The 56918-nt window shown below is 69.0% G+C and carries 53 protein-coding genes and 1 tRNA gene (1 of these 54 running past the window's edge); 14 read left to right on the plus strand and 40 right to left on the minus strand.

What is annotated here, in order from left to right; all coding sequences use genetic code 11:
• The 5 genes in view from rplB to rpsJ are tightly spaced (at most 40 nt apart) and all read right to left on the minus strand, a layout consistent with a single transcriptional unit that may run on beyond the window.
• Positions 1-180 carry the 5' end (the start) of a 50S ribosomal protein L2 gene (rplB, locus tag ACZ42A_RS09390; protein ID WP_043503324.1) on the minus strand. Its footprint begins 657 nt before the window's first position, so 180 of the gene's 837 nt are visible here — the first part of the coding sequence; it begins with the start codon at positions 178-180; the stop codon falls past the left edge of the window.
• A gap of 40 nt (positions 181-220) precedes the next feature.
• Entirely contained in the window at positions 221-640 is a 420-nt protein-coding gene (gene rplW, locus ACZ42A_RS09395) for a 50S ribosomal protein L23 (RefSeq protein ID WP_468526560.1), read from the minus strand.
• On the minus strand, positions 640-1296 hold the full coding sequence (rplD, locus tag ACZ42A_RS09400; protein WP_166001520.1) for a 50S ribosomal protein L4: 657 nt from the start codon (positions 1294-1296) through the stop codon (positions 640-642). The genes rplW and rplD overlap by 1 nt, the downstream gene beginning before the upstream one ends.
• A gap of 8 nt (positions 1297-1304) precedes the next feature.
• On the minus strand, positions 1305-1949 hold the full coding sequence (gene rplC / locus ACZ42A_RS09405) for a 50S ribosomal protein L3 (protein ID WP_289933185.1): 645 nt from the start codon (positions 1947-1949) through the stop codon (positions 1305-1307).
• A gap of 16 nt (positions 1950-1965) precedes the next feature.
• Positions 1966-2274, minus strand: coding sequence for a 30S ribosomal protein S10 (rpsJ, locus tag ACZ42A_RS09410; protein WP_003948644.1), 309 nt, complete (start codon positions 2272-2274; stop codon positions 1966-1968).
• Positions 2275-2701: 427 nt separating this feature from the next.
• Between rpsJ and ACZ42A_RS09415 the strand changes: the two genes are divergently transcribed.
• Positions 2702-3328 carry a hypothetical protein gene (locus ACZ42A_RS09415; RefSeq protein WP_468526561.1) on the plus strand — a complete coding sequence of 209 codons (627 nt, stop codon included), beginning with the start codon at positions 2702-2704 and terminating at the stop codon, positions 3326-3328.
• Here ACZ42A_RS09415 and ACZ42A_RS09420 read toward each other — a convergent pair.
• The 5 genes from ACZ42A_RS09420 to ACZ42A_RS09440 form a co-directional block, all read right to left on the minus strand.
• Positions 3315-4418 (minus strand): endo-1,4-beta-xylanase, encoded by a 1104-nt coding sequence (locus ACZ42A_RS09420; protein WP_468526562.1) that lies wholly within the window; start codon positions 4416-4418, stop codon positions 3315-3317. The two genes, ACZ42A_RS09415 and ACZ42A_RS09420, sit on opposite strands and share 14 nt — an antisense overlap.
• Before the next feature lie 443 nt (positions 4419-4861).
• Entirely contained in the window at positions 4862-5401 is a 540-nt protein-coding gene (locus ACZ42A_RS09425) for a hypothetical protein (RefSeq protein ID WP_468526563.1), read from the minus strand.
• Between the two features lie 5 nt (positions 5402-5406).
• On the minus strand, positions 5407-7443 hold the full coding sequence (locus ACZ42A_RS09430) for a hypothetical protein (RefSeq protein ID WP_468526564.1): 2037 nt from the start codon (positions 7441-7443) through the stop codon (positions 5407-5409).
• Between the two features lie 23 nt (positions 7444-7466).
• The gene (locus ACZ42A_RS09435; protein WP_468526777.1) at positions 7467-7871 is read right to left on the minus strand and encodes a hypothetical protein; all 405 of its coding nucleotides are present in this window, start codon (positions 7869-7871) and stop codon (positions 7467-7469) included.
• A gap of 135 nt (positions 7872-8006) precedes the next feature.
• Positions 8007-9119: a hypothetical protein gene (locus tag ACZ42A_RS09440; protein ID WP_468526565.1), complete on the minus strand. Its 1113-nt coding sequence runs from the start codon at positions 9117-9119 to the stop codon at positions 8007-8009.
• Between the two features lie 171 nt (positions 9120-9290).
• Between ACZ42A_RS09440 and ACZ42A_RS09445 the strand changes: the two genes are divergently transcribed.
• The 4 genes from ACZ42A_RS09445 to ACZ42A_RS09460 all read left to right on the plus strand — a co-directional run bounded on the left by ACZ42A_RS09445 (position 9291) and on the right by ACZ42A_RS09460 (position 12918).
• Positions 9291-9836 carry a hypothetical protein gene (locus ACZ42A_RS09445; RefSeq protein WP_468526566.1) on the plus strand — a complete coding sequence of 182 codons (546 nt, stop codon included), beginning with the start codon at positions 9291-9293 and terminating at the stop codon, positions 9834-9836.
• A 48-nt stretch (positions 9837-9884) separates the two neighbouring features.
• Positions 9885-10211 (plus strand): YrhB domain-containing protein, encoded by a 327-nt coding sequence (locus tag ACZ42A_RS09450; RefSeq protein WP_468526567.1) that lies wholly within the window; start codon positions 9885-9887, stop codon positions 10209-10211.
• Positions 10212-10359: 148 nt separating this feature from the next.
• A complete protein-coding gene (locus tag ACZ42A_RS09455) occupies positions 10360-10764 on the plus strand; it encodes a hypothetical protein (protein WP_468526568.1) in 405 nt (134 codons plus the stop codon).
• A 489-nt stretch (positions 10765-11253) separates the two neighbouring features.
• A complete protein-coding gene (locus ACZ42A_RS09460; protein ID WP_468526569.1) occupies positions 11254-12918 on the plus strand; it encodes a glycosyltransferase family 2 protein in 1665 nt (554 codons plus the stop codon).
• A gap of 10 nt (positions 12919-12928) precedes the next feature.
• Here the strand turns inward: ACZ42A_RS09460 and ACZ42A_RS09465 are convergent, their stop codons facing one another.
• The 13 genes from ACZ42A_RS09465 to ACZ42A_RS09525 all read right to left on the minus strand — a co-directional run bounded on the left by ACZ42A_RS09465 (position 12929) and on the right by ACZ42A_RS09525 (position 28301).
• Positions 12929-14008, minus strand: a complete 1080-nt coding sequence (locus tag ACZ42A_RS09465) for a PQQ-dependent sugar dehydrogenase (protein WP_468526570.1) — start codon at positions 14006-14008, stop codon at positions 12929-12931.
• 37 nt (positions 14009-14045) lie between these two features.
• Positions 14046-15107, minus strand: a complete 1062-nt coding sequence (locus tag ACZ42A_RS09470) for a glycoside hydrolase family 5 protein (protein ID WP_468526571.1) — start codon at positions 15105-15107, stop codon at positions 14046-14048.
• Positions 15104-15559, minus strand: a complete 456-nt coding sequence (locus ACZ42A_RS09475; RefSeq protein ID WP_468526572.1) for an FAD synthase family protein — start codon at positions 15557-15559, stop codon at positions 15104-15106. The genes ACZ42A_RS09470 and ACZ42A_RS09475 overlap by 4 nt, the downstream gene beginning before the upstream one ends.
• Entirely contained in the window at positions 15559-17103 is a 1545-nt protein-coding gene (locus tag ACZ42A_RS09480; RefSeq protein ID WP_468526573.1) for a fibronectin type III domain-containing protein, read from the minus strand. Before ACZ42A_RS09480 ends, ACZ42A_RS09475 begins: the two co-directional genes overlap by 1 nt.
• Before the next feature lie 77 nt (positions 17104-17180).
• Positions 17181-18728: an oligosaccharide flippase family protein gene (locus tag ACZ42A_RS09485; RefSeq protein ID WP_468526574.1), complete on the minus strand. Its 1548-nt coding sequence runs from the start codon at positions 18726-18728 to the stop codon at positions 17181-17183.
• Positions 18725-20299 carry a hypothetical protein gene (locus tag ACZ42A_RS09490; RefSeq protein ID WP_468526575.1) on the minus strand — a complete coding sequence of 525 codons (1575 nt, stop codon included), beginning with the start codon at positions 20297-20299 and terminating at the stop codon, positions 18725-18727. The genes ACZ42A_RS09485 and ACZ42A_RS09490 overlap by 4 nt, the downstream gene beginning before the upstream one ends.
• Positions 20296-21756, minus strand: a complete 1461-nt coding sequence (locus ACZ42A_RS09495) for a hypothetical protein (protein ID WP_468526576.1) — start codon at positions 21754-21756, stop codon at positions 20296-20298. The genes ACZ42A_RS09490 and ACZ42A_RS09495 overlap by 4 nt, the downstream gene beginning before the upstream one ends.
• A gap of 129 nt (positions 21757-21885) precedes the next feature.
• Positions 21886-23091, minus strand: coding sequence for a glycosyltransferase family 4 protein (locus ACZ42A_RS09500; protein ID WP_468526577.1), 1206 nt, complete (start codon positions 23089-23091; stop codon positions 21886-21888).
• A gap of 25 nt (positions 23092-23116) precedes the next feature.
• Positions 23117-24097, minus strand: coding sequence for an NAD-dependent epimerase/dehydratase family protein (locus ACZ42A_RS09505; RefSeq protein WP_468526578.1), 981 nt, complete (start codon positions 24095-24097; stop codon positions 23117-23119).
• Positions 24098-24157: 60 nt separating this feature from the next.
• Positions 24158-24922, minus strand: coding sequence for a CDP-alcohol phosphatidyltransferase family protein (locus tag ACZ42A_RS09510; protein ID WP_468526579.1), 765 nt, complete (start codon positions 24920-24922; stop codon positions 24158-24160).
• A gap of 8 nt (positions 24923-24930) precedes the next feature.
• Positions 24931-26097, minus strand: a complete 1167-nt coding sequence (locus ACZ42A_RS09515) for a glycosyltransferase (protein WP_468526580.1) — start codon at positions 26095-26097, stop codon at positions 24931-24933.
• A complete protein-coding gene (locus ACZ42A_RS09520; RefSeq protein ID WP_468526778.1) occupies positions 26094-26615 on the minus strand; it encodes an LbetaH domain-containing protein in 522 nt (173 codons plus the stop codon). The genes ACZ42A_RS09515 and ACZ42A_RS09520 overlap by 4 nt, the downstream gene beginning before the upstream one ends.
• A 213-nt stretch (positions 26616-26828) precedes the next feature.
• On the minus strand, positions 26829-28301 hold the full coding sequence (locus tag ACZ42A_RS09525; protein WP_468526581.1) for a sugar transferase: 1473 nt from the start codon (positions 28299-28301) through the stop codon (positions 26829-26831).
• A 379-nt stretch (positions 28302-28680) separates the two neighbouring features.
• Between ACZ42A_RS09525 and ACZ42A_RS09530 the strand changes: the two genes are divergently transcribed.
• From ACZ42A_RS09530 to pqqE, 7 genes are all read left to right on the plus strand, one after another.
• Entirely contained in the window at positions 28681-29196 is a 516-nt protein-coding gene (locus ACZ42A_RS09530; protein ID WP_468526582.1) for a hypothetical protein, read from the plus strand.
• Positions 29197-29297: 101 nt separating this feature from the next.
• Positions 29298-30428 (plus strand): PQQ-dependent sugar dehydrogenase, encoded by a 1131-nt coding sequence (locus tag ACZ42A_RS09535; protein WP_468526583.1) that lies wholly within the window; start codon positions 29298-29300, stop codon positions 30426-30428.
• A gap of 30 nt (positions 30429-30458) precedes the next feature.
• Positions 30459-30596: a pyrroloquinoline quinone precursor peptide PqqA gene (pqqA, locus tag ACZ42A_RS09540; protein WP_468526584.1), complete on the plus strand. Its 138-nt coding sequence runs from the start codon at positions 30459-30461 to the stop codon at positions 30594-30596.
• Positions 30597-30612: 16 nt separating this feature from the next.
• Positions 30613-31515 (plus strand): pyrroloquinoline quinone biosynthesis protein PqqB, encoded by a 903-nt coding sequence (pqqB, locus tag ACZ42A_RS09545; RefSeq protein ID WP_468526585.1) that lies wholly within the window; start codon positions 30613-30615, stop codon positions 31513-31515.
• Positions 31512-32237, plus strand: coding sequence for a pyrroloquinoline-quinone synthase PqqC (gene pqqC, locus ACZ42A_RS09550; protein ID WP_468526586.1), 726 nt, complete (start codon positions 31512-31514; stop codon positions 32235-32237). Before pqqB ends, pqqC begins: the two co-directional genes overlap by 4 nt.
• Positions 32234-32506 (plus strand): pyrroloquinoline quinone biosynthesis peptide chaperone PqqD, encoded by a 273-nt coding sequence (gene pqqD / locus ACZ42A_RS09555; protein WP_468526587.1) that lies wholly within the window; start codon positions 32234-32236, stop codon positions 32504-32506. Before pqqC ends, pqqD begins: the two co-directional genes overlap by 4 nt.
• On the plus strand, positions 32503-33699 hold the full coding sequence (gene pqqE, locus ACZ42A_RS09560) for a pyrroloquinoline quinone biosynthesis protein PqqE (protein WP_468526588.1): 1197 nt from the start codon (positions 32503-32505) through the stop codon (positions 33697-33699). The genes pqqD and pqqE overlap by 4 nt, the downstream gene beginning before the upstream one ends.
• On the opposite strand, the gene ACZ42A_RS09565 is transcribed toward pqqE, so the two are convergent.
• The 17 genes from ACZ42A_RS09565 to ACZ42A_RS09645 all read right to left on the minus strand — a co-directional run bounded on the left by ACZ42A_RS09565 (position 33665) and on the right by ACZ42A_RS09645 (position 54213).
• Positions 33665-34828, minus strand: coding sequence for an acyltransferase family protein (locus tag ACZ42A_RS09565; RefSeq protein ID WP_468526589.1), 1164 nt, complete (start codon positions 34826-34828; stop codon positions 33665-33667). The genes pqqE and ACZ42A_RS09565 overlap by 35 nt on opposite strands.
• A 221-nt stretch (positions 34829-35049) precedes the next feature.
• Positions 35050-36243, minus strand: a complete 1194-nt coding sequence (tuf, locus tag ACZ42A_RS09570; RefSeq protein WP_468208286.1) for an elongation factor Tu — start codon at positions 36241-36243, stop codon at positions 35050-35052.
• Between the two features lie 156 nt (positions 36244-36399).
• Positions 36400-38526, minus strand: a complete 2127-nt coding sequence (gene fusA / locus ACZ42A_RS09575; protein ID WP_468526590.1) for an elongation factor G — start codon at positions 38524-38526, stop codon at positions 36400-36402.
• A gap of 39 nt (positions 38527-38565) precedes the next feature.
• Positions 38566-39036, minus strand: coding sequence for a 30S ribosomal protein S7 (gene rpsG, locus ACZ42A_RS09580; RefSeq protein ID WP_029386961.1), 471 nt, complete (start codon positions 39034-39036; stop codon positions 38566-38568).
• Between the two features lie 2 nt (positions 39037-39038).
• Positions 39039-39410: a 30S ribosomal protein S12 gene (gene rpsL, locus ACZ42A_RS09585; RefSeq protein WP_003948652.1), complete on the minus strand. Its 372-nt coding sequence runs from the start codon at positions 39408-39410 to the stop codon at positions 39039-39041.
• A 341-nt stretch (positions 39411-39751) separates the two neighbouring features.
• Positions 39752-40276 (minus strand): DUF1707 and DUF4190 domain-containing protein, encoded by a 525-nt coding sequence (locus ACZ42A_RS09590; protein WP_468526591.1) that lies wholly within the window; start codon positions 40274-40276, stop codon positions 39752-39754.
• A gap of 156 nt (positions 40277-40432) precedes the next feature.
• Positions 40433-44332: a DNA-directed RNA polymerase subunit beta' gene (locus ACZ42A_RS09595; RefSeq protein WP_468526592.1), complete on the minus strand. Its 3900-nt coding sequence runs from the start codon at positions 44330-44332 to the stop codon at positions 40433-40435.
• A gap of 99 nt (positions 44333-44431) precedes the next feature.
• Positions 44432-47917 (minus strand): DNA-directed RNA polymerase subunit beta, encoded by a 3486-nt coding sequence (gene rpoB / locus ACZ42A_RS09600; protein WP_468526593.1) that lies wholly within the window; start codon positions 47915-47917, stop codon positions 44432-44434.
• Positions 47918-48474: 557 nt separating this feature from the next.
• Positions 48475-48864: a 50S ribosomal protein L7/L12 gene (gene rplL, locus ACZ42A_RS09605; protein ID WP_260826813.1), complete on the minus strand. Its 390-nt coding sequence runs from the start codon at positions 48862-48864 to the stop codon at positions 48475-48477.
• 119 nt (positions 48865-48983) lie between these two features.
• Positions 48984-49514 (minus strand): 50S ribosomal protein L10, encoded by a 531-nt coding sequence (gene rplJ / locus ACZ42A_RS09610; RefSeq protein ID WP_468526594.1) that lies wholly within the window; start codon positions 49512-49514, stop codon positions 48984-48986.
• Between the two features lie 288 nt (positions 49515-49802).
• The gene (locus ACZ42A_RS09615) at positions 49803-50717 is read right to left on the minus strand and encodes an SCO4651 family lipoprotein (RefSeq protein WP_468526779.1); all 915 of its coding nucleotides are present in this window, start codon (positions 50715-50717) and stop codon (positions 49803-49805) included.
• Positions 50718-50933: 216 nt separating this feature from the next.
• Entirely contained in the window at positions 50934-51659 is a 726-nt protein-coding gene (gene rplA / locus ACZ42A_RS09620; protein WP_468526595.1) for a 50S ribosomal protein L1, read from the minus strand.
• An 83-nt stretch (positions 51660-51742) separates the two neighbouring features.
• Positions 51743-52177: a 50S ribosomal protein L11 gene (gene rplK, locus ACZ42A_RS09625; RefSeq protein ID WP_019525223.1), complete on the minus strand. Its 435-nt coding sequence runs from the start codon at positions 52175-52177 to the stop codon at positions 51743-51745.
• A gap of 115 nt (positions 52178-52292) precedes the next feature.
• A complete protein-coding gene (locus ACZ42A_RS09630; protein WP_468526596.1) occupies positions 52293-52832 on the minus strand; it encodes a hypothetical protein in 540 nt (179 codons plus the stop codon).
• A gap of 8 nt (positions 52833-52840) precedes the next feature.
• Positions 52841-53671, minus strand: coding sequence for a transcription termination/antitermination protein NusG (gene nusG, locus ACZ42A_RS09635; RefSeq protein WP_468526597.1), 831 nt, complete (start codon positions 53669-53671; stop codon positions 52841-52843).
• A 77-nt stretch (positions 53672-53748) separates the two neighbouring features.
• On the minus strand, positions 53749-54036 hold the full coding sequence (secE, locus tag ACZ42A_RS09640) for a preprotein translocase subunit SecE (RefSeq protein WP_468526598.1): 288 nt from the start codon (positions 54034-54036) through the stop codon (positions 53749-53751).
• Between the two features lie 104 nt (positions 54037-54140).
• Positions 54141-54213: transfer RNA gene (locus ACZ42A_RS09645), tRNA-Trp, on the minus strand.
• A 304-nt stretch (positions 54214-54517) separates the two neighbouring features.
• On the opposite strand from ACZ42A_RS09645, the gene ACZ42A_RS09650 reads away from it, so the two are divergent.
• Complete coding sequence (locus ACZ42A_RS09650) at positions 54518-55744, plus strand: pyridoxal phosphate-dependent aminotransferase (RefSeq protein WP_468526599.1); 1227 nt, start codon at positions 54518-54520, stop codon at positions 55742-55744.
• 122 nt (positions 55745-55866) lie between these two features.
• Complete coding sequence (locus tag ACZ42A_RS09655) at positions 55867-56904, plus strand: adenosine deaminase (protein ID WP_468526600.1); 1038 nt, start codon at positions 55867-55869, stop codon at positions 56902-56904.
• The last annotated feature ends 14 nt before the right edge of the window (positions 56905-56918 follow it).

Here is a 56918-nt window from a genome sequence, read left to right on the forward strand (position 1 = left end):
GCGCTTGTGGCCACCGCCCTGGTGGCGGACGGTCACACGACCAGCGTTGTTACGGCCGCCCTTGCTGTGCAGCGGGCGGACCAGCGACTTCTCCGGCGTGGACCGCGTGACCTCGACGAAGTCGGCGACGCTGGCGCCACGACGGCCAGGAGTCGTCGGCTTGTACTTGCGGATACCCATTTCTCAGTCCTCGTCCGATATCGGACGATCCGGACCTCCCTTAGGAGGTCGGACCGCCGAAGATGTCGATACGGTCGCCCTCGGCGAGGGTCACGATCGCGCGCTTGGTGGCGGCACGCTGGCCGAAGCCGGTGCGGGTCCGCTTGCGCTTGCCCTGGCGGTTGATCGTGTTGACCCCGGTGACCTTGACCGAGAAGACCGCCTGCACGGCCTCCTTGATCTGGGTCTTGTTGGCACGCGGGTCGACGACGAACGTGTACTTGTTCTCGTCGAGGAGCGCGTAGCTCTTCTCGGACACGACCGGCTTGATCAGGACGTCACGGGGGTCCGTGTACGCCTTGCTCGCCGGGGTGACGACGGTGTTCTTGCCCTCGGCGGCGTGGCGACGCGCCTTGGCGACGCGCGCGGCCTTGGCGGCCTTGGCGGCCTTGGAGGCAATGGCGGGGTGACGGATAGCCATCAGGCCTCGCTCCCTTCGGTGTCATTGGCCTTCGGGCCGGACACGAAGGACTCGAAGGCGGCCTTGGTGAAGACCACGTCGTCCGAGACGAGAACGTCGTACGTGTTCAGCTGGCCCGGCTCCAGGATGTGGACCTGGGGCAGGTTGCGGGCGGACAGCCACGCGGCCTCGTCGGAGCGGTCGACGACCAGGAGCAGGTTCTTGCGCTCGCTGATCTTGCCGAACAGGCTCTTGGCGGCCTTCGTGGAGGGGGTCTCGCCCTCGACCACGCCGGTGACGACGTGGATGCGGTTGTGACGCGCCCGGTCGGTGAGGGCGTGACGCAGAGCGGCAGCCTTCATCTTCTTCGGGGTGCGCTGCGAGTAGTCGCGCGGCACGGGACCGTGCACGACGCCACCACCGGCGAACTGCGGCGCGCGGGTCGAACCCTGACGGGCGCGACCGGTGCCCTTCTGGCGGTACGGCTTCTTGCCACCGCCGCGGACCTCGCCACGGGTCTTGGTCTTGTGCGTGCCCTGACGGGCGGCAGCCAGCTGCGCGACGACGACCTGGTGGATCAGCGGGATGCTGACCTTCTCAACGCCGAAGATCTCCGCGGGGAGCTCGACGGAACCGGCCTTGTCGCCCGCCGGCGAAAGGATGTCAACAGTGCTCATCGGTTACCTCAGGCCCCCTTGGCCGCGGTGCGGACCAGGACGAGGCCGCCGTTCGGACCGGGAACCGCGCCCTTGATGAGCAGCAGACCCTTCTCCGCGTCAACGGCGTGGACGGTCAGGTTCTGGGTGGTGACCCGCTCGTTGCCCATGCGACCCGCCATGCGGAGGCCCTTGAACACACGGCCCGGGGTGGCGCAGCCACCGATGGAACCGGGGGAGCGGTGCTTGCGCTGGGTGCCGTGACCGGCGCCGAGGCCACCGAAGTTGTGGCGCTTCATGACACCGGCGAAGCCCTTGCCCTTGCTCTTGCCGGTGACGTCGACCTTCACGCCGGCCTCGAACACCTCGGCGGTGATCTCCTGGCCGAGGGTGTACTCGGAAGCGTCCGACGTGCGGATCTCCACGAGGTGACGACGCGGGGTGACGTCCGCCTTGGCGAAGTGGCCCTTGAGGGGCTTGTTCACCTTGCGCGGGTCGATGTCGCCGAAGGCGATCTGGACGGACTCGTAGCCGTCGACGTCGTTCGTACGGACCTGGGTGACGACATTGGGCCCGGCCTTGACGACGGTGACCGGAACAACACGGTTGTTCTCGTCCCACACCTGCGTCATACCGAGCTTCTCGCCCAGGATGCCCTTGATCTGCTTAGCCATTCTCAGCCCACCAGCCTCAGAGCTTGATCTCGATGTCGACACCGGCCGGCAGGTCGAGTCGCATCAGAGAGTCAACGGTCTTGGGGGTCGGGTCGAGGATGTCGATCAGGCGCTTGTGCGTGCGCATCTCGAAGTGCTCGCGCGAGTCCTTGTACTTGTGCGGCGACTTGATGACGCAGTACACGTTCTTCTCAGTGGGCAGCGGCACCGGGCCCGCGACCGACGCACCAGTGCGGGTCACCGTCTCGACGATCTTCTTCGCCGAGGAGTCGATGACCTCGTGGTCGTAGGCCTTGAGCCGGATGCGGATCTTCTGTCCCGCCATGGCTACTTCGTAGTCCTGTCTCTCTACAGCTCTGGAACCCGGTATTCCTGGCACTTCCTCCGACCCACGCGGTCGGGCGTGTCGCGTTCCCACTGACACAGATGTCCCTTGTTCGAACATCCCTGCGGGGAATGCACACGGCCCTTCCGGAACCGCAAGCCGAGGACGAAAGGTCCACCGGGTGCCTGGCCGGTGCCGCACCGACGCTTCCCGGAAGATTCCCGTACGTCCGCCCCTGATCAGGGGCGACGAGTACTGTGGGACTCGCTTCCGGTCCTCCCGGCGGGAGGCGCGCAGCATCAACACTCGACCGAGCAACTCGGACAGTCTGCCATATGGGGCAGGGGCGACGCCAATCGAGCCGGAGAGAATACCCCGAGGGTGACGTAGGTCAAACACCTGGTAGGCGCCTGGCACGTTGGCGGTCATGAACATGCTTACCCGACTGTGGTGCGGCACGGCCGCCCTGGGCATCGGGGCTAGCCCGTCGCCGCGCGGTCGAGGGAGTGCGGGAGATCGACCTGAGCGAGCGCCCGGCGGGCTACTTCCAGGTCTGCCGCGTGCCCGTTCCGGACAGTTCAAGGCGTACGCCGAGTACGAGGACGTCTCCGGCGAAGACCTGTCTCTGCCGGCGAGCATCGCCCACGGGGCGGCGACGCGGGCCGCCGCGGAGATCGGCTGCGAGGCCCGCCTGCCGAAGCTCCCGGACCGGCTCGACCGCCGAGCCGGGACCTGGGCCCGGCGGATCCGCAGGCGGCTCCTGCGCCCGGTACGCCCGCCACCTCGACCGCGCCGGACAGGGCAGGCTCCCCGACCACGCGCTGGGCGTCCCCACCTCACCGCGCGCCGCCGAGGAGATCTGCCTGCCGGCCATGAGCCAATCCGGACGGCCTCGCACTTCGGCCCGGACGCGCGCTCGGTCGGCTACAGGGACTACGACGACACCCCCAACACCTACGACGGCGTCATCGCGGACCGCCGCAAGACCCTCTTCGAGGCCTACGTCGCTGACATCACCGAGCGCCGGGGCTGCACGGACGTCAAGCTGCCTTGAGCGTGTCCCGCAGGGCGTGGAAGGCGGGCTTTCGGGCGAAGTCGTCGGTCATGACGGTGGCAGATCCTTCACCCTCGAAGAACACCGGGACCCAGGAGTACTTGTCGGTGAAGCCCCAGATGGTGAAGGAGTTGCAGTCCTCGACGGCCAGGCAGGCCGACAGCGCACGCCGGTAGTAGTCGGCCTGCTGCTGCTCCTGCGCCTTGGTGGGCACACCGCTCTCCGGCAGATCCATCCGCACGTCCAGCTCGGTGATGGCCGTCTCCAGACCGAGCGCGTCGAACCGCCGCAGGTTCGCCTCCAGGTCGCCCGGGAAGCCGTAGCGCGTGCTCAGGTGCGCCTGCGCGGAGAAGCCGTGGACGGGAACACCCTGCTTGCGCAGGTCCTGGACGAGGGCGTGGTAGGCGTCGCTCTTGGCGTTGACGCCCTCGACGCCGTAGTCGTTCAAGAACAGCTTCGCCTTCGGGTCGGCCGCGTGTGCCCAGCGGAAGGCGTCTGCGACGATGCCGGGCCCGAGTTCGCGGATCCAGATGTTCTCCTGGGCCCGGAGCTTGCCCTCCCCGTCGAAGATCTCGTTGGCCACGTCCCACTGCTGGATGCGGCCGGCGTAGCGGCCGACGACGGTGGTGATGTGCTCGCGCAGGATGGCGCGCAGTTCCTCCTTGGAGAAGTTCCCCTGCTCCAGCCACTGCGGGTTCTGGCTGTGCCACAGGAGCGTGTGCCCCCGCACGACCTGGCCGTGCTTCTCGGCGAACTCGACGATCGCGTCGGCGGCCGCGAAGTCGTAACGGTCGCGCTCGGGGTGGATGAACTCCCACTTCATCTGGTTCTCGGGCGATACAGAGCTGAACTGGCGGCCGAGGATCTTCCGGTACTCCCTGTCGTAGGTGAACGGGTCCGGATAGTCCTGCTCCAGGTGGTGCCCACCGCCCGCCACGGCGGTACCCACGAAGAAGCCCTCGGGCGCGGCCGCGCGCAGCCGGTCGAACCTGGCGTGGGAGGCGTCCGACTGCGACGCGGCCGGGGTCGCTAGCGGCAGGGACAGGGCGGCGGTGGCGAGGGCCGCGATGGCGAAGCGAATGGGTCTCATGCGGGGAGTCTCATTCCGTCGTCTCGAAAGTTTCGAAGCGATATCCGAAACATTTGATGACGGAAGCTAGCGGCCCGCCGAGCGCCGGGTCAATGCCCGTGCAGCGATCCAGACACGGCTGCGCCCCGCCCCCGGCGGGAACCGGGTGCGGGGCGCAGACGTCCTCGGCGTACTGCGCGACCAGGCCGAAGGATGGGAGCCGGAGGGCATCCGCCGGCTCCCCCACGACCCTCGGGAAAGCCCACCTGGAGAAGCTGTACGACCGGATCGCTCCCGCCCTCGACCCCCGGCAGGCAGCCCTCGCCGTCTTCGCCGCCACACCGCTGCTGGACCGCCGGGTCGTTACCAACGGCGAGGGCGCGCCGTGCGGCTCACGGATCGTGCACCACCTGGTCGACGGTCTCCTGGCAGACGACGCCGTCACTGCCGAGGGCCTTACCAGTTCAGTCACATGACAACGTCTTGACCGTGGCGGGGAAGTACGCACGCATGAACTTCTCGATGTCCTTGCGGCGGCTTTCGTCCATAATGTTCACCTCGGGCAGGTGAAGTTCGATAATCAAGTCCGTGTTACGGCCGACAACGCACGGCCCCGATACAATCGCACCATTGTTGCCGACAATCGCTTCTTCCGCGATGTTCACCGACTGCCACTGCGAAACGTCCTCGAAGATGGGATCGTACTTGGATCGCCCAGAGAATCCAGGGGCAGCAGTCGACCAATAGAAGTGAAGCTCCAAAATCGGTTTTCCGTCGGAATAGAGGGTACAGGGGGCCGAGATTGCCTCAGACCGATCCAGCCGGTTGACCTCGGCCAGGTCGTCCGTGGACGTGAGCACCGAGCGGAGCAGCGCCCGGTCGACCCGGGTACCGCACAGCGCCTCCGGGATCTGTTCGCCATCCGACTGGCCACATGCGGTCGCGACGAAGGCCATCGCCAGCGCGAAAAAGACCGTCAACCCATGCTGCCTGAGAGACCTCACGTCGCCTACTTTCCGGATACCCCTTGCGCGTGCTTTATTCCGTCCTCGGCGGACTCGTTGATCTGTTTCTGGACATCGTAAGGGTCCCGAGGAGGCGACTCATGGGTGTTGCGCCATTCCTCGGCGAGCGCCATCAACTGCCCGTTCCGACTTGAATAGTGCGCAACATTCTGGGCGGTCTGCTGATCATCGAGCCTCCGCTGTTCGTCCTCCAGCCACTTCCCGGTGACATAGTCGAATCCCGCCTGAACATCGCTGGAAACAACGGGGATATGGCTGATGGCGCTGTCGACCAGCGCCTTGCCCTCGATCTCTGGCTTCTCCGGCTCGCCCTGTGCCTGGATCCGGGCCTCCTCGAGGAAGCCGATCGTCCGCCCGGCCCTGTTCAGCGACTCAGTAGACCCCTCGGGTCCGTCGTCATGGATGGCGGCCACCATCGCCTGGTTCAGTCCGCCGTTCAGCGTGCTGTAAGCGTCCGAGTCCTTGGATACCTGCTTGGTGACCTGGAAGAGGTTGGTCTGGTCAAGCGGTGAGTCGGCCATGCTGATGTTGCTCATCGCCTTGTGCACGGTATCGCCGTGATTGATCAGAATGTTGGCCATCGGCTCCCGCATGGACGGCGGGAAGTCGTCCCCGCTGTCCGCGAAGAGCGTGATCGCCGACTTGAAGACCGCCTCGTTCTGCTTCGTGTGCTCGACGTAGTGGGCGTTCCTGTCCGAGGGGTCGATGCCGGTCGCGGCGGCCTGGAGGGCCGCTCCGAAGCCGGCGCGGGTGTCGCCGTCCTCTCCCGGGGAGTACGTGCCGACCTTCGGTCCCTCGTGTTCATGAAGGGTGACGTCCCAGTTCCGCTCCTTCACGAGGTACTTCATGTTCTCCTCGGAGCTGAGATAGCGCGCCGCCGTTTCCGGATCGCGGCTCATGATGCCGAGCATCCCGTCCACCGGGTCGTTGGCGAACCAACCGTCGCCCTTACCTGCGTACTCGTGCTTCATCTGCCAGATGCCGGGGTCCTTCTTCTCCGCCGCGATCATGTCGTCGGTGAGGTCCCCGAGCATCTCCGGCGCGTATCCGTGGCCCTTCTGCATGAGGGTGACGAGCGACTGGTAGCCGACCGCCTTGTCGAGGCGCGCGCCCTGGACATCGGTGGCATGCCGCTCGACCCCGGCCTTCCGCATCTCCTCGCGCCAGTCCTCGTACCACTGCGACTTCGTGTCCTTGGTCGCCGAGGCAAGGGCGTTGGCCAGGCCCGTCTCGATCGCGGAGTAGTCGCCGACGCGGTCTCCACCCCGCACCTGGATCAGGTCGTTCAGCTCGTTCGTCAGCTTGATCGTGCCGGTGGCGCCCAAGCCGTCGAGGAGAGTCCGTGAGAACGCCGGGTCGTCGCTGTTGTCACGGAACGTCCGCCTCAGTTCGGCGAACTCCTTGTCCGAGAGGCGGTCACCCCTGGCGAGCTTCTCCAGCGCCTCTTCCGCTGCCTGGCCCTCGTACGTCTCGACGTCGTTCTTCGCCTCACCGTTGAAGCCCCGGCCCCCGGCGATGACACTCTCGTCGACCACCACGGCCTGCAGCGCGATCCGTACACCGGCGTCCGCGTCCGTCACGTCCTGGACCGCCTTGTTGATGCGGTCCTGCCAGGACTGGACGGCTTCCCGGTACCCGGGGTCGTGGTGCACGGCCCTGCGCTCGGCCTCGGACATCCGCTCGATGTCCAGGCTGACGAAGCCCTGGTCCGAAACCTTCATCCCCGCGTCGATGGCCTCCTGCCGCGCGGCCTTCAGCCGGCCGCGCAGCTCGACGAACTGCGTGTGGGCGTCACGCAGCAGACCGGCGACGGCCTTGGCCTCGGTCTGCGCGTACTGGAACTGCTTGAGGGTGATGTCGAAGCGGGCGTTGGCCGCCTCCGCGCTGAGACCCGCCCACGTCTGGCCCATGGAGATGCCGTGCACGTCCCGCCCGTAGGCCTTCTCCTGCTTGGCGAACTCCCCCGCCATGCCGTCCCAGCTCTTCGCGGCGGTCGTGAGCGCGGAAAGGTCGGTGGTCATGATCTCGTGGTAGGTGGGCACGACTAGTTCCGCCCCCGGGAGTAGGCGTCGAAAACGGAGATCTGCCGTGCAGCGCCTCGCACCGTGAGGTCGGCGCCGGTCAGCGTGTGGTTGGCCTGCCGCAGAAGGTCGATCTCCGAGCCGAGTCGGTCCATCAGGTTCTTCACCTGGTCAGCCCAGGTCTCGTGGGCCTTCTTCAGTGCCGTCGACGTGTCCCATCCGTCCCCGTCCTTCGCCCCGAACGCCTTGACCGCGTTCGCGGTGTCCGCGTCCGCATGACGCCCCGCTTTCGCGGTGTCCGGTTCGATGTGGTCCTCAATCGCCTTGGCCGCGGCCTTCTTCTCGGCGGGCGAGGAAGCCAGGTCCTTGGGTCCGCCGCCCGAGGGACCGATCCCTCCCCGATCGGCTGGAAGCTGATTCATCCTCATCTCGGTCACTGCTCCGCCGCCTCCCCGTCGCCTCACGCGCCGCACGTGCGCTGAGGCAATTTCTGATCAGCGTCCGGCACCGTAGCGCGTCTGCCGCGGAGCGTCATAAACCGGTCAACCCGACTCTTTCGCCGACTAGCTGCGGGTCACCGTGCCGCACTCCTCCCCGTCGAACACCTCACCCAGGGGCGTATCGCGGTCGTACGGGTCGCGGGCCTCGCCCGTGGGTGGGGTGTCGGTCGGGGCGACAGTCGGGAAGGACGGGTGCAGGAAGCCGCCCTCGTTTTCGCAGGAGACGTTGAAGTACGCGGCGTCGTAGCGCTCCACCTGGAGCTTTCCGGGGGTGGCCGTCCAACGGGCCGGGTCGGACAGGAGCACGGTCAGTTCGCGGCGGACGATGGTGCGGGAGATGCGGTCGGCGCCGCGCTCCGCCTTCACCATCGGGTAGACGAAGGTGTAGTCGGCGCGTACGCGCACCTGCCCGGGCTTGCCGGCCTCGTACGTCATCGTGCCGCGCACCTTGACGACGTCCCCCACCGGGCGTACCTCGTCCGGGTCGAAGCGGGAGAAGAGGTTCACCGGATCGTGTTCGCGGTCCGGTGAGCGCAGGGCGCGGCGTGCGTCCGAGAGCATGTCCGGCTGCTTGGGGTCGAGCAGGGCCAGCGCCTTCTCCGGCCGACCGCCGCGTCGTACGTCCGGGTCGAGGTTGGCCGTGACCAGGAACTCCTTGGTGCGGCGCAGGGCCAGCTCCACGTCCTCCTTGCTCATGTCGCCGACCGCCTTGGCGGCCGGGATCTCGATCGCGTCCGCGCCTTCGGCCCAGGAGCGGGCGGGTGAGCCGCGGAAGGGGGCGTCGAGGGTGGCGCCGTCGCCGGGGACGGGGGACGCGGAGGCCGTGGCGGCCTGGGAGCCGTCGTCGCCTCCGGGCAGGCGGTCCGTCACCAGTGAAGGCCGGATCGCGACCACGGCGAGCCCCACGGCCAGCAGTACGCCGATCGCCGCGCCCAGCCTGCGCCTGCGGCGGGCGCGGCCGTGCGTCTCCTCCCACGACGGCCCCGTACGCCAGCCCGGCGGGGCCGTCTCGCCCTGCTCGCGCAGCCGCTGAGTCACCATGCGCGCCCGCGCCGACGGCTCTTTCGGCGCGTCGGCGCCGCCGCCTTCCGCGGCCTCTCGGAGGAAGGCCTCCAGCTCCTCGTCGGATATCGAGGGCTGCTCACCGGGCTGGTCGGAGGGCGGGACGGTACTCACGGGCTCACTCTCAGGATCAGGAGACGAGGGTCGGCGCGGGCCTGCGCGATCATTCCTAAGCCGTTTGTTGACAACTGCACAAGCGGTTCCGGCCAACTGAGCTCTCCTACTCAGCCCGCCCGGGTACCTCCGCCCTCCCCGCACGCCCGCCCGGCGGATTTGATCGAGGGCATGTCCACACCGACGTCCCGCCTCCACCCGGCCGTGCCCCGTGCCGTCCTCCTCGCCCTGCTCGGCATCGTCGTGGTCGTGATCGCCTTCGGTGCGTCCGCCTGCCAGTCCCTGGCGGGCGGTCCGGTGCTCTCCGCCACGGACTACCGGGAGCGGGTGGCCGAGACGGAGGCGGCCGGTGAGCGCGCGCTGGGGGATCTCGACCCGATCCCCACCACCACCGGCGACGGGGTTCTGGAGGAGGTCAGCGGCTCCTGCGTGGACGACTTCGGTTTCGACGACACCGGTGTCACGCGGGACGAGCCGACATACGAGTGGGCCCTCGAGTTCCCGGACCGGGACGCCTACCTCACGGCCGTCGAGAACCTCCACAGGACGTGGACCGAGCGCGGCCTAGACGTGCGGCGCGTCAAGGCCGACCAGGACTCGGGCCTGCCGGGCGTCACCGCCACCGACGACGGTGTCCGGCTCACCCTCGCCCCGGACTGGTACTCCGACCGGCCCGTCCTGCGCGCCAACGGCGGGTGCATCCGGCACGAGTACTGAGCCGCCGCGCCTATGGCACCCGGAGACCGCCCGCCTAGGGTGACCCGCATGGTGACCAAGGACAACGCGGTGGCGGCCGCCCTGCTCTTCCTGACGACCGGGCCCTACGCGGACCAGGCCGACTCCGTGGTCATGCTCACGGACACAGCCGTCGAGTTCGCCTACGGCTGGACCGTGTGCTTCGACCTGAAGGAGCACATCGAGACGGGCGACGTCACGAAGAGGCCGTTCAGCCCGGTCGTCGTCGTGCCGCACGACGGCACGCCCGCCCACATGGCTCCGAACTTCCCTCCGACGGAGCACTACATGGAGATGCGCGCGTCCGGCGACTGGCCGCCGCCCCAGGACTACGACTGGCGGCGGATCAACGCCTGAGGACACCTCCGCCCGAGGGGCTGGGCCGCACGATCCGCATCGGGCAGCCCACCCGCACCTCGGCCTACGACCGCGCGGTACGCGCCCCGCGCCGGAGTCGGCAGACAGCCCGCCGGGTGGCTCGTCGCCCCGCCTGAACGCGCACGCGATGGAGCGCCTGCGTTACGACCCGGCGTGGATCGGGCCGTACGTAGTCCTCGCGGCCCTCGACGGAGAAGCGGAGCGGCAGCGCACGCCCGAGCACCACCACCTCGCCCGCAGCGCGGACGGCCGGCGCACGGTGATCGTCTGTCTGCCCCGCACCGACACGGACCCCGAACGCCGGGCCGTCGAGGCGAACTCCGCCAGGTCTCTGTCCCTGCCCGGCCTCGCGGCCGTCGCGGAGGTCGGCGGCGAGAGCGGCCCTGTCAGCGTGTCGGCGGGAGTGTCCCGACGGCTGGCCCTGGGCGTTGCCGCGGCCGGGGCCAGCGCCTGGGCGTGGCTCGGGCTCGGCGGCGGTACGGCCGTACAGCCCGAGCCCACCGGCTCCGCGTCGCCCAAGTGGGCCTGGTGAGAACCCGGCCGGTCCAGCGGGCTGACCGCCCAGGGCATGCTGGTCGTCACCACGGCGGGCGGTGACGTGTTCGCCGTCGACAGCGGCGACGGACGCACCGCCTGAAACCTCTTCACCTCCCAACCGGGCGGCCCGCTGGTCGTCCAAGGTCACGGGCTCTGGACCACCGCCTTCAACAAGACGGGAGGCGGCATCAGCGTCCTCCCCGCCGACGACACCACGGGTGGCAGCACCCTCGCCAACACCACCTGGGTCTTCCGCGTCCTCAGCGATCCCACCCGCCACTGGCTGACCGCCGCCGGCAACCGCGTCTTCGCCTTGGACGGTACGACCCTCACGGCGCTGCCCGTCTTCTGAGCCGGTGGCTGTTCCGTTCCTCGGCCAGTCCTCCCTTCGAGCGCCCCGTGCAGCAATCGGCCCAGCCGAACGCGCAGGTCATACGTCGTCTGACTGGGGTGGGAGGCAACCACCCCAGCCAAGGAGCAGAAAATGAGCCTCGATGCCCCGGACGCCACGGCGGCAACGACCCGGCCAAGACCCGCTCGGCGGACAGCTCTCCGGCCCGCGCAGCCGGCCACCTGCGTACTCCCCGATCCCCCGGACGACGAGGAGAAGTACTCCTACGTCAGGCGTCACCTCTGGGTGCTCACGGCCGCCTCGCTCATCAGCATGGCCTGTCTCGTCCTCAGCCAGTTCAGGCTGGTCCAGTCGTCTCCGTGGCTGATCGCCCTGCTGCCGTGCCTGGGGTTCACCCTCCTCTATTACGTCGTCTCGCTGCGCGTGAACTCCTTCACCGCGGACTTCGATCTGGAAGTCCACCGCCGACTGGTCCAGGACTGGCGTCCCGAGGCGTACCCGACGGTGGCGGTCTTCCTGCCGGTGTGCGGGGAACCCGTCGACGTCCTGGAGAACACGTGGACCCATGTGCGCCGGCTCGCCGACCGTTACCCCGGCAGGGTCACCCCTTACGTACTCGACGACTCCGCCGATCCGGAGCTCGCCGCCATGGCCGAGAGGTTCGGCTTCGTCTACGGGAGCCGGCCCGACCGGGGCTGGTTCAAGAAGGCCGGCAATCTGCACTTCGGGCTGGGCATCTCCGACGAGGAGTACATCCTCGTCCTCGATGCCGACTTTGCTCCCCGCACGGATCTGCTGGAAGAGCTCCTGCCGTACATGGAGCACGACCCGAAGACCGGCATCGTCCAGTCACCGCAGTTCTTCCGCGTGCTCACACGGCAGACATGGATCGAGCGCGGTGCGGGTGCCGTACAGGAGCTCTTCTACCGGGCTGTCCAGGTGTCCCGTCAGCGCCATGGCGCCGCCATCTGTGTGGGCAGCTGCGCCGTGTACCGCCGGGCGGCGCTGGAGGCCAACGGCGGCACCACTCTGATCGAACACTCGGAGGACGTGCACACGGGCTTCGACCTGCGCCGACTCGGCTGGGACCTGCGCTATGTGCCGCTCCCCCTCGCCACCGGCAACTGTCCCGACAACGTGAACGCGTTTTACCACCAGCAGTACCGCTGGTGCTCGGGTTCCCTGAGTCTGCTGGGCAGCAGGAAGTTCTGGGCCGCCAAGCTCAGGGTCACCACCCGGCTCTGCTACATCTCCGGCCTTCTCTACTACCTCCACACGGCGCTCTTCACCTTCCTGGCACCGCTGATCCCGATCGTCCTGCTGATCGCCATGCCCGAAAAGCTCAAGGCCGAGTACACGCTGCTGGTCGTGCCCAGCATCGTCTACACCTTCGTGATCTTCCCCCTGTGGCACAGATGCCCTTTTCGACTCGAAGCATGGGCCGTGCGGCTGCTGTACGGCTGGGCGCACGTGTTCGCCATCTGCGACGCCGTGTGCGGCAGGTGCCAGCCCTGGCGGCCCACCGGCTCGGCGGCCGCCGGCCGGAAGGGGAACAGACGCTTCTGGATCGGCGTCTGGGTCTGGAGCGGCGGGACGGCTCTCGTGTGGGTGGGCGCGGCGGTCTGGCGGACGCTCACCCTGTACCCGCCGGACTTCGCGCTGGTACTGGCCTCCGGCCTGTTCTACGCCGTGATCGTCGGGCGGGTCCTCGTCCCGCCCAGGGGTGCCTCTGACGCGCCCGTTCCCGTCGTCTCGCGGCGGAAGCCTGCGCCCGCGGAGAATCTCGGCGGGCTGTGACAACGCGATGTCAGCCGAGATCGACCTCGAGCACTCGGTCCGCGTTCCGGCCAGCCTTGTCGGTGGTGATCCACAGCTTGTCCTGGCCGGGCACCAGCTCGGCGAGGCGCATCCGGCCGTGGGTTTTGACGTAGTGCGCGACGGGGGTACCAAGGGCTGTGCCGGTGACCGGAATCCGCCACAGCCGTTCACCGCGCAGCGCGGCGACGTACAGGGCGCCGTGGGCGTAGGTGAGGCCGCTCGGCACGGCCTCGGCGGGACGCCACTGGTGCTTGGGGTTGGTCATGCCGGCGACGTTGCAGACGCCCTCGCAGACAGGCCAGCCGTAGTTCCTGCCCGGTCGGATGAGGTTGACCTCGTCGTACGTGTCCTTGCCGATCTCGGTCTCCCACAGACGGCCCTGTGCGTCCCAGGTGAGGCCTTGCGGGTTGCGGTGGCCGTAGGAGTAGACGAGGGTGCCGAACGGGTTGCCCGGCGCCGGCTTGCCGTCCGTGGTCATGCGCAGGATCTTGCCGTTGAGGGAGTTCCTGTCCTGCGCGTCGCCGGACGTCCAGGCCTCGCCGGTGGTGGCGTACAGGTAGCCGTCGGGACCGAACTTGATACGGCCGCCGTTCGTTCCGCCCTTCTTGATGCCGGTGACGAGCGTCTTGTACCCACTCAGCCGGGTGCCGTCGTAGGTCATCCGCGCGATCCGGTTCCCCTCCGCGGCCGCGTGGTAGACGTAGATGAAGTGGTCGCGGCTCCAGTTGGGCGACACGGCGATGCTGCGCAGACCGCTCTCGGGCTTGGTGTTCACGGTGTGGGGCACGGTCCCGACCTTGGTCTTCACGCCGGACCGGGTGAGCCTGAAGACCTGGAACGAGTCGCGCTCGTTGATCAGCGCGGAGCCGTCGGGCAACCAACTCAGTCCCCAGGGAATGTTCCATCCTGACGAGATGGTCCTGATGGCCGTGGGGACCTTGGCGGCGCTGTCGGACGAGACCGCCGCTGTGTTGCCGGTGGCCGGCTGCGGAACCAGCAGTCCGGCTGCCACGGCGGCGACAGCCGTGGCGCAGGTCGTGGCCCGCCGACGGGTCTTGACGGTGTACACGGAAGAATCCTCCTGGAAAGCACACAGACACGGGTGGTCAGTTTCTGATTCGTTCCCTGAGCCAGACACCGGAAGGTTTGAGAACGCCGGTACCGGCGAACTTGCCTGTACTGCACGTACCTTTCTTGAAGACCGAGATGTCGTGGTCGTTGTCGGCGATGCTCCAGTGCGTCCAGCCGATCTTCTTCCTCGCCATGAGGTCGATGTACTTCTGCGCCATGGGGAAGTCGTTCTCCCAGCCGGTCCATGATCCGACGCCCCACTCCGTGACGAATACCGGGAGCTTCGACGAGGCGCGGTCGAGGAGCGCCACATAGTGGTTCCGCGCCATCTTCGCGTAGAAGTGGAATGTGTACATGATGTTGTCGGCGCGCACCGGATTCTCCACGATCTCCTGCTCGTTGGATCCCTCGGCCCCACCGAGCGTGGCCCAGGCGTGCGTGGGGACAAGGATCACGCTGTCGGGATCAATGGAGCGGATCACCGGAATGAGAGTTTCCGCGTACCTTTTGGCGGTCTCCCAGCTCACATGGTGCGGCTCATTGGCGAGCTCATAGATGACGTTGCTCTTGTTCTTGTGGCGTTCGGCGATTTCCTTGAAGAAGGTGAGCGCGTTGTCGAGGTCCTCGTGCGGATCACCCGGATGGATCGTGTGCCAGTCGACGATGACATACATGCCACGAGCGGTCGCTCTCTCGATCAACTGGTGTGCCAGATCGGTGTACTTCCGCGGATCCGTCTCATACCCGCCCTCTCGCGCGTACGTGGCGATGCGCAGAACACTCATCTGCCAGTCGTAGGCGAACGCGTCCATCGCGGGGCCGGCCAGACAATGGGCGTACCACTGCGTGCCATGCGAACTCAGCCCTCGCAACTGGACGGGCTCGCCGGATTCCGAACAGAGCTGCGTGCCGCAGACCCGGATCTTGCCGTATGCCTGAAGTGGTGTCTTGACCTGGGTCGCCGCCGTCGTTCCGGTGTCCTTGCCGTATGCCGCATTCGCGGAGAGAAGGCCGAGTGCGGCGGCCAGGGCAAGGGATGACCGGGCGACCCAATGGCTACCCGACGTGAGTGAGCGCATCTCCGCCTCCGGAATCATGATCTCTCTCGGTACATACCGCCTGCTGCTCGCAGCCCCTGTTCTGCGAGCGCGTCGCGAAGCAGGGTGCTTGAGATGTGCGGGGTGTAGGGGAAGTAGACGACCTCCACTCCGACCTTCGCGAATTCCACCTCGAGTCGGTTCCAGACGTCTGTGCCGAGCCAGTCGTCCCCCTTGAAGATGACGTCGAAGCCGATGTCCTTCCAGACGGCGATCTTGTCGTCGACGGTCGCGACGTAGATGTCGTCGACGTAGCGCACGCTGCGGACGATCTCCAGGCGCTCGGAGAGCGGTACGACGGGCGGTCTGCCCTTCAGGCGGACCACCAGATCGTCGGAGCAGACGCCCGCGACCAGTCGGTCGCAGTGTTCCCGGGCCCGGTGCAGGATGTTGAGGTGGCCGACGTGGAAGAGGTCGAAGACTCCGGGCGCGTAGCCGAGACGTTCCCCCATCAACGTTCTTCCTTCGGCCGCTCGTCGGCGGCCGTGGTGACGACTTCGAGCTCCTTCGACTTGGACGACGTGTTGTCGCCGTCGGTGACGGCGATCGCGTAGCGGTGGGACGAGCCGGGGGTGACGGTGTCCGTGTAGGTCATCTGCGGCCGGTCCCAGGAGGTGGACCGCTGCCACGGTGCGGCCACGCGGCGGCCGTCGCGGTAGATCAGGTACTGCAGTTCCGCGTCGTCCCGGTCCCACGCGGCGCGCCAGGTGAGCGTGACGCGGCCGGCGGACGTCTCGGCGACCTGGAGCTGCGGGGGCGCCTCCGGGGCTCCGGTGTCGGGTCCGGCCGCGAAGCGTGTCAGGCCCTGCTGCGGTCGGCCGTTGACCTCGGTGAACTCGCCGCCGGCCCAGAGGATGCCGTTCGCCATGTCCAGCGTGCGGGGGCCGTTCTGCTCGCCGATCCCGCCGTCGGTGTCGGGGAACCAGTGGAGGATGCGCCGGTCGCGGACCGACTGGGCCAGGAAGTGCTGGCGGTTGTTGTGCTCGGGGAAGCCCCCTGGGGTCCGGCTGCAGTCGTGGGCGTGGGATCCGCTGTAGAGCACGCCGTTGTGCACGGCGACGGTCTGGGTGGCGCCCCGGCAGAAGTCCTTCCACACCATCGCGTCATCGGACAGGCGACCCGCGATACGGCCGTCGAAGATGCCCGTTCCCCGGCCTTCGGCCGCCACGTAGAAGTTGGTCTTGTCGCGGGCCAGCCCCTGGACCGACGACCTCATCGGCAGCCAGTACGGGTAGACCCCCACCGTCGAGCCGGTCGAAGGGTGCAGGGCGGCCAGGGCGCGGCTGGGGGCGCCGTTCACCATGTCGAAGTTGCCGCCGACGAGGACCTTGTCGTGCTCGGGCGCGGCGAGGATCGCGCGTACCGGTCCGTCGATGTCCGCGGCGAACGGCAGCAGCTTGCCGGCGGGCGTGAACGACGCGATGTGCCTGCGGACCTGGCCGGCGGCGAACAGGAAGTCGCCGCCGAGGTAGACCGCCGAGTCCGTGACCTCGATGGCCCGCACGTACGACGACATGGCGGGACGGAAGTCCTTGCGCAGCGAGCAGTCCTTCGTGTCGAGCGCGACCGCGCTGGACACCGGTGTCTCGTCCGCCGTGTTGAACGAGCCCCCGACGAACAGCACTCGGCCGTCGCGTGACGCCTTCAGCGCCCGTACGGTGTCTCCGCTGCCGGTGAACGAGTGGGTGCAGGGCAGCAGTTGCCCGGTCTTGGCGTCGAACGCGGCGAAGTTCTTGCGTGCGACCTCCTTCTCGCCGGGCTGTGCGTCCGGCGGGCGGACGGTGTCGAAGGTGCCGCCGACGTAGACGACCCCGCGTGCGTACTCGACCGTCCAGACGATGCCGTCGGTCTGCCAGGTCGCCAACGGGTCGGCGGTCAGGGTCTTTTCGTCGCCGTCGGCCGCCGAGGCTGAGGCGGTGATCAGCGAAGCGGCCGCGAGGAGGGCTACGGCGGCGGCCGTGGTGGCGCCCCTCGTCGTCGTTTTTCTCAGGCGCATGGAACTTCCCGTGGGCAGGAGGTACGGGTGGTGAGAAGGGGGAGAGAAGGTTCCTCGGTTCTGCTTCCGAGAGGGCCTCAGGTGGTGCGTTCGCGCAGCACACCGACGAGTTCGCGCACTCCCAGCGGCGCACGAAATCGCCACAAACTTATACCGAATACGCACAATCCCGAGGTGATTGCGACCGCAAGTCCGGTTGTCGTGTCACCAGCCAGCAGCCTGGCCGGAAGCAGCAGCGGCAGCGTGAAGCACAACCCGGTGGCCGTGGCGAGGAGATAGCCGGTGTCGACGACCGTGAAGCCCGGATGCCACCGCACCAGCACGGCCGAGACGAGGTTCTCGACGACGATCGCGGCTCCCCAGGACAAGGCGGCGCCCAGCACGCCCAGCCGGGGAACGGCCAGCACACCGACCGTCAGCTGTACCGCGAACGCGACACCGGTGACCGCGAGATGCCAGGAGCTCTTGCCGGCCATGAGCAGCACCGTCTGGGCGTTCCCCACCCCGACGTTGACCGCCGAGGCGACGCAGAGCACGACCAGCGCGTCCGCCCCCTGTGCGAACTCCGGGCCGAACAGCGACAGGACGGTGCCCGGGAAGCAGGTGAGCAGGGCGAGCAGCGGCCAGGAGAACAGCACGATCCAGCGCGTCGAGACGCGGTGCAGATGGCGGGCCTGCGCCAGGTCGCCCACGGCGAGGAGGCGGCTGATCTCCGGGGCGACGGCGAGGCGGATGGCGAGCTGGAGCAGGGTCGCCGCGACGATGACCCGACCGACGGCGGTGTAGATGCCCGCCTCCTCGCTCGTCGCCATGCTGGACAGCAGGACGACGCCCACCCAGACCGCGCCGATGTCGAAGACGGACGAGATCGCCCGGGGTGCGGCGAACGCCCAGAACCCCTGCCTGGTGTCGGCCTCTTCGGTCCCGGACGGGTGCCCGGGGGCCGTACGGCGGCACCGCCGCAGCGCGAGCCAGGCGATGACGGCCCCGGCCACGGAGGGGGCGAGCCAGGCGGCGGCCAGACTGAGCACTCCCGGTGCGAGCAGGGCGACCGGTACGGCGATCAGCACGCGCAGGACCGGTTTGCCGATCTGCTCGACGCCGACGAACGGTACGACGGTGCCGTACCCCTGGGTGGCCCCCAGCAGGATCAAGGTGACCGTGGCCAGGGGGAGGACCAGGGCGAACAGCCGGACCAGGGTGACCGCGTCGTCCGGGGCGAGGTTCGGCAGCAGCCTGGTGGCCGTCCAGGGCGACAGGAACAGCAGCGCAGCCGCCGCCGTGCTCACCGCGGCCCCCGGCAGCAGGGCGCTGCGCAGCAGTGCGCCCACCTGGCGGCCCCCGCTGGTGGCCAGGTCCCGGGAGACGAAGCGCACCAGCCCCGTGTCGGCGCCCAGCTTGCAGGTGTTGCAGAGGATGGTGAAGACCGCGACGCCGGTGAACACCGCACCCGCCCCGTACGCCCCGAGGGCGCGGGTCACCAGGGCGACCAGGACGTAGCCGAAGACGGCGTTGACCGTGGAGCCCAGGAAGCCCCACCACCCGCCGCGCGCGGTGGCGGCGACCCCGCACCGGGCGGCCGACCCGCCGGCGGCGGCGGGTACGGCCGTTCCGGAGGCGCTCACCGCGAGACGCTGAGCGTGTCGTCCTGCAGGGGTGCGGGCAGCTCCTCGACCAGGTCGTCGGCCGGCGTGGCGGACGGGTCCCGCCGGAGCCGGCGGGGCCAGCCGCCGTCCTTGGTCCGCCGCAGCAGGCCGCGCCGTGCGCCGCGGTCGAGCACCGCGCCCACGATGTGTCCGCCCGCGCAGTCGACCAGCTCGCGGACCCGCTTGAGGTCGTCACGCCGGGAGCGGTCCAGGGCGCCCACCACGAGGACGCCGTCCACGCGCTGGGCCACCGCGAGCCCGTCGGTGTGTTCGAGCAGCGGCCGGGTGACAACGAGCGCCGAGACCTCGGAGCCGGTGAGGGACAGGGTCCGCGTCACCGCGGGGGACGCCGGACCCTCGTCGCCGGCGGTGAGCAGCGCGAACCGCCCGGCCGTACCCGCGTCGACCACCACAGTGCCCTCCGGCGCGCCGACCGGTGCGGCGGCGTCTGCCGCCAGGGGCAGCCGGTCCGGCAGACCGGGTGTGCTCGCGGTGGCGTCCAGCAGCAGTACGTCGTCCCCGGACTCCGCGAAGGCGGCGGCGAGGTTCGCCGCGGCGGTCTCGGCGTTGCGGTCCTGTCGCGGCGCCACCACCAGCAGCGCACCGGGACGGCGCTCGCCGCCGCGCAGCCGGAAGGCGAGGGCCCGGTAGGCCTCCGCGCGGCTGTCGCCGGCCCGGCCGACCCGCAGCTGGTCCTCGTCGTCCGGCTCCGGGCCGGGCAGGATGCCCAGCACCGGGGCGCCCAGCGCGCCCTGCACCTCGCCGACCGAGCGCGCCCGCGGCTCCAGGGCGGAGCGCAGCCAGGCGAGGACGACGCCGAGCAGACCGCCGCCGACCAGACCGAGGCCGATGAGCCACGCGGGGCCCGGCCCGGCGGGCCGCGACGGCGGCTCGGCCCGGCGTACGACATCCCCTCCGGAGGTGTCGTAGGACCGGATGTCCGAAGCCCGCCGCTGCAGGATGCCGATCTGGTCCCGCAGGCCCGCGGTCGAGGCGGACGCCCCGGACTTGGCGTCGGCCTTCTTGGTGAGCGCGGCGATCTGCTGCTCAAGCCCGGCCGTCATCCGCTTCACCATGGCCTTGGTGCGGTCCTGGCGGTCGGCGAGGTAAGCGTCGGCGAACGCGTTGGTCACCCGGGCGGCCCGCTTCGCCGTGCCCGCCGTGTACTCGAACCGGAGCACCTGGGTGTCCGGCGGGTTGGTGACGCGCAGGTTCGCCAGCAGCGCGTCGGCCCGGGAGGGCTGGCCGAGCGTGCGCGCCGCACGGTCCGCGACGGCGGCGCTGAGCGCGATCTGCCGTTCCGTGCCCATGCTCAGCTGGTTGTCGGCGGACACGCCGAAGGTGCTGAACGGGTCCGTTCTGGAGCGGACGAGCACCTCGCTGGTGGAGCTGTAGCTGCCCGCGCGCAGCAGCACCAGCAGCACTCCGCCGAGCAGCCCCAGGACCAGGCCCGCCGCGATGGTCGCGCGGTACCTCAGCAGTCGGCGCAGCTGGTCGCGGAGCTGGTCGGGTTCGTCGTACCGGTCGTCGAAGCGGGTGGGGCTGGTCACGCATGCCTCCTGTGTCCTGGGATGGGAGCGTCGCCCGCCCTGGCGGGCGGTCGCGCCGGGGGCCGGAACGGGGACGACCGCGGGACGGCGCGAGTGGTGATGAAGAGCGGAACCGCGAGGAGCAGCAGCAGGGGCCCGACGATCGCCATCAGGCTGCCGCGCAGGAGAATCAGCTGGTAGAAGGCGAGCGCGGGGACCAGGAGGGCGGCGAGCGTGCCCTGCGTGCCGCCCAGCCGGGCCCGGATGTCGTCCATACGGCGTCCGGCGGCGCCCAGCAGCAGGAAGACGGCGGCGACGCAGGGGGCGCCGCCCCACAGGTAGCCCTCGATCCACAGCGGGGCGGAGAGGTTCTGGAAGTCGTAGCCCGCGTACTGGGCGAGTTCGATGCCCGTGGTCTGCGGTTTCCCGGGCCACAGGGAGCGGGGCACCATGAACAGGACGGGGCCGAGCATCGCCGACGGCGAGAAGCCGTTGTCCCGCACGTAGTCGATGCCGGTCTGCATCTGCTGGAAGGCGTCGTAGTCCATGGTGGTGCTGAACTGCTCCGTCAGGGTCAGCACCTGGACGGCTTCCCGCTCGTCGTAGCGGAAGTAGTCGCTGTACGGGAAGACGAACAGCACCGCGACCGTGACGGCCGCGGCGGCGGCGCGGAACGCCCGGGGGCCGCTGAACCGCCGCCAGGAGAAGAACAGGACCAGCAGGACGGTTCCGGCCCAGAAGCGGGGCCGGCTGATCGGGTTGTTGACGATCACGTTGAGTGCGAGGAGGGCCGGGAGCAGCATCCAGCGCAGGCCGCGCAGCAACCGGTCCCCCGCCGGCAGCCGGGGCAGGTGCATCAGGGCCACCAGGGCCCAGAAGGCGGGCACGGCGACGGCCCACACCCGCAGCGCCCGCGCGGAGTCCCCCTCGGCGCCCGACTGCCGCAGCGCCTGCCTGCTGGTGAAGAACGCCTCCAGGCCGCCGGGCTCCCGGGGGATCAGCACGGCCGCGACGACCAGCGACAGGCCGCCCAGCAGGAGTACGGGCAAGGGCGACAGCCTGCGGGACAGCAGGGGTTCGAGGACGACCGACCCGCTGCCGCGGCGCCGGGCGGCGAGCGCCGCCCCCGCGGTGTAGGCGAGGAGCCCGAGTTCGGTCAGCGCGGCGGCGGCGAAGGCGGTGGAGTCACCGGTGCGGTAGCGGAGCGGGTAGGTGTCGGTGGCGAGCATGGCGAGCGGTGCCAGGCCGAGCCACACATAGGCGAAGAGCCAGAAACCGAACGCGAGGAGGCGCACCGACGCCGAGGTGAGCACCCGGGTGAGCGCTCCCGCGGTGTGCGCCAGGACGACGCACTGCATGGCGAGGGCCGGGCCGAATTGCACGCCGGGAGTGAGCAGGATGAGCGTCGGCAGCAGACCGATCAGGAGAAAGGCCCAGCAGCACACGGCCGCCACGGAACGCTGTCGACTGCCTGGCACCTGCACCCCCGAGGGAACATGCAAACGGAATTGCAAACGGTAATAAAACGGCCACCAAGGGATTTATAGCCCCAAGCTGGGATTATCGACCGTATTCCAAAGGGGTGTTTTGTTTGCCGGAAATTGCTATTACCGCATAATGCGGGCGGTGCGGGCCGCGCCCAGAATTTCCTCGAATCGCGAGGCAAGGTTCTCCAGAGCGAATTCCCGCTCGGCCAGCGCCCGGGCCTCCTTGCCAAGCCGCTCGGCCCGCACCGGGTCGGACAGGACCTCGCGGACCCAGCCGGCGGCCGCGTCCAGCGCGGACTCCTCGGGGGGAAAGACCGCCGAGCCCGCCTCGTGGAGCAGTTTCGCCGCCAGATTGTCCGCCGGCATCAGGCCCAGCACCGGACGTCCGGCGCACAGGTACGACAGCGTCTTGGACGGGACCGAGAACTCCCCGGCGTCCGCCGCCAGCAGCACGACCAGGACGTCGCCCGCGCCCAGCACCTCGGGCAGCCGCTCGTAGGGCTGGAACGGCAGCAGGGTCAGGTCGACGCCGCGGGCGGCGGCGGCCTCCCTCAGGACCGGGACGGCCGGGCCGTCGTTGACGACGACGAGACGGACCTGTTCGCCCTGCTCACGCAGCCGCTCGGCGAGCTGGACGAGCAGGACCGGGTGGTGTTTGAGGCCGAGGGTGCCCGAGTAGAGCACGGTCCGGACGCTGGTGAGGCCGTGCTCCGCCGACCAGGCGTTGGCGCGGGCCACGGGACGGATCTCGTCCAGAGGCGCCCAGTTGGGAATGACCGTGACCTTGCCGGCCGTGCCCCATTCCCGGTGGACCCGCACGAAGGAGTCGGCGATCACCACGATCGCCGAGGCGCGTCGCGCCGCCCACCGCTCGCCCCGCTCGAAGACCCGGGCGGCGACGCCCATCAGCTGCGAGACGCCGGCGGCGGCGAAGGCGCGCAGCGCGACGGCGGTGATGTCCTGGTGCCACAGCACCCAGGGCAGGCGCAGCGCCCTCGCCGTCAGCGCGGCCACGGCCAGGGCGGGGATGGGCAGGTTCCCGAGCAGCGCCACGTCCGGCCGCTCGCGCCGCAGCTGACGGGCCAGTTCGAGCCCCAGCCGGGTCTCCTGGAAGAGGCGGTGGACGTAGGCGTCCTTCCGCAGCACCGTGCGCTCGCCGATGGTGACGAAGCGCAGGCCGTCGGCGGCGTCGGCGGCCAGGTTGCCCTTGCCGGAGACGTAGGCCACGCAGGTGGAGTGCACGACGTCATGGCCGCGACGGGCCAGCTCGCGGCTGAGCTGGGCCTGGAACGGGTGGCCGCTGTAGTCGTGGACGAGGATCTTCATCGGCTGTTCTCCTGCCGGGCGCGGCTCAGCGGGAGGCGAGCTTCACCTGGTCGTAGACCCAGGCGTAGGTCTTCTCCAGGCCGTCGGCGAGGGGAATGGAGGGCTCCCAGCCGTAGAGCTCCTTGACCAGGGTGTTGTCGGAGTTGCGGCCACGCACGCCCTGCGGGGCGTCGAGGTGGTACGTGCGCTCGCAGCGGACGCCCGCGATCTCCTCGACGATGTCGACCAGCTGGTTGATGGTGACCAGCTCGGAGGAGCCCAGGTTGACGGGGATGCTGCTGTCCCCCTTCATGATCATCTGGGTGCCGTGGAGGCAGTCGTCGATGTACATGAAGGACCGGGTCTGCAGGCCGTCGCCCCAGATCTCGATCCGGTGGTCGCCGGAGAGGACCGCCTCCGCGACCTTGCGGCACACGGCCGCCGGAGCCTTCTCCCGGCCGCCGGTCCAGGTGCCGTGCGAGCCGTACACGTTGTGGTAGCGGGCCACGCGGCAGGTGAACCCGTAGTCCTCGCCGAAGTGCCGGCACATGCGCTCGCTGAAGAGCTTCTCCCAGCCGTAGCCGTCCTCGGGCTGCGCCGGGTACGCGTCCTCCTCTTTCAACGCGGTGACGTTCGGGTCGGCCTGCTTCCCGGCGGCGTACACGCACGCGGAGGACGAGTAGAAGTAGCGCTCCACTCCGGCCTCCTGCGCAGCCTTGAGCATGTGGGTGCTGATCAGCACCGACATCATGCAGGCGGCCTTGTTGTTCTCGATGAAGCCCATGCCGCCCATGTCGGCGGCCAGCATGTACACCTGGCGGGCGTCCCGCACGGCCTCGCGGGCGCTGTCGAGCAGCGACAGGTCGGCGACGACGTTCTCGGCCGCGGGGTGCGCCTGCTGCCATTCGTGCAGGGGCTTGATGTCGACGCAACGGACAGTCAGCCCCTGGGACAGGAGGTCGGCGGCGAGGTGCCCGCCGATGAATCCCCCGCCTCCGGCGACGACGACGTCAACGTGCTTGGCCATGGCCTCTCCTTCGAGGAATCCGGAAATCTCCCCCGAAGGCTAAGCACTATTTGTCCGTATTTATGCGATATCGGGCGCGCCTTCGTGTCGCACGGCACCCGATACCTCCGTCCGAGTAGCTCCGGCGAGCTCCCGGAACCACTTGACGAGAAGCGCCGGCAGCAGGATCAGGTGGGCCGCGAACAAAGTGGCGTACAGCGCGAGGAACAGCCGGTCGTTCCCCAGGAAGAAGAAGGTCAGGCACAGCACGCCGTAGTCGAGGGGCAGCAGCCCCATGGCCCGGGCGGCGGAGGGCGGGCGCACCCGGCCGGCGCCCCCGCCGCCGGTCCGGCTGCTCAGCTGTTCCGTCAGAATGCCGCCGAAGAACAGCAGGACGGCTGCGAACTGGAAGGCGACCGGCAGGAGCAGCAGGGCGGGGCTCGACAGGTCGAAGTGGCGGTGGAGGGAGATCAGCACCGCGGCGTGCACGCCGAGGAGTTTCCCGCAGTCCAGGAGGTGGTCGAGCCATTCCCCGCAGCGGCTGGTCGTCCCGTGCAGCCGGGCCAGCTGGCCGTCCGCGGAGTCGAGCGCGAAGCCGAGCAGCAGGGCGAGGGCGACGCACGGCCCGAGGGTGCCGGACGGCGGGCACAGGGCGACCGCGGCGATCGCCGCGAAGGTGACCAGCGCGCTGACGGCGGTCACCCGGTTGGGCGACAGCCCGGCTCGGTGCGCCGCGGCCGCGAGCACCCGCCCGGCCGGACGGTTGACGAACCGTGCGTAGAGGGAGACCCCCCGGGGCGGTTTCTGCGCCTCGGAGAGCCGCCTCAGCGCGCTGGAGAAGTCCATTCGTCTCCTCAACCCTGTACCCCAAGAGGGTGCCGCCGGCCCGGCGGATGCCGTGGCGCCTGGCACAGACGCCCGTAGATCTCCTCCAGCCGGTCCGTCACCGCGTGGACGGAGAAGGCCTCCGCGACGGCGCGGCGGCCCGCTGCCGCGACGGCTTCCCGCCGGCCGTCGTCGGCCAGCAGGCCGCACACCGCGTCGGCCAGCTCCCGGGGGCTGCCGTCGGTGACCACGCCCGCGCCCCGGGCGGCCAGCTCCCCCGCGATGCCGCAGGTGTCGGTGCACACCACGGGGGTCCCGGCGGCCAGCGCCTCGATCAGGGTCATCCCGAACGGCTCGTCCACGCTGGGCAGCACATAGACGGCGGCCCGCGCGTACGCCCGTACCGCCTCGGCGTGCTCCAGAGCGCCGCCGTAGGAGACCACCTCCTCCAGCCCGTGCGCGGCGATGAGCCGAAGCACCTCCGGCAGCGCCCCCTCGTCCGCGCCGTGGAGGGTGAACCGGGCGTCGGGCATCCTCCGGTGCACCAGCGCGGCCATCTCCACGAACGCCTCGGGGCGCTTGCGCGGGTGCAGCCGGGCAAGGAAGAGCACCTGCCGGTCGCGCGGCCGGTGCTCCGCCGCCCCGGGGGCGCCCGGCCGTACCCCGTTCGGGACGGTCAGCAGCGGCGGGCCGTTCTCGCCGACGACTCCGGCCACAGCCCGGCGCTCCTGCTCGGTGAGGACCAGGCAGCCGCGCGCCCGCCGCAGCAGCGGCACGTACACCCGGTCGAAGAGCCGGACGGCGGCCGAGCGCCGGGGCTGGACCATCCCGTGCGTCTGGGCGACGAACCTCGTGCGCCGCAACGCGGCGACGGCGAGCGCGGTGAGGGAGACGAGGTCGCGGCCCGCGTGGATGTGGACCACGTCGGCCCCGCCCATGGCCCGCCACAGGTCCCCGACGAGCAGCGGATGCATGAGCCCCGTGAACCGCCCGGGCAGGAGGGAGCGGGCCGGGCGACTGCGCAGCGGTACCGCGCCGATGCGGGCCGGTGCCGGCCCGGCGCCGCGCCACAGGGCCACCAGCGTGACGTCGTGGCCTCGCGCGGCGCACTCCTCGAGCTGCCCGGCGGCCACACTCGTCGGACCGCCGTACGCTCCGTCGTCGCTGACCAGCGTCACCACGTGGACGACTCTCATGCCGTGGCCCCCGTGGTGACGACCGTGCCCGCGGCGAGGTCGCGGTGGGCGACCGCCGAGGCCCCCAGCACGGCCCCCCGGCCGACGGTGACCCCGCGCAGCACGACGGACCGCGCCGCGATCCAGGCTCCGGGTTCCAGGCGGATGGGTCCGTTGTCGAACTCGAAGGTGGGATGGCGGTGTTGGTGGCTTCCCGTGCACAGCAGCGCGCCCTGGGAGACGCACACATCGCTGCCGATGGTGATCTGCTCCAGGTTGAGCAGCCAGGCGTCCTCACCGATCCAGACATCGTCACCGATGTGCAGCCGCCACGGCCAGTGCACGCGTACGCCGTGCCGGATCAGCACCCGCCGCCCGACCCGCGCGCCGAAGGCCCGCAGCACGGCCGGCCGCCAGCGGGCCGGGAACCACCACTTGACGAACACGAGATGGAGAACGGCGAACCAGACGGCCTGGACGAACAGGGGGCGCCCCTTGTCGTAGCCGGCTCCCGTGAAACCCCGCAGGGAACGCTCCATGGCGGCCCTGAGTTCGGACTCCCCGGCCGGGGTGTCCGTATCGGGCGGCGCTGCCGTCTCTGCCATGGCGATGACCTCTTCCCGATCTGAACGATTTGCGTATTTACGTACGTTGCTGGGCTCTGTCCGGACGAACCAGCACATCAGGGCGTGTTGCGGGCATACTCGACCGCTTGGAAGATCCCTCCGCGCCCGATCGGCCGCACCCCGGCCTCAGTAGGCCCCGCGTCCGTCCAGTACGGCGCGGACCGTGCGGGCCATGACCGTCAGGTCCCAGCTCCACGACCAGTTGTCCACGTACCGCAGGTCGAGGGAGACCGTCTCGTGCCAGGACAGATCGGATCGCCCACTCACCTGCCACAGCCCGGTGAGACCCGGTTTGACGCTCAGCCGGCGCAGCTCGACCTGGTCGTAGCGCGCGACCTCCTCGGGCAGCGGCGGACGGGGGCCGACCAGCGACATGTGGCCGAGCAGGACATTGACCAGCTGGGGAAGTTCGTCGAGCGAGTAGCGGCGCAGGAACCTGCCGACGAGCGTCACCCGTGGGTCCCGGCGCAGCTTGAACATGTGGCCGTCATGCTCGTTCGCCGCCACCAGGTCGCTCTTCATCCGGTCCGCGTCGACGACCATGGTCCGGAACTTCCACATGGGGAACGGCGTCCCGTTCCGGCCGACCCGCGTCTGGCGGTAGATGACCGGGCCGGCGGAGCTCGTCCGCACGGCCAGCGCCAGCAGCGCGAAGAGCGGCGCCAGCGCGGCGAGCAGCAGCACGGCCCCCACCCGGTCCGTGGCGGCCTTCAGCAGGACCGGCAGGCCGCGGCGCGTCGGCGGGGAGACGTGCAGCAGGGTGAGCCCGGCCGCCGACGTCAGCCGTACCCGGCGCCGGGCCACCTCGGTGAGACCCGGCAGCACCATCAGCGGGCGGCCCCGGTCGTGCAGGGCCCAGGACAGCCGGCGCAGCCGGTCACCGGAGAGATGCCGGCCGGTCGCCGCGAAGACCAGGTCGGCGCCGAGCGCCTCGGCCACGTCGGCCACGGGCGCCGCGTTCTCGGCGGCACCGCGCGGCTGGTCGGCCGGGAGCCGCGCGGACACCGGCACGCCGGACTGCACGTCCCCCTCCCCGACCACGCAGGCCCCGACCACCACGTATCCGTGGTCGGTGCGCTCCGCGAGCTGCCCCACCACGGCGTCCACCGTCGGGGCCTCGCCGACCAGGAGCACGCGCCGGAGCCCACGGGCGTGCCGCCGTACGGCCGTCAGCCGCCGGTGGATCGCCTTGCGGCAGACCACGCCGGCCACCAGCGACGGACACAGCAGCAGCGGAACCGCGGCGGGTGCACCGCCGACACCCGGCACGGCGCTCAGCACGGCCAGGACGCCGAGCAGCAGCAGCCAGTCCCGTACGACCGGTCCGACCGGGGCGCCGTCGTCCCAAGCCCACGGTACGTACCGCTTGTTGGCGACGCAGACGAGCACCCAGACGAGGGTGACCGCCAGCGCCTGACGGACCGGGTGGGGCTCTCCTGTGGCGGCGAACGCCACCGCCGCCGGCACCGCCACTCCGGCGGCGTCGGCGCCGACCGCGAGGGGGACGTACCACTCACCTCTCGGGCTCTTGCGCGAGGTGGTCCGGTTCGGCGCGAGAGGGACCGCCTGCCCCGACGCCGCGCTGCTGATCTGCCGCATGGCTCTCCCTGTGACCCCGCCCTCCGACGACGGCTCAGGACGCGCTGGACGCGCTGCGTCGGAGGGGTTGGAGCAGGCCAGACGCTCCATGTGACGGTTATATCAACCTTTTTGCATGCATGTCCTATTTACCTGCCGGTCTGTCGGCCTGTCGGTCCGCCGGTCGAGGGCCCCGCTGGGCAGCACCCTCGCACTCGTCCTTTCCGGTGCTCGCGAACCCCGGATGGCGTAGGTGAGGGGGGCTCGGCGCGTGGCGCCGATCACATTGTGCAAATGATCGGACTGCCCGGTGGCGGACATCTGATCGTTACTCGAATCGCCGATGGACACGGCGCGAGAGTCCGCGGGGGCCATCCAAGACTCAAGGAGGAGTACTCGCATGCGAGTAGCTACCCGTGCAAGGACCGCGTCGCGTCGAGCGAAGCTCGCCTCGCGGTTCGCCGGTGTCGGACTGACCACCGTCGTCGCCCTCGGCCTCGCCGCCGGACCGGCGGCGGCCCAGCCGGGACCGCCCAGCGGGGAGGGCGTCCAGCCCACGGAGGAGGCCGGCAACCCGACCTTCGAGGACCTGGGGTTCGAGTGTGATGACGTCTGGACGGTGAACAACCCGGAGCTGGGCGAGGAGACGTACGAGTTCAACGGCTTCTCGGTCACCATCGACGTCGACGACACCGACGACGGGGAGATCGCCTCGTTCAACATCAACAGCGACCACGTCGCCAGGGCCGTCCTCGTCAAGGGCGGCAACCAGGCCAACCTCTACGACTACGGGACCGGCGGCATCCAGGCCGACACGCTCCTCCACGCACCGCTTGGCGCCGGCCAGGGCGGGAGCGAGTTCCACGACATCAGCCACATCGACTTCTGCGTCTTCCCGGACGGGAACAACACCTGATCATCCACGGCGGCACGGCCTGACCGTCCGTCCGTAGGCCGCCGCTGAGCCGGGGGCCCGGGACGTCCCGGGCCCCCATACGTCTGACAAAGGGAGTCGACATGACACATCCGGGTCGCTCGGTACCGCGCCCGACCCGTAGGGGCTTGGCCGCGCTCGCCGTTGCCGCCCTCCTGGCCGCCGGCTTCGCGGAGCCCGCGTCCGCGGCCATGGCGCCGTCCGCGGCCGCTCCGGCCACGCAGGCCGCCGACGGCGGCGCACCGGCCGGCATCACCAAGCTCTCCGACAACTGGACCCTGCCGTGGGCCATCTCGTTCCTGCCGGACGGCCGCTCCGCGCTGGTGACCGAGAAGCACAAGTCCCAGGTGTTCCGCCTGGGACGAGACGGCTCCAAGAAGCCGATCGGCACCGTGCCGCACTCGGTCATCGGCTCCAACCCGAGCGCGACCGGCGGACTGCTGGGTGTCGCGCCGTCACCGACCTGGAACGGCACGACGGACAAGCGCGTGTTCTTCATGCACACCACGGCCACCGACGCCCGCGTCGTGAGGATGAACTACGACGGCACGTCGCTCACCGGCTACACCACGATCCTCGGCGGGATCCAGTGGAGGGGGAACCACACCGGCGGCAAGATCGCCTTCGGCCCCGACGGATACCTCTACGTGACGACCGCCGACGCCTGGCAGCCGCAACTGGCGCAGAACAAGAACTCCCTCAACGGAAAGATTCTGCGCATCACCAAGACCGGCGCCGCGGCCCCCGGCAACCCGTTCGGCAACCGGGTCTACAGCTACGGGCACCGTAACCCCCAAGGCCTGGCCTGGGACCGCAGCGGCCGGCTGTGGTCGGTGGAGATCGGCCAGGACAAGGCCGACGAACTCAACCTGATCAAGCCCGGCGCCAACTACGGCTGGCCCACCTGCGAGGGGCACTGCACCGCGGCAGGCATGACCAACCCGAAGCGCACCTGGACGCCGGCGGAAGGCACGCCGGCCCAACTCGCCGTCGTACGCAACGTCCTGTACGTGTCGTCGCTGCGCGGCCAGCGCCTGTGGCGCGTCCCGATCGACGGGGACACCGAGCAGGTCGGCACGAAGGCCGCGTTCTACGCCGGTGCCTACGGCCGCCTGCGCGCCATCGCGAAGGTCCCGGGAGCGGACCGGCTGTGGGTGGGCACCAGCGACCGAGGGACCGGCAAGGACAACATCCACCAAGTGACCATCAGGTAATTCCCACATCGAGAAGGGCAGACACGACCCATGAACGAAACCAAGGAACAGATGGAGCCGGTCGGGCAGCACTCCTCGGCAACGACGGAGACCACCTGGCAGACCCCCGAGTTCACGGTCATCGACACCGCCCTCGAAGTCACCGCCTACTCCCTCAACTCCCGCTAGCGGAAAAGCAGGAGCCATGCTGCTGCTGGTTCTCGGTACCGCCGCCGGCGGCGGAATCCCCCAGTGGAACTGCGCGTGCCCCGGATGCACCGGGGCACGCGCACATCCGCGCCGGCGCCGCCGTCACGCCTCGCTCGCCGTGCGGACAGGGGAAGGCCGCTGGTACGTCGTCAACGCGACCCCCGACCTCGGCGACCAGATCGAAGAGCGGCCCGAGCTGCACCCGGGCCCCGGTCCCCGGCAGACGCCCCTCGCCGGAATCGTCCTGACCGACGCCGAACTCGACCACACCCTCGGCATCGCCCGCCTGCGCGAGGCGGACAGCCTCCAGGTGATCGCGGCCCCTCCGGTCCGCCAGGCCCTCCTGGACCGGCTGCGCCTCGGCGACGTCCTGACGCCGTACACCTCCGTGACCTGGCGGGAGCTGCCCCGGCGGGGCGCCGAACCGCTGGACCCGCACCTGAACGAGGGCCTGCGGATCACCGGCATCCCGGTGTCGGGCAAGCGCCCGCGGTACGCCGCCGACGCCCCGGACGACGACGCCTGGGTCGTCGCCCTGCGCCTGTACGACCCGGCCACCGGCGCGACCGCCCTCTACGCCCCCGCCCTGGCCGCCTGGCCGGACCGTCTGCAGCAGGCCGCCGAGGAGGCCGACTGCGTCATCGTGGACGGCACCTTCTGGGACGACGAGGAGCCCCGTCGCACCGGCATCTCCTCCCGCACCGCGACCGGCATGGGCCACCTGCCCATCGACGGACCGGACGGCACGGCCGAACGCCTGGCCGCCCTCCGGGCCCGCTGCCTCTACACGCACCTCAACAACACCAACCCCCTCGTCGACCCGGCGGCACCGCAGCACAAGCGGCTCGCCCGGCTGGGCCTCGAGGTGGCGTACGACGGAATGGTGATCGAGCTGTGACCACGGCACTCGCCCCACTCACCGAGCCCTGGAGTCCCGCGGAGTTCGAGGCCCGCCTCCGCGAGGTCGCGGAGGAGCGGTACCACGACCGCCACCCCTTCAACCTCCGTATGCACAGCGGCGACCTGAGCCCCGCGGAGCTGCGCCGCTGGATCGCCAACCGCTTCCACTACCAGCGCCACATCCCCGTCAAGGACGCCCTGATCACCGCCAAGCTGGACACCCCCGCACTGCGCCGGATGTGGCTGCGCCGTATCCAGGACCACGACGGCCTGGCAGAGGGCGAGGGCGGCATCGAGCGGTGGCTCCGGCTCGGCGAGGCGGCCGGCCTGAACCGCGAGACGCTGGTCCGCGCCGACGACGTACTGCCCGGCGTACGGCTGGCGGTCGACGGCTACGTCAACTTCTGCCGGCTGCGCCCGCCCCTCGAAGCCGTCGCCGCCTCGCTGACCGAACTGTCCGCCCCGGACCTGATGCGCACCCGCATCGACGCCTTCGAGCGCCACTACCCCTGGATCGAGGCGGACGGCCTCACCTACTTCCGCACCCGGGTCGACCAGGGCCGGCGCGACAGCCGCGAGGCGCTCGACCTCGTCCTGGAGTGGGCCCGCACCCGGGACGACCAGGAACGTGCCGTGGCCGCGCTGCGCTTCAAATGCGACGTCCTGTGGTCGCTGCTGGACGCCGTGGACGCGGCGGGCGGCCGCGAGGAGCAGCGGTGACGCGGGCGACCGGGAACGACTGGCGCCCCGCCCTGGCCCCGGGCGCCCTGCGCCGCCACGACCCCGTGCGCGACGCGGTCCTGCTGCTCCTGCCCGAGCGCGTCGGCGTGCTGACCGGACGGGGCGGGGAGGTCGTCGACCTGTGCGACGGCACGCACACCGTGCCCGGGATCGTCGACGCGCTGGCCGAGCGCTTTCCCGGCGCCCCGGTCGCCTCCGAAGTACCCCCGTTCCTCGAACGTCTGCGCAAGGAGGGCTGGCTCCGATGACCACCACCGCTCCGGCCACCGCGCCCGCCCGCCCCTGGGCCCTGCTCGCCGAGCTCACCCACGCCTGCCCCCTGCACTGCGGCTACTGCTCCAACCCGCTGGAGCTGACCCGCCGTTCCCGCGAGCTGAGCACCGAGCGGTGGACGGACGTGATGCGCCAGGCCGGCGAGCTCGGCGTCGTCCACACGCATCTCTCCGGCGGCGAGCCGCTGCTGCGCCTGGACCTGGAGCACATCGTCGCCGCCGCCGAGACGGCCGGGATCTACACCCAGCTGGTCACCAGCGGCGTCGGCCTCGACCGGGCCCGGCTGGCCGCGCTCGCCGACGCCGGACTGCGCAGCGTCCAGCTGTCCGTCCAGCACGCGGACCCGGACGCCTCGGACCGCATCGCCGTACGCCCGGGCTCCTTCGCGCGGAAGGAACGGGCCGCCGCACTCGTACGGTCCGCCGGTCTCCCCCTCGGCCTCAACATCGTCCTGCACCGCGAGAACCTCGACGCCATCGACGCGATGATCGCGCTGGGCGTCTCCTGGGGCGTGGACCGCATCGAGCTGGCCAACACCCAGTTCTACGGTTGGGGGCTGCTCAACCGGGACGCGCTGCTGCCCACCCGCGACCAGCTCTCCCGGGCGCGGGACGCCGTCGAGCGGTGGCGGGAGCGGCTCTCCTCCGCTTCCGGCCCCGACCTGGTCTGGGTCGTCCCCGACTACTTCGACGGCGTCGCCAAGCCGTGCATGGGCGGGTGGGGCGCCGTCTCGCTCACCGTCGCCCCGGACGGCACCGTCCTGCCCTGCCCGGCCGCCGCAGCCCTGCCCGACCTGGACCCGCCGAGCGTCCGCGACCACCCGCTGTCCTGGATCTGGCACCACTCCGCGGCGTTCACCCGCTACCGCGGCACCGGCTGGATGGCCGACCCGTGCCGCAGCTGCTCCCGCCGCGACGAGGACTTCGGCGGCTGCCGCTGCCAGGCCTACGCCCTGACCGGGGACGCCTCCCGTACGGATCCCGCCTGCCGGCTCTCCCCCGACCACGGTCTGGTCCGGGCACTGACCGACGGCACCCCCACCGGCGGTACGAGCGCCGGACCGCCCGGACCACCCGGACCGGTCACACCCCGGACACCCGGGCGCCGCCCGGCCTCCGAGCCGCCCACGCCGCTCAGGCCACCCGCTGAAAGCTCCGCAACCGCGTGAACGACGTCTCCAGCCCCCGCTTCAGCACCCGTGCCGCCGGCCGCTCCACCACCCGGTGCACCAGCCAGCTCAGCACCAGGAACCCGGCGATGACGGCGACGACCAGCAACCGCGGGTCCATCGTGTCGCGCAGGCGGTTGATGAGGGCCGTACCGGCCAGATAGTGCGTCAGATACAGCGGATACGTCAGCGCGCCCGCCGTCGCCAGCCACTTCCAGCGGATCCGGTCCGTGTGGCCGAGCGCCACGGCGACCATGAAGAGCAGGAACACGGTGTAGATCACCACCGCCCCGCGCCAGCTGCTGACCTGCTCGTACGCGACCCGCTCCCCCAGCTCCAGCTGCCCCATCAGCCAGGCCATGGCGAGGATGCCCCACAGGAGCAGGTCCTGGCCGAAGCGGTGCATGAGGTAGAGGGCGAGGCCGGCGATGAAGTACCAGGCGCCGCTCGGGTCGGCGGCCAGGACGAGGAGCGGGAACTTCGACACCGGCGCGAGCATGGCGGCCGCGCCCCAGACGCAGCAGAAGACGACGACCCGGCGGTAGGTCAGGCCCATCGCCACGACGACGAGGAAGAGCAGATAGAAGCGGAGCTCCGACCAGAGGGTCCAGTAGACGAGGTCGACGTTGGGGACGTCGGAGCCCTGCTGGAGCATCGTGAGATTGAACAGCACCTCGCGCAGCGGGAGGCGCTCCCATACGCCCGGGAGGGCCACCAGCACCGCGGTGGTGAACAGGACCGCGAACCAGTACGCCGGGTAGAGCCGGATCACCCGGGAGACGAAGAAGTCCTTCGGGGTGCGGCCCCAGCAGGACATGCAGATCACGAAGCCGCTGATAACGAAGAAGATCTCGACGCCGATCCAGCCGAAGGAGGCCACCCGGAACCAGTTCGGCATGAGGTCGGACACCGGGCGGTCCCAGATGGCGTTGCCGGGCTGGTTCACGCGGTGCGTGCCGACGTAGTGGTGCAGGACCACCAGCAGCGCGGCGACCAGGCGGATGCCGTCGATGACGTAGAGGCGGGGGCGGGTCCGGAGGGACGCGGCGGGACGTGGCGAGGGGGCCGGCCGTGGTGGGCGCTCGGCGACGGCGACGCCGGCCGGGCCTATCGAGATTCCGCTGTGCATCCCCCTCACGCTAGGGGCGCCGAGCGAGCGCCAGACGGGCAGACGAGCACATTTCACACCTGCGGGGCGCGACCCTCACGGACTTCTCGCCGCCGGGACACCCAGGGTTCGCCAAGGATTCCGCGTACGGCAAAGGGGCCCGTACGACCGAAGTCGTACGGGCCCCTTCAGGTGCTCGCAGCTGGAGCTACCGGGTCACGTGACCCTCAAGCAAGCGGAACTTACTTGACGATCTTGGTGACCTGGCCGGCGCCCACGGTCCGGCCACCCTCACGGATGGCGAACTTCAGGCCCTCCTCCATGGCGACGGGCTGGATCAGCTCGACGCGCATCTCGGTGTTGTCGCCCGGCATGACCATCTCGGTGCCCTCGGGGAGGTGCACAACGCCGGTCACGTCCGTGGTACGGAAGTAGAACTGCGGGCGGTAGTTGTTGAAGAACGGGGTGTGGCGGCCACCCTCGTCCTTCGACAGGATGTAGGCCTGGGCCTCGAACTCGGTGTGCGGGGTGACCGAACCCGGCTTGATGATGACCTGGCCGCGCTCGACGTCCTCGCGCTTGATGCCACGGAGGAGCAGACCGACGTTCTCACCGGCCTGGCCCTCGTCGAGCAGCTTGCGGAACATCTCGATGCCGGTGACCGTGGTGGTGGTCTTCTCGGTCTTGATGCCGATGATGTCGACGGTCTCGTTGACCTTCAGGACACCACGCTCGATACGGCCGGTGACGACCGTACCGCGACCGGTGATCGTGAAGACGTCCTCGATCGGCATGAGGAACGGCTTGTCGACGTCGCGCTCCGGCTGCGGGATCGACTCGTCGACGGCGTTCATCAGGTTGAGGACGGAGTCCACCCACTCCTTCTCGCCCTCGAGGGCCTTCAGAGCGGAGACCTTGACGACCGGAACGTCGTCGCCGGGGAACTCGTACTCGGAGAGGAGCTCACGGACCTCGAGCTCGACGAGCTCCAGGATCTCCTCGTCGTCCACCATGTCGGCCTTGTTCAGGGCGACCACGATGTACGGAACGCCGACCTGGCGGGCCAGGAGCACGTGCTCCTTGGTCTGCGGCATCGGGCCGTCGGTGGCGGCGACCACGAGGATGGCGCCGTCCATCTGCGCCGCACCCGTGATCATGTTCTTGATGTAGTCCGCGTGACCCGGGCAGTCGACGTGGGCGTAGTGACGCGCCTCGGTCTGGTACTCGACGTGCGCGATGGAGATGGTGATACCGCGCTGACGCTCCTCAGGAGCCTTGTCGATGTTGTCGAACGGGGTGGCCTCGTTCAGGTCCGGGTACGCGTCGTGCAGCACCTTGGTAATGGCGGCCGTGAGGGTCGTCTTACCGTGGTCGATGTGACCGATGGTGCCGATGTTGACGTGCGGCTTAGTCCGCTCGAACTTCGCCTTCGCCACTGGGGTCCTCCTGTGGAGTGGTTCTGTACGCCTTACTTCATCGGCGCCAGGTGATCTTTGCTGTTAAAGCCCGGAACCCGGGGCAAACATCCGTGTTTGCGGGTGTTTGCCCCTTGAGGCTCCGGAGTCAAGCCTAAAGCGTGGGAACGCGGTGCGTTACTCGCCCTTGGCCTTCGCGATGATCTCCTCGGCGACGTTCCGCGGAACCTCGGCGTAGGAGTCGAACTGCATCGAGTAGCTTGCGCGACCCGACGTCTTGCTGCGGAGGTCTCCGACGTAGCCGAACATCTCCGACAGGGGCACGAGGCCCTTCACGACGCGGGCACCGGCCCGCTCCTCCATGGCCTGGATCTGGCCACGGCGGGAGTTGATGTCGCCGATGACCTCACCCATGTAGTCCTCGGGCGTGGTGACCTCGACGGCCATCATCGGCTCCAGGAGCACGGGCGAAGCCTTGCGCGCGGCCTCCTTGAAGGCCTGCGAACCGGCGATCTTGAACGCGAGCTCGGAGGAGTCCACCTCGTGGTAGGCACCGTCGAGCAGCGTGACACGCACGCCGGTCATCTCGTAACCGGCGAGGATGCCGAACTGCATGGCCTCCTGGCAGCCGGCGTCGACCGAGGGGATGTACTCCTTCGGGATACGACCACCAGTGACCTGGTTGACGAACTCGTAGGAGGCGTCGCCGCTCTCGATCGGCTCGACCGAGATGATGACGCGGCCGAACTGGCCGGTACCACCGGTCTGCTTCTTGTGGGTGTACTCGACCTTCTCGACCGACTTGCGGATGGTCTCGCGGTACGCCACCTGCGGCTTGCCGACGTTGGCCTCGACCTTGAACTCACGGCGCATACGGTCGACCAGCACCTCGAGGTGCAGCTCGCCCATACCACCGATGATGGTCTGGCCGGTCTCCTCGTCCGAGTGGACCTGGAAGGACGGGTCCTCCTCGGCCAGGCGCTGGATCGCGACGCCCAGCTTCTCCTGGTCGCCCTTCGACTTGGGCTCGATGGCGACCTGGATGACCGGCGCCGGGAAGTCCATGGACTCCAGGATGACCGGCGACTTGTCGTCGCACAGCGTCTCACCGGTGGTGGTCTGCTTCAGGCCCATGACGGCGACGATGTCGCCGGCGCCCACCGACTCGATCTCCTCACGCTTGTTGGCGTGCATGCGGTAGATCTTGCCGATGCGCTCCTTGCGGCCCTTGACGGAGTTCAGCACGGCGGTGCCGGACTCCAGGCGGCCGGAGTACACGCGGACGAAGGTCAGCTTGCCGAGGTGCGGGTCGCTCATGATCTTGAACGCCAGCGCCGACAGCGGCTCCTCGTCGGAGGGCTTGCGCTTGATGACCGTCTCCGGGTCCTTGACGTCGTGGCCCTCGATGGCCTCGATGTCGACCGGCGACGGCAGGTAGCGCACGACCGCGTCGAGCAGGGGCTGAACACCCTTGTTCTTGAACGCGGTGCCGCAGAAGACCGGGGTCACCGTGGTGCCCTGGCCCTTGCCGGAAGCGATCGTGATACGGCGGATGGCCGCGTACAGCTGCTCCTCGGTGGGCTCCTGGCCCTCCAGGTACAGCTCCATGATCTCTTCGTCGTTCTCGGCGACGGCCTCGAGCAGCTTGCCGCGCCACTCCTCGGCGGCCTCGGTGTGCGTGGCCGGGATGTCGACGACGTCGTACATCTCGCCCTTGGTCGCCTCGGCGGACCACACGAGCGCCTTCATGCGGACCAGGTCCACGACACCCTTGAAGTCGGCCTCGGCGCCGATCGGCAGCTGCATCACGATCGGCTGGGCACCCAGCCGGTCGGTGATCATGTCGACGCAGCGGTGGAACTCGGCACCGGTGCGGTCGAGCTTGTTCACGAAGCAGATACGCGGAACGCCGTAGCGGTCCGCCTGACGCCACACCGTCTCGGACTGGGGCTCAACGCCGGCGACGCCGTCGAACACCGTCACGGCACCGTCGAGCACGCGCAGCGAACGCTCCACCTCGACGGTGAAGTCGACGTGGCCCGGCGTGTCGATGATGTTGATGGTGTGGTCGACGTTCTCCAGCGGCCAGTGGCAGGTGGTGGCAGCAGAGGTGATCGTGATGCCACGCTCCTGCTCCTGCTCCATCCAGTCCATGGTGGCAGCGCCGTCGTGGACCTCACCGATCTTGTAGGACACACCGGTGTAGAACAGGATCCGCTCGGTGGTGGTCGTCTTGCCCGCGTCGATGTGGGCCATGATGCCGATGTTGCGCACCCTGGCCAGGTCAAGCGAAGTGGTAGCCATAAGGCTTCAGTCTTCTCTCGGTTCTCGATGGGGTAGCGACTACCAGCGGTAGTGCGCGAAGGCCTTGTTGGACTCGGCCATCTTGTGCGTGTCCTCGCGCTTCTTCACAGCGGCACCCAGGCCGTTGCTGGCGTCGAGGAGCTCGTTGAGCAGACGCTCGGTCATGGTCTTCTCGCGACGGGCGCGGGAGTAACCGACCAGCCAGCGCAGCGCCAGGGTGTTGGCACGGCCGGGCTTGACCTCGACCGGAACCTGGTAGGTGGCGCCACCGACACGGCGGGACTTGACCTCGAGGGTCGGCTTGATGTTCTCGAGAGCGCGCTTCAGCGTGATGACCGGGTCGTTGCCGGTCTTCTCGCGCAGGCCCTCCATGGCGCCGTAGACGATGCGCTCGGCGGTGGAGCGCTTGCCGTTCAGCAGCACCTTGTTGATCAGGGAGGTCACCAGAGGAGAGCCGTAGACCGGGTCGACGATGACCGGGCGCTTCGGGGCGGGGCCCTTACGAGGCATTCTTACTTCTCCTTCTTGGCGCCGTAACGGCTGCGAGCCTGCTTGCGGTTCTTGACACCCTGGGTGTCGAGCGAACCGCGGATGATCTTGTAGCGAACACCCGGCAGGTCCTTCACACGGCCGCCGCGCACGAGCACGATGGAGTGCTCCTGCAGGTTGTGTCCCTCACCCGGAATGTAGGCCGTGACCTCGATCCCGCTGGTCAGACGCACACGCGCGACCTTGCGGAGGGCCGAGTTCGGCTTCTTCGGGGTGGTCGTGAACACACGCGTGCAGACGCCACGACGCTGAGGGGAACCCTCGAGTGCGGGCGTCTTGTTCTTCTCGACCTTGTCCTGCCGGCCCTTGCGGACCAGCTGCTGGATCGTAGGCACTACTTCTCCGGTTTCTGTGTGCCGATGGGTACAGCTAACCTGGAACGTCGCCGACCCACGCGGTCGGGTGTGTCGAATCCCGCGGACTCCCGCCGCAAGGCAGAAAGAGGCGCAGATTTCGGTGGCCGTTCACGGCTCTCGATGCGGTTGAAGGCACGCAGGAGAGCCAAGGCACACCCCAGGCACAAGGTCTGAGCGTACCTATCGCATTCGCTGCGGTCAAAACAAATGGGCCCCGGCCACCCCGCCCTGCGGGCCATGTCAAGCCCCCGAGCCGCAAGTGATCTTCGAATCGGCGGCAGGTGTCCGTTTCGCTCACTTTTCCACACCCTCTGGGCGGCTCAGCCGGCCGCGATGGACACCGCGGTCAGCAACACGAGGACGAGTGCCCATGCGGCGGTGGACAACCACCCGAGGACGAGCCCGGTCAGCGCCAGAGCGTCACCGCCCTCCCCGGTGCGGTCGATCTCCGACCGCGCCGCGTGCCCCAGCACCACGGCGGGGATCCCGGTCAGCCCGAAGGTCGGCACACACAGCAGCCCGCAGACGGCGGCACCCACGGCCTTCCCGTTCGTCCGCGCCCGCGGCGCCGGGAGAAACGCCCGCGGCACGACCGCCTGAACGGGCACAGACTGCGGCACAGGCCCCTGCGGCAGATCGGCGACGAGCAGGGCCAGCTCCCCCACCGTTCGCGCGGCATACGCCCGCCCGACCCGCTTCTCGAACTCCTCCCGCGCCATGCGCCCCTCACCGAACCCCGCCCGGAGCACGTCGACGGCGCGTTCCCGGTCGGCGTGGGAGGCGAGCAGCGACGGCTCACCGCGGCCCTGCCAGGGCTGCCACGACGGATACGGCAACTGCGACACGGGCACCTCCTCCCGAAACGCCGGAGTCCCTCCATGATGCGCCGAACCGCCCTTTCCGGCATCAGTGCCCGACCCGGAGACGACCCGGAAAGAACCCGCAGACGCCGAGAGGCGGCCACCCCGAAGGGTGACCGCCTCCCAGTTCAAGCGACTCGCTTACTGGTTGTACGGACCGTAGTCGTAGTCCTCCAGCGGAACGGCCTGGCCGGAGCCCGTGCCGAACGGCGAGTAGTCGATGTCGTCGTAGCCGACGGCCGAGTACATCGCGGCCTTGGCCTCCTCGGTCGGCTCGACCCGGATGTTGCGGTAGCGGGACAGACCCGTACCGGCCGGGATGAGCTTACCGATGATGACGTTCTCCTTGAGGCCGATGAGGCTGTCGGACTTGGCGTTGATCGCCGCGTCCGTCAGGACTCGGGTCGTCTCCTGGAAGGAGGCGGCCGACAGCCAGGACTCCGTCGCCAGCGAGGCCTTGGTGATACCCATCAGCTGCGGACGACCGGAGGCCGGGTGACCGCCCTCCTGGACCACACGACGGTTCTCGGTCTCGAACTTCGAGCGCTCGACCAGCTCGCCGGGCAGCAGCTCGGCGTCGCCGGACTCGATGATCGTCACGCGGCGGAGCATCTGCCGGATGATGATCTCGATGTGCTTGTCGTGGATCGACACACCCTGCGAGTTGTACACCTTCTGGACCTCGCCGACCAGGTGGACCTGGACGGCACGCTGGCCCAGGATGCGCAGCACGTCGTGCGGGTTGGTGGCACCCACGGTGAGCTTCTGGCCCACCTCGACGTGCTCGCCCTCGCTGACCAGGAGTCGGGCGCGCTTCGAGATCGGGTAGGCCGTCTCGTCGCTGCCGTCGTCCGGCGTGATGACGATCTTCTTGGTCTTCTCCGTCTCCTCGATGCGAACGCGACCGCTCGCCTCGGAGATCGGAGCCACACCCTTCGGGGTACGGGCCTCGAAGAGCTCGACGACACGCGGCAGACCCTGGGTGATGTCGTCACCGGCCACACCACCGGTGTGGAAGGTACGCATCGTCAGCTGGGTACCGGGCTCACCGATGGACTGGGCGGCGATGATGCCGACCGCCTCACCGATGTCGACCAGCTTGCCGGTGGCCAGCGAACGGCCGTAGCACATGGCGCAGGTGCCGACCGCGGACTCACAGGTCAGGACCGAGCGGGTCTTGACCTCGGACACGCCGTTGAGGATCAGCTCGTCGATGAGCACGTCGCCCAGGTCGGTACCGGCCGGGGCCAGCACCTTGCCATCCACGACGATGTCCTCGGCGAGGCAGCGCGCGTACACGGACGTCTCGACGTTCTCCGCCTTGATGAGCGAACCGTCGGCGCCGCGCTCGGCGATGTGCAGCCGCAGACCGCGCTCGGTGCCGCAGTCCTCCTCGCGGATGATGACGTCCTGGGAGACGTCGACCAGACGACGGGTGAGGTAACCCGAGTCGGCGGTACGCAGAGCGGTGTCGGCGAGACCCTTACGGGCACCGTGCGTGGAGATGAAGTACTCCAGCACGGAGAGACCCTCACGGAACGACGCCTTGATGGGCCGCGGGATGGTCTCGTTCTTCGCGTTCGACACCAGACCACGCATACCGGCGATCTGACGCATCTGCATCATGTTTCCTCGGGCACCCGAGTTGACCATCATGAAGATCGGGTTGGTCTTCGGGAAGTTGCCCGTCATGGCCTCGGCCACGTCGTTGGTGGCCTTGGTCCAGATCGCGATGAGCTCCTGGGTCCGCTCGTCCTTCGTGATCAGACCGCGCTCGTACTGCTTCTGGACCTTCTCGTCCTGCGCCTCGTAGCCGCGGACGATCTCCTTCTTCGCCTCGGGAACGACGACGTCGGAGATGGCCACGGTGACACCGGAACGGGTGGCCCAGTAGAAGCCGGCCGCCTTCAGGTTGTCGAGCGTCGCCGCCACGATGACCTTCGGGTAGCGCTCCGCCAGGTCGTTGACGATCTGGGAGAGCTGCTTCTTGCCGACCTCGTAGTCGACGAACGGGTAGTCCTCGGGCAGCAGCTCGTTGAAGAGCGCGCGGCCCAGCGTGGTCTTCAGGGTGAAGCTGTCACCCTGCTGCCACTCCGGCTCGCCCTCCTCGCGTACCGGCGGCTCCCAGCCCCGCGGCGGGATGGTGCCCACCGGGAAGCGGATGTCGACCGGCGCCTGCAGCGACAGCTCGCCGGCGTCGAACGCCATGATCGCCTCGGCGACCGAGGAGAACGGACGGTCGGCGCCCTTGATGTCGCGGCCCTCGGCGTCCGTGGTGAGGAAGTACAGACCCAGCACCATGTCCTGGGTCGGCATCGTCACCGGACGGCCGTCGGCGGGCTTGAGGATGTTGTTCGAGGACAGCATCAGGATGCGGGCCTCGGCCTGCGCCTCCGCGGACAGCGGCAGGTGGACGGCCATCTGGTCACCGTCGAAGTCCGCGTTGAACGCGGTGCAGACGAGCGGGTGGATCTGGATGGCCTTGCCCTCGACCAGCTGCGGCTCGAAGGCCTGGATGCCGAGGCGGTGCAGGGTGGGCGCACGGTTCAGCAGAACCGGGTGCTCCGCGATGACCTCTTCGAGGACGTCGTACACGACCGTGCGGCCGCGCTCGACCATGCGCTTCGCCGACTTGATGTTCTGCGCGTGGTTCAGGTCGACCAGGCGCTTCATCACGAACGGCTTGAAGAGCTCCAGCGCCATCGCCTTCGGCAGACCGCACTGGTGCAGCTTCAGCTGCGGACCGACGACGATCACGGAACGCGCGGAGTAGTCCACACGCTTACCGAGCAGGTTCTGACGGAAGCGACCCTGCTTACCCTTCAGCATGTCGCTGAGGGACTTCAGCGGGCGGTTGCCGGGACCGGTGACCGGACGGCCACGACGGCCGTTGTCGAACAGCGCGTCGACGGCCTCCTGAAGCATGCGCTTCTCGTTGTTCACGATGATCTCGGGCGCACCGAGGTCGAGAAGGCGCTTCAGACGGTTGTTCCGGTTGATGACACGGCGGTACAGGTCGTTCAGGTCGGAGGTCGCGAAGCGGCCACCGTCCAGCTGCACCATCGGACGCAGGTCCGGCGGGATGACCGGCACGCAGTCGAGCACCATGCCCTTGGGGCTGTTGCTGGTCTGCAGGAACGCGGAGACGACCTTCAGGCGCTTGAGCGCACGGGTCTTCTTCTGGCCCTTGCCGGTACGGATGATCTCGCGGAGCTTCTCGGCCTCCTCCTCGAGGTCGAAGGACTCCAGGCGCTTCTGCAGCGCCGCGGCACCCATCGAACCGTCGAAGTACGTGCCGAAGCGGTCACGCAGCTCGCGGTAGAGCAGCTCGTCGCCCTCGAGGTCCTGGACCTTGAGGTTCTTGAACCGGTTCCACACCTCGTCGAGGCGGTCGATCTCGCGCTGCGCACGGTCGCGCAGCTGCTTCATCTCACGCTCGGCACCCTCGCGCACCTTGCGGCGCACATCGGCCTTGGCGCCCTCGGCCTCCAGCTCGGCCAGGTCGGCCTCGAGCTTCTTGGCGCGGGCCTCCAGGTCGGCGTCGCGGCGCTGCTCGATCTGCTGGCGCTCGACGGAGACGTGGGCCTCCAGCGAGGGCAGGTCGCGGGTACGGCGCTCCTCGTCGACGTACGTGATCATGTACGCCGCGAAGTAGATGACCTTCTCCAGGTCCTTCGGAGCGAGGTCGAGCAGGTAGCCGAGGCGCGACGGGACGCCCTTGAAGTACCAGATGTGCGTGACGGGAGCGGCCAGCTCGATGTGGCCCATCCGCTCACGGCGCACCTTGGCGCGGGTGACCTCGACGCCACAGCGCTCGCAGATGATGCCCTTGAAGCGGACGCGCTTGTACTTGCCGCAGTAGCACTCCCAGTCCCGGGTCGGACCGAAGATCTTCTCGCAGAAGAGTCCGTCCTTTTCGGGCTTCAGGGTGCGGTAGTTGATGGTCTCCGGCTTCTTGACCTCGCCGTGGCTCCACTGACGGATGTCGTCAGCGGTGGCCAGACCGATCCGGAGCTCGTCGAAGAAGTTGACGTCGAGCACTATGCGTCAATCCCTCTCAGGGTTGTAAGTCTTGGGGTCTGAAACGGGGGTCCTGGGGCCGGCCGGGGGACCATCACTGGTCCCCCCACCGGACTCCCGTCAGACCTCTTCGACGCTGCTCGGCTCGCGCCGGGACAGGTCGATGCCGAGCTCCTCCGCAGCGCGGAAGACGTCCTCGTCGGTGTCGCGCATCTCGATGGACATACCGTCGCTGGACAGCACCTCCACGTTCAGGCAGAGCGACTGCATCTCCTTGATGAGCACCTTGAAGGACTCGGGGATGCCGGGCTCGGGGATGTTCTCGCCCTTGACGATGGCCTCGTAGACCTTCACGCGGCCGGTGACGTCGTCGGACTTGATGGTCAGCAGCTCCTGGAGGGCGTAGGCGGCGCCGTACGCCTCGAGTGCCCACACCTCCATCTCGCCGAACCGCTGGCCACCGAACTGGGCCTTACCACCCAGCGGCTGCTGGGTGATCATCGAGTACGGACCGGTCGAGCGGGCGTGCAGCTTGTCGTCGACCAGGTGGTGCAGCTTCAGGATGTACATGTAGCCGACCGAGATCGGGTCCGGGAACGGCTCACCGCTACGGCCGTCGAACAGCCGCGCCTTGCCGGACGGGAGCACCATGCGCTCGCCGTCGCGGTTCGGGATGGTGTGCTGCAGCAGACCCGCCAGCTCGTCCTCACGCGCACCGTCGAAGACCGGGGTGGCGACGTTGGTGCCGGGGGCGACCTGGTCGGCACCGATGGCCTGCAGGCGCTGGGCCCACTCGTCGGCGAGACCGGAGACGTCCCAGCCGCGGCTGGCGAGCCAGCCGAGGTGGATCTCCAGAACCTGTCCCGGGTTCATTCGGGACGGCACACCCAGCGGGTTGAGGATGATGTCGACCGGGGTGCCGTCCTCCAGGAACGGCATGTCCTCGATCGGCAGGATCTTCGAGATGACGCCCTTGTTGCCGTGGCGGCCGGCGAGCTTGTCACCATCGGTGATCTTGCGCTTCTGTGCGACGTAGACGCGGACCAGCTGGTTCACGCCCGGCGGAAGCTCGTCGCCCTCCTCGCGGTCGAAGACGCGGACGCCGATGACCTTGCCGGTCTCGCCGTGCGGCACCTTCAGCGAGGTGTCACGGACCTCACGGGCCTTCTCACCGAAGATCGCGCGCAGCAGGCGCTCCTCCGGCGTCAGCTCCGTCTCACCCTTGGGCGTGACCTTGCCGACGAGGATGTCACCGGCGATGACCTCGGCACCGATGCGGATGATGCCGCGCTCGTCGAGGTCGGCGAGGACCTCCTCGGAGACGTTCGGGATGTCCCGGGTGATCTCCTCGGGGCCGAGCTTGGTGTCACGGGCGTCGACCTCGTGCTCCTCGATGTGGATCGAGGAGAGGACGTCGTCCTGCACGAGGCGCTGCGACAGGATGATCGCGTCCTCGTAGTTGTGACCCTCCCACGGCATGAACGCCACGAGCAGGTTCTTGCCCAGCGCCATCTCGCCGTTCTGGGTGGCCGGACCGTCGGCGAGGACCTGGCCCTCGACGACCCGGTCGCCCTCGTTGACGATGACCTTCTGGTTGACCGAGGTGCCCTGGTTGGAGCGGGCGAACTTGGCCAGGCGGTACGTGATGTACGTGCCGTCGTCGTTGGCGGTGGTGATGTAGTCCGCGGAGACCTCCTGGACCACACCGGCCTTCTCGGCCTTGACCACGTCGCCGGCGTCGACGGCGGAGCGGTACTCCATGCCGGTGCCGACGAGCGGGGACTCCGCCTGGATCAGCGGAACGGCCTGGCGCATCATGTTCGCGCCCATGAGGGCACGGTTGGCGTCGTCGTGCTCGAGGAAGGGGATCATGGCGGTCGCGACCGACACCATCTGGCGCGGCGAGACGTCCATGTAGTCCACGTCCTCGGGGGCGACGTAGTCGACCTCGCCGCCACGACGGCGGACCAGCACGCGGGCCTCGGCGAACCGGAGCTCGTCGGTCAGCGGCGCGTTGGCCTGCGCGATGACGAAGCGGTCTTCCTCGTCGGCGGTGAGGTAGTTGACCTCGTCCGTGACCTGGCCGTCGATCACCTTGCGGTACGGCGTCTCGACGAAACCGAACGCGTTGACGCGCCCGTAGGTGGCGAGCGAGCCGATCAGACCGATGTTCGGGCCTTCAGGGGTCTCGATCGGGCACATACGGCCGTAGTGCGACGGGTGCACGTCACGGACCTCGAAGCCGGCCCGCTCACGGGACAGACCACCCGGGCCGAGCGCGGACAGACGACGCTTGTGCGTCAGCCCGGACAGCGGGTTGTTCTGGTCCATGAACTGGGACAGCTGGCTGGTGCCGAAGAACTCCTTGATGGAGGCGACGACCGGCCGGATGTTGATCAGGGTCTGCGGCGTGATCGCCTCGACGTCCTGGGTCGTCATACGCTCGCGGACGACGCGCTCCATACGCGCCAGACCCGTACGGACCTGGTTCTGGATGAGCTCGCCGACGCTGCGCAGACGACGGTTGCCGAAGTGGTCGATGTCGTCGGTCTCGACGACGACCGTCTCGCCGCTGTCGCCGACCGTCTCGGTCTCGCCGGCGTGCAGCTTCACCAGGTACTTGATCGTCGCGATGACGTCCTCGACGGTCAGGATGCCCGCGTCGAGCGGAGCGTCCGCACCCAGCTTCTTGTTGACCTTGTAGCGGCCGACCTTGGCGAGGTCGTAGCGCTTCGGGTTGAAGTAGAGGTTCTCGAGCAGCGTCTGCGCGGCCTCACGGGTGGGGGGCTCGCCCGGACGCAGCTTGCGGTAGATGTCGAGCAGCGCGTCGTCCTGGCCCTGGGTGTGGTCCTTCTCCAGGGTGGCGCGCATGGACTCGTACTCGCCGAACTCCTCGAGGATCTGCTCGGTCGTCCAGCCGAGCGCCTTCAGGAGGACGGTCACGGACTGCTTGCGCTTGCGGTCGATACGGACACCGACCATGTCGCGCTTGTCGATCTCCATCTCCAGCCAGGCACCCCGGGACGGGATGATCTTGGCGGAGAAGATGTCCTTGTCGGACGTCTTGTCGATGGTGGAGTCGAAGTAGACACCCGGCGAACGGACCAGCTGCGACACCACGACACGCTCGGTGCCGTTGATGACGAAGGTGCCCTTGTTGGTCATGAGCGGGAAGTCGCCCATGAAGACCGTCTGGGACTTGATCTCGCCGGTCTCGTTGTTGGTGAACTCGGCCGTGACGAAGAGCGGCGCGGCGTACGTGAAGTCGCGCTCCTTGCACTCGTCGATCGAGTTCTTCGGCGGCTCGAAGCGGTGGTCGCGGAAGGTCAGCGACATCGACCCGCTGAAGTCCTCGATCGGGGAGATCTCCTCGAAGATCTCCTCCAGACCGGACTTGGTGGGGACGTCCTGACCGTTCTCGAGAGCCTCCTCGACGCGAGCCTTCCACGCGTCGTTGCCGAGCAGCCAGTCGAAGCTCTCGGTCTGGAGCGCGAGAAGGTTCGGAACCTCGAGGGGCTCCTTGATCTTTGCAAAGGAGATGCGCAGCGGGGCGGTGCTGGCGCCGTTGTTCGTATTCGCGGTCGAGGCAGTGCGCGAGGCGGCCAAGAGGGGGTCCTTCCGAGGGCTCGGACTCACTACGCGCGTACCGGCCCCTCTCCCAGGCGCGAGACTTCAATCCCCAGGTCAGAGGAGATGTGGTCGCCGGTGCTCGGGTGAGGGCAGACCCCTGGTGACGGGCAGGGGACAGCTAACAGGCAGCGCAAAGGGTCAGTGTAGCCACACGGCACACTGATGTCCAGTCCCACTTTTCGGAGACCCTTGTGTTCTCAACGCCTGCGCCATGCCTGCCCTCAACGCACGTTGATACTGCCCTCTTCGTCGTCGATCCATGCCTCGGATTCGGACCGTTGTGACGACGCGTCCTGAGAATTGCGCGCTGCGTGCGGTTCGTCAAGGCCCCCCTGGCCGGAACCAGGTGCTCCGGAGACACGACGAAGATCACCTTACCCCCCGCCACGAGCGGCGCAAGGCAACCGCGGCCTCCCCCCTGAGAACGCCGAAGAGCGACCACCCGGATGGATGATCGCTCTTCGGTGCGTTCGCGTTACAGCCCTAGGAGGCTGTGCTCAGCGCGCAGGAGTGCGGTGCGGCCCGCAGAGGTCTTACTTGACCTCGACGGAGGCGCCGGCGCCCTCGAGGGCCTCCTTGGCCTTGTCCGCGGCCTCCTTGTTGACCTTCTCGAGAACCGGCTTCGGGGTGCCGTCGACCAGGTCCTTGGCCTCCTTCAGGCCGAGGGAGGTCAGCTCGCGCACGACCTTGATGACCTGGATCTTCTTGTCGCCGGCGCCGGTGAGGATGACGTCGAACTCGTCCTTCTCCTCGACGGCCTCGGCGGCAGCGCCACCGGCGGCACCGCCGGCCATGACGACCGGCGCGGCAGCGGCGGCGGTGACGTCGAACTTCTCCTCGAAGGCCTTCACGAACTCGGAGAGCTCGATGAGGGTCATCTCCTCGAACTGGGCAAGCAGCTCGTCCTGGGTGAGCTTCGCCATGATGGCGGTCCTTCCACTCAATCGGCAGGTGCCGGATGTACTGGGTGAGGCGGGCGTACGTTCGGGCCCGCTGCGACCCTTGCCGCGCTCAGGCGGCGAGGATCAGAAAGCGAGCCGAATTACTCGGCACCGCCCTGCTCGTCCTGCTTGGCACGGAGCGCGTCCACGGTGCGGACGAGCTTCGAGGGCAGGGCCTGGAAGACGGAGGCAGCCTGGGACTGCTTCCCCTTGAAGGCACCGGCCAGCTTGGACAGCAGAACCTCGCGGGACTCGAGGTCCGCAAGCTTCTTGATCTCGTCGGCGGACAGCGCCTTGCCTTCAAGGACACCGCCCTTGATGACGAGATTCGGGTTCTCCTTGGCGAAGTCACGGAGACCCTTCGCCGACTCCACCGGGTCACCGGTGACGAAGGCGACCGCCGTCGGACCGTTGAACAGGTCGTCCAGCGTCGTGATCCCGGCCTCGTTGGCCGCAATCTTGGTCAGCGTGTTCTTCACCACGGCGTACTGGGCGTTCTCACCGAGCGAACGACGCAGCGTCTTGAGCTGCGCCACGGTGAGACCGCGGTACTCGGTCAGCACAGCGGCGTTGGAGTTGCGGAACTGCTCCGTCAACTCGGCAACCGCGGCAGCCTTGTCGGGCCTCGCCATGAGCCTCGGCCTCCTTCCGGGTGATTCGGACCGCGCGGACCCGAAGGAGGACTGGGGAAAACGAAACGCCCCGGCGCAGGCGCACGGGGCGTAGCTCGACCAGACGGATTCCGTACGGGCGGAACCGGTCCGGGAGCACTTCCACTGTCACCTGCGCGGGTCGTCCGCAGTTCAGCGGATCCTTCGGCCACCGAGCCCTCTTGCGAGCGCACGGCAACGACCAGCGGTCTTTGGCTTCTGTAGGAGAGTACGGGACCGGGTCGCCGTGAAGCAAATCCGGGCAAACGCTCAGACGCCGGAGCCGGACTCACCCAACTCGCCGAGCTCCTTGAGCATCTCGAGCAGGTCGAAGGTCTCACCGGCCGGCGGCACCTGGACCTCGGCCTTGGCGCCGTAGTCGGAGAACTTCATCCCCATGTCGATGGCGCCCTGGGGCGTCTCGACGGTGATGTCCATACGGACCGGCAGGTCGTCCTCGTTGACCCACACCTCGGTGTCGTAGCCCTTGATGCCGGCCTTCTCCATGTTCTCGAAGGCCTGCTCGCGCTCCTCCGGCTTGAGGAGTTCCAGGCTCTTGTTGTCCGCCATCATCTCCTTGACGGTGAGCGTGCCCTTGTAGCGCTCGGTCTCGACGCCGTCGACCTTCTCGCTGCCGACGTGCTTGAGGTTGGGCGACTCCAGGAGCATGGCGAGCTGCTCGGCGGGGTTCTGGTTCATGTCCGCCAGCCCGGCGGTCATCTGCTTGGCCAGCTCCTCGTCACCCGAGGCCTTCGCGGCGGCCCCCAGGTCGAGCTTCATCCAGCGCTTGCCGTCCATGTCCTTGGCGGCCTCCGCCCCCATGTCCATGTACATGACGTCGTCGCGCCAGATCATGCGGACCTGCTCCGGGGCGTCCGGGTCGCTCGCCATCATGGAGCCCGTCACCGTCAGGTCCATGACGGTCGGGTCCCAGCCCATCACACCGGTCATGGTCGCGTCGCCGCCGCCGCCCATGACGGCCGGCATCGACATGGTCATCTCGACCTTCGCGGACTTGGCCTCGGCGGTCTTCTCGTACGCCGCGGTCAGCACCTGCTGGACGGTCCGCTCGGGCGCCGCGCCGTCCTTCTTCTCGGCACCGCAGCCGACGGCACCGCCGGCCAGCACCAGCGCCGATATCCCGGCGAGCGTCGCCCCGCCCCGCGTGCGTACGGAAAGCCCCATCATTCCCCCCAAGGAACACAAGGATCAGATTGAACAGATTGTCGAATACGAAACAAGCGCTGTGAGCTTAACCCAGGGGCTTCCCGGGCCTCCCCCGAATTCCCGGCCGGAAGCCGCTGCGGGGTTCCCTGCGGAAGCCGCTGCGGGCGAAACAGGGACGGGCCCCGCACCCAGGGAGGGTGCGGGGCCCGTGAACCGGTTGGGTGAGCCTCAGGCTCAGACCGCGGCCGGGTCCTCCTCGACGAGGAGGTTGCGGGTGCGGTTCGGGTCGACCGGGATGCCGGGGCCCATCGTGGTGGTGATGGCGGCCTTCTTGATGTAGCGACCCTTGGCGGCGGACGGCTTCAGACGGAGGATCTCCTCCAGGGCCGCGCCGTAGTTCTCCACCAGCTTGGCGTCGTCGAACGACGTCTTGCCGATGATGAAGTGCAGGTTCGCGTGCTTGTCGACACGGAACTCGATCTTGCCGCCCTTGATGTCGGTGACAGCCTTGGCGACGTCCGGGGTCACGGTGCCGGTCTTCGGGTTCGGCATCAGACCACGGGGACCGAGCACGCGGCCGAGGCGGCCGACCTTGCCCATGAGGTCCGGGGTGGCGACGACGGCGTCGAAGTCCAGACGGCCCTTCGCCACCTCGTCGATCAGCTCGTCGGCGCCGACGATGTCGGCGCCCGCGGCACGCGCGGCCTCGGCACGGTCACCGGTCGCGAAGACCAGGACCCGGGCGGTCTTACCGGTGCCGTGCGGGAGGTTCACGGTGCCACGGACCATCTGGTCGGCCTTGCGCGGGTCGACACCCAGACGGAAGGCGACCTCGACGGTGCCGTCGAACTTGGTCGTGGAGGTCTCCTTGGCGAGACGGACGGCCTCGAGGGGAGCGTAGAGCTTCTCCCGGTCGACCTTGGCGTCCGCAGCGCGGAGAGACTTGCTGCGCTTGCTCACTTAAAGCTCCTGTTGAGTCTTAGGAGTCGTGGTCCGGGCCGAGCAGGCCCTTCCACACTTCTGCTGGTCTACGAAGGTGAGGGTCAGCCCTCGACCGTGACGCCCATGGAACGGGCGGTGCCGGCGATGATCTTCTCGGCGGCGTCCAGGTCGTTGGCGTTGAGGTCGGGCATCTTGGTGGTGGCGATCTCGCGGACCTGCTCGCGGGTGATCTTCGCGACCTTGGTCTTGTGCGGCTCGCCGGAGCCCTTCTCCACGCCCGCGGCCTTGAGGATCATCTTCGCGGCCGGCGGGGTCTTGGTGATGAAGGTGAAGGAACGGTCCTCGTAGACCGTGATCTCCACCGGGATGACCCAACCGCGCTGCGACTCGGTCGCGGCGTTGTAGGCCTTGCAGAACTCCATGATGTTGACGCCGTGCTGACCCAGCGCGGGGCCGACCGGCGGGGCCGGGTTGGCGGCACCGGCCTGGATCTGGAGCTTGATGAGCCCCGTGACCTTCTTCTTCTTGGGAGGCATGTGCTCTCTCCGGGTCCTAGTGAGAGTTTTTTTCGCCGTCCGGTCCGGATCATCCGGATGGAGGCATACCGCACAACGATAACGGCTCGGTGTGCGAGTCCTGAAATCGATCAGGTCAACCCTGGTCAGCGGCTCCGTCGGCGGCTCCGTCCGCGGCCTGCTCGGCGGCTCTCCTCCGGCGCAGCTTCACCGTCCAGGCGACCACTCCGACCAGCCCGGCCAGGGCCGGTACGGCGGTGGTGACGACCAGGAAGGTCCCCTGGCCGCCGGACACGTCGCCCGCCCGGGCGACCTGCCGGGGATCACCGGGCCGGTAGACGATCTCCAGCCGGTCGCCGTCGTCGTACTTCTTGGTCTTCGTGCCCACCGGCAGCTCGGTCCGCACCGTCGTCCCGCCGGCCGTGAACTCCACCCGGCAGCCGCCCAGCATGCAGGGTGAGCCCCCGCGGTAGGTCGCGACCGCGCGTCTGCCGTCCTTCTCCAGGTCCTGGAAGTGCAGGGCGGCGGGCAGCGTCACGAAGACCGTCAGGGCCGTGAAGAACAGCGCGACGCCCGCGCAGATCCACCGGAACACGACGGGCTCGAGACGGCTCGCGCGCTCCGGCGACACCGCGGGCGTCGCCCAGTACTCCGCGGCACCGGTGTCCCGGGCCACGGGAGGACTCAGTTCTTCTGGATCTGGTCGAAGGAGAGCTCGACCGGCGTCTCGCGGCCGAAGATCTCGACCAGGCCCTTGACCTTCTTGGAGTCGGGGTTGATCTCGTTGATGGTGGCCTGGAGCGTGGCGAACGGGCCGTCGGTGACGGTGACCGAGTCGCCGACCTCGAAGTCCAGCACCTGGACCTCGACCTTGCGCTGCGGCGCCGGCTTGCCCTCGGCCTCGGCGGCCTCGCGGGCGGCCTTCTCCTCGGCCTCCGGGGCGAGCATCTTGACGATCTCGTCCAGGGTCAGCGGGTACGGGTCGTAGGCGTTGCCCACGAAGCCGGTGACGCCGGGGGTGTTGCGGACGACGCCCCAGGACTCGTTCGTCAGGTCCATGCGCACCAGGACGTAGCCGGGGAGCTTGTTCTGGCGGATGGTCTTGCGGTCGCCGTTCTTGATCTGGACGACCTCTTCCTGCGGCACCTCGGCCTGGAAGATGTAGTCCTCGACGTTCAGCGAGACGGCGCGCTGCTCCAGGTTGGTCTTCACGCGGTTCTCGTAACCGGCGTAGGTGTGGATCACGTACCACTCGCCGGGCAGGGTGCGCAGCTCCTGACGGAGCTTCTCGACCGGGTCGAGCTCGGGCTCCTCCTCGGCCTCCTCGGCCTCGCCGGCGTCCGCGGTCTCGTCCTCGTCGGTCACCTCGAGGGCGGCCTCCTCGGCCGGCTCCTCCGCCTCGGCGTCGGCAGCCTCGACCTCGTCCAGGTCCTCGTCCGCGCCCTCGACGATGTCGAGCTCGTCATCCACGGACGCATCCGGCTCGATGGCGTCGTTCACGTTCGGGTCAGACACGGTGGCTGCTTCTTCCTGGATACATACGGGTGGAACACGCGAAAGGGGCGCCAGTGACGGCGCCCTTCGCTCTTGGCTCAGCCGAAGACGTACTTGGCTGCGTGGTCGAGCCCATAGTCAATCACGGTGACCAGGCCGATCATGATGACGACGAAGACGATCACGACGGTCGTGTACGTCGTCAGCTGGCCGCGCGTCGGCCAGACGACCTTGCGGAGTTCCGCGACGATCTGGCGATAGAAGAGTGCGAGCCGCTTCAGCGGGCCCTTCTTCGCGCGTTTGCCGCCCTTGCGGGTCTTCTTCTTCGACTCGGGCGCCTCGTCCTGGGCATCAGGCGTGTCGATGGAGCCCACGGCGTCCGTCATAGTCCTCACCTGATCCCGGGTCGTGGCCGTGCCGCGCCCGGTCTGAGCCGCACGGCGGTGCATTGCTGTACGTACCTGCGCACACATCCTGGCGGTGTGTGTAGCAGGGCCGGAGGGACTTGAACCCCCAACCGCCGGTTTTGGAGACCGGTGCTCTACCAATTGAGCTACGACCCTTTGTCTGTCCCCCAACGTACCGCATCCGACCGGGTGCTCGGTGTGCACCGGACGAGTGGCGGCTTGCGAGGGCCAACGAGGTGAGAGTGTACGTGGTCCGGGGCCGGGCGTCGAACAGAAAGCGCCCGTGGAGGGCGCCGGCGACGCAAGATCGCCGGGAAAACTCCGAGAAGTCGGCGGGAAAACGCCGGAAGATCACCAGGCCACCGGGTGGATCCGTACGGGTGTTCAGAGGTTTGCCCGGTCATGTTCAGTCCGTGAAACCCGTGTGCCGGGCAGGTTTCCGGTCTGAAACGATGGCCCCATGAGCGCTGCAACCCCTCCCACCGAGCGCCGGGTCTCCGCCCGAGTCGGCGCGATCTCCGAGTCCGCCACCCTCGCCGTGGACGCCAAGGCCAAGGCCCTCAAGGCCGCCGGGCGTCCGGTGATCGGCTTCGGCGCCGGTGAGCCCGACTTCCCGACGCCGGACTACATCGTCGAGGCCGCGATCGAGGCCTGCAAGAACCCGAAGTACCACCGCTACACCCCGGCCGGCGGCCTGCCCGAGCTGAAGGCCGCGATCGCCGAGAAGACGCTGCGCGACTCCGGCTACGAGGTCGACCCGTCGCAGGTGCTGGTCACCAACGGCGGCAAGCAGGCGATCTACGAGGCGTTCGCCGCGATCCTCGACCCGGGCGACGAGGTCATCGTCCCGGCCCCGTACTGGACCACGTACCCGGAGTCGATCCGGCTGGCCGGCGGTGTCCCGGTGGAGGTCGTCGCCGACGAGACCACCGGCTACCGGGTGAGCGTGGAGCAGCTGGAGGCGGCCCGCACGGAGAAGACGAAGGTCGTGCTCTTCGTCTCCCCGTCGAACCCGACCGGCGCGGTCTACAGCCAGGCCGAGGCCGAGGCGATCGGCCGCTGGGCCGTCGAGCACGGCCTGTGGGTGCTCACCGACGAGATCTACGAGCACCTGGTCTACGGCGACGCGACGTTCACCTCGCTGCCCGCGCTCCTGCCCGAGCTGCGCGACAAGTGCATCGTCGTCAACGGTGTCGCCAAGACGTACGCCATGACCGGCTGGCGGGTCGGGTGGATCATCGGCCCGAAGGACGTCGTCAAGGCCGCGACGAACCTCCAGTCGCACGCCACGTCGAACGTGTCCAACGTGGCGCAGGTCGCCGCCCTCGCCGCGGTCTCCGGTGACCTCGACGCGGTCGCCAAGATGCGCGAGGCCTTCGACCGCCGCCGCAAGACCATCGTGCGGATGCTGAACGAGATCGACGGCGTGGTCTGCCCGGAGCCGGAGGGCGCCTTCTACGCCTACCCGTCGGTGAAGGGCCTGCTCGGCAAGGAGATCCGCGGCAAGCGCCCGCAGAGCTCGGTCGAGCTGGCCGCGCTGATCCTGGACGAGGCCGAGGTCGCCGTGGTGCCGGGCGAGGCGTTCGGTACGCCGGGCTATCTGCGGCTTTCGTACGCGCTGGGCGACGAGGACTTGGTCGAGGGCGTGTCGCGGATCCAGAAGCTGCTGGCGGAGGCGCGGGACTGACGTCCGCCTTCTGTGGGGGGCGCTCACCGGCTTCGGTGGGCGCCCCCCTTCGTTTGTGCGAGCAAGACCACGATCGGGGAACGGGCTACCGGGGGGCCGGGGGCGTACGGCAGGATCTGGGAATGGAGCGCGTACGTGATCTCTCTGAGCTGCCGAAAGCCCATCTGCACCTGCACTTCACCGGCTCGATGCGGCCGGGCACCCTGCTGGAGCTGGCCGACAAGTACGGCGTCCGACTGCCGGAGGCGCTGACCGAGGCGCTGGTGAGCGGGGAGCCGCCGAGACTGCGCGCGACCGACGAGCGGGGCTGGTTCCGGTTCCAGCGGCTGTACGACGCGGCCCGCTCGTGTCTGCGCGCGCCGGAGGACATCCAGCGGCTGGTGCGGGAGGCGGCGGAGGAGGACCTGAAGGACGGCTCCGGGTGGCTGGAGATCCAGGTGGATCCCACGTCGTACGCCCCGCGGCTGGGCGGGCTGATCCCGGCGCTGGAGGTCATCCTGGACGCGGTGGACGCGGCCGTGCGGGAGACGGGCCTGGGAATGCGGGTGCTGGTCGCCGCCAACCGGATGAAGCATCCGCTGGACGCGCGGACGCTGGCGCGGCTGGCGGTGCGCTACGCCGACCGGGGCGTCGTCGGGTTCGGTCTGTCGAACGACGAGCGGCGGGGCATGGCCCGGGACTTCGACCGGGCGTTCGCGATCGCACGGGACGGGGGGCTGCTGTCGGCGCCGCACGGCGGTGAGCTGACCGGGCCGGCGTCGGTGCGCGACTGTCTGGACGACCTGCACGCGAACCGGATCGGGCACGGGGTGCGAGCGGCGGAGGACGCCCGGCTGCTGAAGCGGCTGGCGGACCGGCAGGTGACGTGCGAGGTGTGCCCCACGTCGAACGTGGCGCTGGGCGTGTACGAGAAGCCGGAGGACGTGCCGCTGCGGACGCTGTTCGAGGCGGGGGTGCCGATGGCGCTGGGCGCGGACGACCCGTTGCTCTTCGGCTCCCGCCTGGCGGCGCAGTACGAGATCGCCCGCGAGCATCACGGCTTCACGGACGCGGAGCTGGCCGAGCTGGCCCGGCAGTCGATCCGGGCCTCGGTGGCGCCGGAGGGGGTGAAGGCGGAGCTGCTGGCGGGGGTGGACCGGTGGCTGAACGCGCCGGTGTGAGGGCGGCCGAGGGG

The organism is Streptomyces sp. NPDC030838, from assembly GCF_055572035.1.

What these genes read in the sequence shown, in the direction of transcription:
- rplW (WP_468526560.1), bottom strand. Translation starts at nt 640, where the DNA reads ATGGCTATCCGTCACCCCGCCATTGCCTCCAAGGCCGCCAAGGCCGCC.
- rplD (WP_166001520.1), bottom strand. Translation starts at nt 1,296, where the DNA reads ATGAGCACTGTTGACATCCTTTCGCCGGCGGGCGACAAGGCCGGTTCC.
- rplC (WP_289933185.1), bottom strand. Translation starts at nt 1,949, where the DNA reads ATGGCTAAGCAGATCAAGGGCATCCTGGGCGAGAAGCTCGGTATGACG.
- rpsJ (WP_003948644.1), bottom strand. Translation starts at nt 2,274, where the DNA reads ATGGCGGGACAGAAGATCCGCATCCGGCTCAAGGCCTACGACCACGAG.
- ACZ42A_RS09415 (WP_468526561.1), top strand. Translation starts at nt 2,702, where the DNA reads ATGAACATGCTTACCCGACTGTGGTGCGGCACGGCCGCCCTGGGCATC.
- ACZ42A_RS09420 (WP_468526562.1), bottom strand. Translation starts at nt 4,418, where the DNA reads ATGAGACCCATTCGCTTCGCCATCGCGGCCCTCGCCACCGCCGCCCTG.
- ACZ42A_RS09430 (WP_468526564.1), bottom strand. Translation starts at nt 7,443, where the DNA reads ATGACCACCGACCTTTCCGCGCTCACGACCGCCGCGAAGAGCTGGGAC.
- ACZ42A_RS09435 (WP_468526777.1), bottom strand. Translation starts at nt 7,871, where the DNA reads ATGAGGATGAATCAGCTTCCAGCCGATCGGGGAGGGATCGGTCCCTCG.
- ACZ42A_RS09445 (WP_468526566.1), top strand. Translation starts at nt 9,291, where the DNA reads ATGTCCACACCGACGTCCCGCCTCCACCCGGCCGTGCCCCGTGCCGTC.
- ACZ42A_RS09450 (WP_468526567.1), top strand. Translation starts at nt 9,885, where the DNA reads ATGGTGACCAAGGACAACGCGGTGGCGGCCGCCCTGCTCTTCCTGACG.
- ACZ42A_RS09455 (WP_468526568.1), top strand. Translation starts at nt 10,360, where the DNA reads ATGGAGCGCCTGCGTTACGACCCGGCGTGGATCGGGCCGTACGTAGTC.
- ACZ42A_RS09460 (WP_468526569.1), top strand. Translation starts at nt 11,254, where the DNA reads ATGAGCCTCGATGCCCCGGACGCCACGGCGGCAACGACCCGGCCAAGA.
- ACZ42A_RS09470 (WP_468526571.1), bottom strand. Translation starts at nt 15,107, where the DNA reads ATGATTCCGGAGGCGGAGATGCGCTCACTCACGTCGGGTAGCCATTGG.
- ACZ42A_RS09475 (WP_468526572.1), bottom strand. Translation starts at nt 15,559, where the DNA reads ATGGGGGAACGTCTCGGCTACGCGCCCGGAGTCTTCGACCTCTTCCAC.
- ACZ42A_RS09480 (WP_468526573.1), bottom strand. Translation starts at nt 17,103, where the DNA reads ATGCGCCTGAGAAAAACGACGACGAGGGGCGCCACCACGGCCGCCGCC.
- ACZ42A_RS09500 (WP_468526577.1), bottom strand. Translation starts at nt 23,091, where the DNA reads ATGAAGATCCTCGTCCACGACTACAGCGGCCACCCGTTCCAGGCCCAG.
- ACZ42A_RS09505 (WP_468526578.1), bottom strand. Translation starts at nt 24,097, where the DNA reads ATGGCCAAGCACGTTGACGTCGTCGTCGCCGGAGGCGGGGGATTCATC.
- ACZ42A_RS09510 (WP_468526579.1), bottom strand. Translation starts at nt 24,922, where the DNA reads ATGGACTTCTCCAGCGCGCTGAGGCGGCTCTCCGAGGCGCAGAAACCG.
- ACZ42A_RS09515 (WP_468526580.1), bottom strand. Translation starts at nt 26,097, where the DNA reads ATGAGAGTCGTCCACGTGGTGACGCTGGTCAGCGACGACGGAGCGTAC.
- ACZ42A_RS09520 (WP_468526778.1), bottom strand. Translation starts at nt 26,615, where the DNA reads ATGGAGCGTTCCCTGCGGGGTTTCACGGGAGCCGGCTACGACAAGGGG.
- ACZ42A_RS09525 (WP_468526581.1), bottom strand. Translation starts at nt 28,301, where the DNA reads ATGCGGCAGATCAGCAGCGCGGCGTCGGGGCAGGCGGTCCCTCTCGCG.
- ACZ42A_RS09530 (WP_468526582.1), top strand. Translation starts at nt 28,681, where the DNA reads ATGCGAGTAGCTACCCGTGCAAGGACCGCGTCGCGTCGAGCGAAGCTC.
- ACZ42A_RS09535 (WP_468526583.1), top strand. Translation starts at nt 29,298, where the DNA reads ATGACACATCCGGGTCGCTCGGTACCGCGCCCGACCCGTAGGGGCTTG.
- pqqA (WP_468526584.1), top strand. Translation starts at nt 30,459, where the DNA reads ATGAACGAAACCAAGGAACAGATGGAGCCGGTCGGGCAGCACTCCTCG.
- pqqB (WP_468526585.1), top strand. Translation starts at nt 30,613, where the DNA reads ATGCTGCTGCTGGTTCTCGGTACCGCCGCCGGCGGCGGAATCCCCCAG.
- pqqE (WP_468526588.1), top strand. Translation starts at nt 32,503, where the DNA reads ATGACCACCACCGCTCCGGCCACCGCGCCCGCCCGCCCCTGGGCCCTG.
- ACZ42A_RS09565 (WP_468526589.1), bottom strand. Translation starts at nt 34,828, where the DNA reads ATGCACAGCGGAATCTCGATAGGCCCGGCCGGCGTCGCCGTCGCCGAG.
- fusA (WP_468526590.1), bottom strand. Translation starts at nt 38,526, where the DNA reads ATGGCTACCACTTCGCTTGACCTGGCCAGGGTGCGCAACATCGGCATC.
- rpsG (WP_029386961.1), bottom strand. Translation starts at nt 39,036, where the DNA reads ATGCCTCGTAAGGGCCCCGCCCCGAAGCGCCCGGTCATCGTCGACCCG.
- rplL (WP_260826813.1), bottom strand. Translation starts at nt 48,864, where the DNA reads ATGGCGAAGCTCACCCAGGACGAGCTGCTTGCCCAGTTCGAGGAGATG.
- rplJ (WP_468526594.1), bottom strand. Translation starts at nt 49,514, where the DNA reads ATGGCGAGGCCCGACAAGGCTGCCGCGGTTGCCGAGTTGACGGAGCAG.
- ACZ42A_RS09615 (WP_468526779.1), bottom strand. Translation starts at nt 50,717, where the DNA reads ATGGGGCTTTCCGTACGCACGCGGGGCGGGGCGACGCTCGCCGGGATA.
- rplK (WP_019525223.1), bottom strand. Translation starts at nt 52,177, where the DNA reads ATGCCTCCCAAGAAGAAGAAGGTCACGGGGCTCATCAAGCTCCAGATC.
- secE (WP_468526598.1), bottom strand. Translation starts at nt 54,036, where the DNA reads ATGACGGACGCCGTGGGCTCCATCGACACGCCTGATGCCCAGGACGAG.
- ACZ42A_RS09650 (WP_468526599.1), top strand. Translation starts at nt 54,518, where the DNA reads ATGAGCGCTGCAACCCCTCCCACCGAGCGCCGGGTCTCCGCCCGAGTC.
- ACZ42A_RS09655 (WP_468526600.1), top strand. Translation starts at nt 55,867, where the DNA reads ATGGAGCGCGTACGTGATCTCTCTGAGCTGCCGAAAGCCCATCTGCAC.